42 protein-coding genes and 1 tRNA gene are annotated in these 57,671 nt (G+C 72.6%); 17 read left to right on the top strand and 26 right to left on the bottom strand.

What is annotated here, in order from left to right; all coding sequences use genetic code 11:
• The first annotated feature begins 157 nt into the window (after positions 1–157).
• The 4 genes from iolC to ACIO3O_RS20330 all read left to right on the top strand — a co-directional run bounded on the left by iolC (position 158) and on the right by ACIO3O_RS20330 (position 5,490).
• The gene (iolC, locus tag ACIO3O_RS20345; RefSeq protein ID WP_401747743.1) at positions 158–1,090 is read left to right on the top strand and encodes a 5-dehydro-2-deoxygluconokinase; all 933 of its coding nucleotides are present in this window, start codon (positions 158–160) and stop codon (positions 1,088–1,090) included.
• The gene (gene iolB, locus ACIO3O_RS20340; protein ID WP_401747657.1) at positions 1,083–1,880 is read left to right on the top strand and encodes a 5-deoxy-glucuronate isomerase; all 798 of its coding nucleotides are present in this window, start codon (positions 1,083–1,085) and stop codon (positions 1,878–1,880) included. Before iolC ends, iolB begins: the two co-directional genes overlap by 8 nt.
• 210 nt (positions 1,881–2,090) lie before the next feature.
• Positions 2,091–3,977 (top strand): 3D-(3,5/4)-trihydroxycyclohexane-1,2-dione acylhydrolase (decyclizing), encoded by a 1,887-nt coding sequence (iolD, locus tag ACIO3O_RS20335; RefSeq protein ID WP_401747655.1) that lies wholly within the window; start codon positions 2,091–2,093, stop codon positions 3,975–3,977.
• Between the two features lie 13 nt (positions 3,978–3,990).
• Positions 3,991–5,490 (top strand): CoA-acylating methylmalonate-semialdehyde dehydrogenase, encoded by a 1,500-nt coding sequence (locus ACIO3O_RS20330; protein ID WP_401747652.1) that lies wholly within the window; start codon positions 3,991–3,993, stop codon positions 5,488–5,490.
• 361 nt (positions 5,491–5,851) lie between these two features.
• Here ACIO3O_RS20330 and ACIO3O_RS20325 read toward each other — a convergent pair whose 3' ends face one another.
• The 5 genes from ACIO3O_RS20325 to ACIO3O_RS20305 all read right to left on the bottom strand — a co-directional run bounded on the left by ACIO3O_RS20325 (position 5,852) and on the right by ACIO3O_RS20305 (position 9,670).
• Positions 5,852–6,469: a polysaccharide deacetylase family protein gene (locus ACIO3O_RS20325; RefSeq protein WP_401747650.1), complete on the bottom strand. Its 618-nt coding sequence runs from the start codon at positions 6,467–6,469 to the stop codon at positions 5,852–5,854.
• A 61-nt stretch (positions 6,470–6,530) separates the two neighbouring features.
• The gene (locus tag ACIO3O_RS20320; RefSeq protein WP_401747648.1) at positions 6,531–7,343 is read right to left on the bottom strand and encodes a putative protein N(5)-glutamine methyltransferase; all 813 of its coding nucleotides are present in this window, start codon (positions 7,341–7,343) and stop codon (positions 6,531–6,533) included.
• A gap of 292 nt (positions 7,344–7,635) precedes the next feature.
• Complete coding sequence (locus ACIO3O_RS20315; RefSeq protein WP_401747646.1) at positions 7,636–8,355, bottom strand: VC0807 family protein; 720 nt, start codon at positions 8,353–8,355, stop codon at positions 7,636–7,638.
• Between the two features lie 176 nt (positions 8,356–8,531).
• Complete coding sequence (locus ACIO3O_RS20310; protein ID WP_401747643.1) at positions 8,532–9,116, bottom strand: TerD family protein; 585 nt, start codon at positions 9,114–9,116, stop codon at positions 8,532–8,534.
• Positions 9,117–9,256: 140 nt separating this feature from the next.
• Entirely contained in the window at positions 9,257–9,670 is a 414-nt protein-coding gene (locus ACIO3O_RS20305; RefSeq protein WP_401747641.1) for a GNAT family N-acetyltransferase, read from the bottom strand.
• A gap of 223 nt (positions 9,671–9,893) precedes the next feature.
• On the opposite strand from ACIO3O_RS20305, the gene ACIO3O_RS20300 reads away from it, so the two are divergent.
• The 3 genes from ACIO3O_RS20300 to ACIO3O_RS20290 all read left to right on the top strand — a co-directional run bounded on the left by ACIO3O_RS20300 (position 9,894) and on the right by ACIO3O_RS20290 (position 13,945).
• Positions 9,894–12,539 (top strand): alpha/beta fold hydrolase, encoded by a 2,646-nt coding sequence (locus ACIO3O_RS20300; protein ID WP_401747639.1) that lies wholly within the window; start codon positions 9,894–9,896, stop codon positions 12,537–12,539.
• Positions 12,536–13,402 (top strand): ABC transporter permease, encoded by an 867-nt coding sequence (locus ACIO3O_RS20295; protein ID WP_401747637.1) that lies wholly within the window; start codon positions 12,536–12,538, stop codon positions 13,400–13,402. Before ACIO3O_RS20300 ends, ACIO3O_RS20295 begins: the two co-directional genes overlap by 4 nt.
• 66 nt (positions 13,403–13,468) lie before the next feature.
• The gene (locus ACIO3O_RS20290; RefSeq protein WP_401747634.1) at positions 13,469–13,945 is read left to right on the top strand and encodes a DUF1772 domain-containing protein; all 477 of its coding nucleotides are present in this window, start codon (positions 13,469–13,471) and stop codon (positions 13,943–13,945) included.
• Between the two features lie 159 nt (positions 13,946–14,104).
• Here ACIO3O_RS20290 and ACIO3O_RS20285 read toward each other — a convergent pair whose 3' ends face one another.
• Positions 14,105–15,319, bottom strand: a complete 1,215-nt coding sequence (locus tag ACIO3O_RS20285; protein ID WP_401747631.1) for a glycosyltransferase — start codon at positions 15,317–15,319, stop codon at positions 14,105–14,107.
• Between the two features lie 131 nt (positions 15,320–15,450).
• Positions 15,451–15,523 (bottom strand) — tRNA-Arg (locus tag ACIO3O_RS20280).
• 340 nt (positions 15,524–15,863) lie between these two features.
• Between ACIO3O_RS20280 and ACIO3O_RS20275 the strand changes: the two genes are divergently transcribed.
• The 7 genes from ACIO3O_RS20275 (at position 15,864) to ACIO3O_RS20245 (ending at position 24,889) form a co-directional block, all read left to right on the top strand.
• Complete coding sequence (locus ACIO3O_RS20275) at positions 15,864–17,456, top strand: dynamin family protein (protein WP_401747741.1); 1,593 nt, start codon at positions 15,864–15,866, stop codon at positions 17,454–17,456.
• A complete protein-coding gene (locus ACIO3O_RS20270; protein WP_401747629.1) occupies positions 17,453–19,324 on the top strand; it encodes a GTPase in 1,872 nt (623 codons plus the stop codon). Before ACIO3O_RS20275 ends, ACIO3O_RS20270 begins: the two co-directional genes overlap by 4 nt.
• Before the next feature lie 273 nt (positions 19,325–19,597).
• Positions 19,598–20,179, top strand: a complete 582-nt coding sequence (locus ACIO3O_RS20265; RefSeq protein ID WP_401747627.1) for a single-stranded DNA-binding protein — start codon at positions 19,598–19,600, stop codon at positions 20,177–20,179.
• A gap of 212 nt (positions 20,180–20,391) precedes the next feature.
• Positions 20,392–21,903: a TQXA domain-containing protein gene (locus ACIO3O_RS20260; RefSeq protein ID WP_401747625.1), complete on the top strand. Its 1,512-nt coding sequence runs from the start codon at positions 20,392–20,394 to the stop codon at positions 21,901–21,903.
• A gap of 150 nt (positions 21,904–22,053) precedes the next feature.
• Positions 22,054–23,718: an energy-dependent translational throttle protein EttA gene (ettA, locus tag ACIO3O_RS20255; RefSeq protein WP_401747622.1), complete on the top strand. Its 1,665-nt coding sequence runs from the start codon at positions 22,054–22,056 to the stop codon at positions 23,716–23,718.
• A 41-nt stretch (positions 23,719–23,759) separates the two neighbouring features.
• Positions 23,760–24,218, top strand: coding sequence for an acyl-CoA thioesterase (locus ACIO3O_RS20250; protein WP_401747619.1), 459 nt, complete (start codon positions 23,760–23,762; stop codon positions 24,216–24,218).
• Positions 24,215–24,889 carry a hypothetical protein gene (locus tag ACIO3O_RS20245; RefSeq protein WP_401747617.1) on the top strand — a complete coding sequence of 225 codons (675 nt, stop codon included), beginning with the start codon at positions 24,215–24,217 and terminating at the stop codon, positions 24,887–24,889. Before ACIO3O_RS20250 ends, ACIO3O_RS20245 begins: the two co-directional genes overlap by 4 nt.
• A 121-nt stretch (positions 24,890–25,010) precedes the next feature.
• Here the strand turns inward: ACIO3O_RS20245 and ACIO3O_RS20240 are convergent, their stop codons facing one another.
• The 4 genes from ACIO3O_RS20240 to ACIO3O_RS20225 all read right to left on the bottom strand — a co-directional run bounded on the left by ACIO3O_RS20240 (position 25,011) and on the right by ACIO3O_RS20225 (position 32,621).
• Positions 25,011–25,961, bottom strand: a complete 951-nt coding sequence (locus tag ACIO3O_RS20240) for an ABC transporter ATP-binding protein (RefSeq protein WP_401747614.1) — start codon at positions 25,959–25,961, stop codon at positions 25,011–25,013.
• Positions 25,958–28,705: an FtsX-like permease family protein gene (locus ACIO3O_RS20235; protein WP_401747612.1), complete on the bottom strand. Its 2,748-nt coding sequence runs from the start codon at positions 28,703–28,705 to the stop codon at positions 25,958–25,960. Before ACIO3O_RS20235 ends, ACIO3O_RS20240 begins: the two co-directional genes overlap by 4 nt.
• A complete protein-coding gene (locus ACIO3O_RS20230; RefSeq protein ID WP_401747610.1) occupies positions 28,705–32,028 on the bottom strand; it encodes an FtsX-like permease family protein in 3,324 nt (1,107 codons plus the stop codon). Before ACIO3O_RS20230 ends, ACIO3O_RS20235 begins: the two co-directional genes overlap by 1 nt.
• Positions 32,029–32,216: 188 nt before the next feature.
• Positions 32,217–32,621: a globin gene (locus ACIO3O_RS20225; protein ID WP_189824175.1), complete on the bottom strand. Its 405-nt coding sequence runs from the start codon at positions 32,619–32,621 to the stop codon at positions 32,217–32,219.
• Between the two features lie 99 nt (positions 32,622–32,720).
• Here ACIO3O_RS20225 and ACIO3O_RS20220 point away from each other — a divergent pair, with 99 nt between their 5' ends.
• Positions 32,721–33,689 carry a methyltransferase domain-containing protein gene (locus tag ACIO3O_RS20220; protein ID WP_401747606.1) on the top strand — a complete coding sequence of 323 codons (969 nt, stop codon included), beginning with the start codon at positions 32,721–32,723 and terminating at the stop codon, positions 33,687–33,689.
• A 141-nt stretch (positions 33,690–33,830) separates the two neighbouring features.
• On the opposite strand, the gene ACIO3O_RS20215 is transcribed toward ACIO3O_RS20220, so the two are convergent.
• From ACIO3O_RS20215 to ACIO3O_RS20150, 14 genes are all read right to left on the bottom strand, one after another.
• Positions 33,831–34,799, bottom strand: coding sequence for an FHA domain-containing protein (locus ACIO3O_RS20215; RefSeq protein ID WP_401747604.1), 969 nt, complete (start codon positions 34,797–34,799; stop codon positions 33,831–33,833).
• A 107-nt stretch (positions 34,800–34,906) separates the two neighbouring features.
• On the bottom strand, positions 34,907–36,265 hold the full coding sequence (locus ACIO3O_RS20210) for a VWA domain-containing protein (protein ID WP_401747601.1): 1,359 nt from the start codon (positions 36,263–36,265) through the stop codon (positions 34,907–34,909).
• 98 nt (positions 36,266–36,363) lie between these two features.
• A complete protein-coding gene (locus tag ACIO3O_RS20205) occupies positions 36,364–37,647 on the bottom strand; it encodes a PP2C family protein-serine/threonine phosphatase (protein ID WP_401747598.1) in 1,284 nt (427 codons plus the stop codon).
• 2 nt (positions 37,648–37,649) lie between these two features.
• On the bottom strand, positions 37,650–40,343 hold the full coding sequence (locus ACIO3O_RS20200) for a tetratricopeptide repeat protein (protein ID WP_401747596.1): 2,694 nt from the start codon (positions 40,341–40,343) through the stop codon (positions 37,650–37,652).
• Entirely contained in the window at positions 40,343–41,746 is a 1,404-nt protein-coding gene (locus ACIO3O_RS20195; protein WP_401747593.1) for a hypothetical protein, read from the bottom strand. Before ACIO3O_RS20195 ends, ACIO3O_RS20200 begins: the two co-directional genes overlap by 1 nt.
• Positions 41,747–41,827: 81 nt before the next feature.
• Positions 41,828–42,982: a glutamate ABC transporter substrate-binding protein gene (locus ACIO3O_RS20190; protein WP_401747590.1), complete on the bottom strand. Its 1,155-nt coding sequence runs from the start codon at positions 42,980–42,982 to the stop codon at positions 41,828–41,830.
• An 8-nt stretch (positions 42,983–42,990) separates the two neighbouring features.
• The gene (locus tag ACIO3O_RS20185; RefSeq protein WP_401747587.1) at positions 42,991–44,436 is read right to left on the bottom strand and encodes a hypothetical protein; all 1,446 of its coding nucleotides are present in this window, start codon (positions 44,434–44,436) and stop codon (positions 42,991–42,993) included.
• A gap of 501 nt (positions 44,437–44,937) precedes the next feature.
• Positions 44,938–45,924 (bottom strand): N-acetylglucosamine kinase, encoded by a 987-nt coding sequence (locus ACIO3O_RS20180; RefSeq protein WP_401747584.1) that lies wholly within the window; start codon positions 45,922–45,924, stop codon positions 44,938–44,940.
• Complete coding sequence (locus tag ACIO3O_RS20175; RefSeq protein WP_401747581.1) at positions 45,921–47,186, bottom strand: 6-phospho-beta-glucosidase; 1,266 nt, start codon at positions 47,184–47,186, stop codon at positions 45,921–45,923. Before ACIO3O_RS20175 ends, ACIO3O_RS20180 begins: the two co-directional genes overlap by 4 nt.
• Positions 47,187–47,197: 11 nt before the next feature.
• Positions 47,198–48,091 carry a carbohydrate ABC transporter permease gene (locus tag ACIO3O_RS20170; protein ID WP_401747578.1) on the bottom strand — a complete coding sequence of 298 codons (894 nt, stop codon included), beginning with the start codon at positions 48,089–48,091 and terminating at the stop codon, positions 47,198–47,200.
• A 5-nt stretch (positions 48,092–48,096) separates the two neighbouring features.
• Entirely contained in the window at positions 48,097–49,038 is a 942-nt protein-coding gene (locus ACIO3O_RS20165; protein WP_401747576.1) for a carbohydrate ABC transporter permease, read from the bottom strand.
• Between the two features lie 7 nt (positions 49,039–49,045).
• Entirely contained in the window at positions 49,046–50,380 is a 1,335-nt protein-coding gene (locus tag ACIO3O_RS20160) for an ABC transporter substrate-binding protein (RefSeq protein ID WP_401747574.1), read from the bottom strand.
• A 70-nt stretch (positions 50,381–50,450) separates the two neighbouring features.
• Positions 50,451–51,647 (bottom strand): ROK family protein, encoded by a 1,197-nt coding sequence (locus ACIO3O_RS20155; protein ID WP_401747571.1) that lies wholly within the window; start codon positions 51,645–51,647, stop codon positions 50,451–50,453.
• Between the two features lie 230 nt (positions 51,648–51,877).
• Positions 51,878–52,987, bottom strand: a complete 1,110-nt coding sequence (locus tag ACIO3O_RS20150) for a mechanosensitive ion channel family protein (protein ID WP_401747568.1) — start codon at positions 52,985–52,987, stop codon at positions 51,878–51,880.
• A 243-nt stretch (positions 52,988–53,230) separates the two neighbouring features.
• Here ACIO3O_RS20150 and ACIO3O_RS20145 point away from each other — a divergent pair, with 243 nt between their 5' ends.
• Positions 53,231–53,767 (top strand): HNH endonuclease, encoded by a 537-nt coding sequence (locus ACIO3O_RS20145; protein ID WP_401747565.1) that lies wholly within the window; start codon positions 53,231–53,233, stop codon positions 53,765–53,767.
• Positions 53,768–53,839: 72 nt separating this feature from the next.
• On the opposite strand, the gene ACIO3O_RS20140 is transcribed toward ACIO3O_RS20145, so the two are convergent.
• Positions 53,840–56,779, bottom strand: a complete 2,940-nt coding sequence (locus ACIO3O_RS20140) for a beta-N-acetylglucosaminidase domain-containing protein (protein ID WP_401747563.1) — start codon at positions 56,777–56,779, stop codon at positions 53,840–53,842.
• Positions 56,780–57,097: 318 nt separating this feature from the next.
• Here ACIO3O_RS20140 and ACIO3O_RS20135 point away from each other — a divergent pair, with 318 nt between their 5' ends.
• Complete coding sequence (locus ACIO3O_RS20135) at positions 57,098–57,343, top strand: hypothetical protein (protein WP_401747562.1); 246 nt, start codon at positions 57,098–57,100, stop codon at positions 57,341–57,343.
• Positions 57,344–57,671 lie beyond the last annotated feature (328 nt).

The following is a 57,671-nucleotide window of genomic DNA, read 5'->3' as shown; positions in this document are numbered from 1 at the left end:
AGGGTGCTCGGGTGTCCTGAGGTCCGTATGTCCGGACAAACCATTGACAGCGTTCCGAGCCCGCGGATAGACCTGAAAGCCCGTGGAGGGCCGGAAGCGGCCGCCGTCCGATGCCGCCGCCCGTACGGAGGAGAGGCTCGTGTACGACCTGATCGTGATGGGCCGCCTCGGCGTGGACCTCTATCCGCTCAGCCCGGGCGTGCCGCTGGACCGCGTCGAGACCTTCGGCCGGTTCCTCGGCGGCAGCGCGGCGAACGTGGCGGTCGCCGCCGCCCGCCTGGGGCGCCGGACGGCCCTGGTGTCCCGCACGGGGGCCGACCCCTTCGGCGCGTACCTGCGCCGGGAGTTGGAGGCCTTCGGGGTGGACGCGCGCTGGGTGACGGAAGTGGCCGCGTACCCGACGCCCGTCACCTTCTGCGAGGTCTTCCCGCCGGACGACTTCCCGCTGTACTTCTACCGGCAGCCCCGCGCCCCCGACCTGGAGATCCGCCCCGGCGAGAGCGACCTCGACGCGGTGCGGGCCGCACGGCTCTTCTGGGCCACCGGCACCGGGCTCTGCGCACGGCCCAGCAGGGACGCCACCCTGGAGGCCCTCGCCGCCCGCTCCCGCGCCCCGCACACGGTGCTCGACCTGGACTGGCGGCCGGTGTTCTGGACGGGCCAGGACCCGCGCCCGTACTACCGGGAGGCCCTGCGGCACGCGACGGTCGCCGTCGGCAACCTCCAGGAGTGCGAGATCGCCACCGGAAAACGAGCACCTCTGGAGGCGGCGGCGGAACTCCTCGCCGCAGGGGTGGAGTTGGCGGTCGTGAAACAGGGGCCGCACGGGGTGCTCGCCGTGCACCGGGACGGGACGCGGGTGGAGGTGCCGCCCCTGGAGGTGACAGTCCTCAACGGGCTCGGCGCCGGGGACGCCTTCGGCGGCGCCCTGTGCGAGGGGCTGCTCGCGGGCCGCCCGCTGGAGGAGACGGTGCGCCGGGCGAACGCGGCGGGGGCACTGGTGGCCACCCGGCTGGAGTGCTCCTCCGCGATGCCCTACGCACACGAGATCGACGCACTGCTGGCGACGGAGGGCACGGGTCATGGGTGAACACCTGCACGTGGTGGCGGGGAGCGAGGCGAAGGGGCCGTACGCGCTCGACATCGGCCCCGGGCGGGCTGGCTGGGAGTACGCGTCGCTGCGCGTGCTGGAGCTGCGGCCCGGCGGGTCCCACCACCTCGCCACGGGCGACACGGAATGGATTCTGCTGCCGCTGGCCGGGGCGTGCAGCGTCCTGGTCGACGGGCAGGTCATCGACGTGCGGGGCAGGGAGGGGGTGTTCGCGTCGGCGACCGACTTCGCGTACCTCCCCCGGGACGCCCACGCCCAGATCGCCTCCGGCGCGGGCGGCCGCTTCGCCCTGGCAGGAGCGAAGTGCGAGCGACGGCTGACCGCCCGCCACGGCCCCGCGCCGGAGGTTCCCGTCGAGGAACGGGGGAGCGGGCGCACCGCGCGCACGGTGCGCAACTTCGCGTCCGCCGAGGCCTTCGCCTGCGACCGGCTGATCGCCGTGGAGGTGATCACCCCGCCGGGGAACTGGTCCTCCTACCCGCCGCACAAGCACGACGAGGCGGTGGAGGGGCGGGAATCGGTACTGGAGGAGATCTACCACTTCGAGCTCACCGGAACCGCCTACCAGCGCATCTCCCCGTCCCGCCCCGGCGGTGCGGACCTCCTCGCCGAGATCCGCTCCGGCGACACGGTCCTCGTCCCGGACGGCTGGCACGGCCCCTCCATCGCCCCGCCCGACGCCCCCCTCTACTACCTGAACGTCATGGCAGGCCCGGTCCGCTCCTGGCAGATCACCTTCCAGCAAGACACCGGCCCCACCTACCGGTGACGGCCGTCCCGGCCCCCCTGGAGCCCCCTGAGCCTCCCTCAGCCCCCTTGGGCGGCGGGGCCGCCCCCCGGGGGCGGGACGGGCGGGCAAGGGGGCGGCCCCTCCCGCTCCCGGCCCACCCCGGGAGCCCCCGCCCAGCCCCGTCACCGGCCGCCCACCCCCGCCAAGCCCCCGGCCCGGACCCGTACCCCTCCCGGAGGAGCCCCCCCGATGCCCCCCGCCCCCAGGACCCGCCACCTCACCACCGCCCAGGCCCTCCTCACCTTCCTCACCCACCAGCACACCGAACACGACGGCCACCGCCACCGCCTCATCGCCGCCACCTGGGCAATCTTCGGCCACGGCAACGTCGCCGGCCTCGGCCAGGCCCTCACCGAACTCGGCCCCGACCGCATGCCCTTCCTCCAGGGCCGCAACGAGCAGGCCATGGTGCACGCCGCCAGCGCCTACGCCCGCCACCGACGCCGCCTCTCCACCCACGCCGTCACCACCTCCATCGGCCCCGGCGCCACCAACCTCGTCACCGGTGCCGCCCAGGCCACGATCAACCGCCTCCCGGTCCTGCTCCTGCCCGGCGACACCTTCGCCGCCCGCCCCGCCGAACCCGTCCTCCAGCAGCTCGAAGCCCCGTACGCGGGCGACGTGTCCGTCAACGACTGCCTGCGCCCGGTCTCGGCGTACTTCGACCGCATCACCCGCCCCGAGGCCCTGATCCCCGCCGCCCTCACCGCGATGCGCGTCCTCACCGACCCGGCCGCCACCGGCGCCGTCACCCTGTGCCTGCCGCAGGACGTCCAGGCGGAGGCGTACGACTGGCCGGAGGAGTTCTTCCGCGACCGCGTGTGGCAGGTCCGGGCCCAGGAACCGGACGCGGAGGCCCTGGAGGAGGCCGTGCGGCAACTGCGCGCCGCCCGGCGCCCCCTGATCGTCGTCGGCGGCGGCGTCCGGCACGCCCACGCCCAGGACGCCCTCGGGCGCTTCGCCCGGCGCACCGGCATCCCCGTCGCCGCCACCCAGGCGGGCAAGGGGGCCCTCCCGTACGACCACCCCTGCGACGTCGGAGGCATCGGGCACACCGGCACCGCCACCGCCAACCGCCTCGCCCGCACCGCCGACCTGGTGCTCGGCGTCGGCACCCGCTGGACCGACTTCACCACCGCCTCCCGCACCCTCTTCGAGCACCCCGGCGTCCGCTTCGTCAACCTCAACGTCACCGGCTCCGACGCCCACAAGCTGGGCGCCCTCGCCGTGGTCGGCGACGCCCGCAAGGGGCTTCAGGCGCTCGCCGACGCGTTCAACGGCCGTACGGACGAGGCGTACCGGGCGGAGTACCGGGCGGGGAAGACGGAATGGGAGGCGCACGTGAGCGCCGTGTACGCCGCCCGTGACGACAAGGCCGCACCCACCCAGGCGCAGGTCCTCGGCGTACTCGACACTGTGGTCGACGAGCAGGACATCCTGATCAACGCCGCCGGATCGCTCCCCGGCGACCTGCACCAGCTCTGGCGGACCCGCTCGCCCGACCAGTACCACGTCGAATACGGCTACTCCTGCATGGGTTACGAGATCCCCGCGGCCGTCGGCGTCCAGCTCGCCGACCCCGGCCGCCCGGTCTGGGCGCTCGTCGGCGACGGTACGTACCTCATGAATCCGACGGAAATCGTCACCGCCGTACAGGAGCGTCTGCCCATCAAGGTGGTGATCCTCGACAACCGTGGGTACGCCTCCATCGGCGGCCTCTCCGAGACCGTCGGCGCGGAGCGCTTCGGCACCGACTACCGCTTCCGGGCCGTGGACGGAACGTACACGGGAGAGCCCCTGCCACTGGACCTGGCCGCCAACGCCGCATCGCTGGGAATGCGTACCCTGCGCGCCCACACCATCGCTGACCTGCGGGAAGCCCTGGTGGATGCGCGTGCGAGCACCGTTCCCACATGTGTCTACGTCCGGACCGAAACGGGCGACACAGTGTCGGGCCCCTCCGAGGGTGCCGCGTGGTGGGATGTTCCCGTGGCCGAGACCGCGACCCGCCCGTCGGCGACCTCGGCCCGCGCACAGTACGACCGGCACGTCGCAGCCCGACGCCACCACCTCTGAAGGAGTGCAGTTCATGAAGACCGTCAACCACTGGATCGGTGGCAAGACCGTCGAGGGTGCGTCGGGCAACTGGGGCCCCGTCACCGACCCGGCCACCGGCGCCCCCGACACCCGGGTGGCCCTGGCCTCCGTCGAGGAGGTGGACGCCGCCGTCGCGTCCGCCAAGGCCGCGTACGCGACGTGGGGGACCTCCTCGCTGTCCACGCGCACCGCGATCCTCTTCCGCTACCGCGCCCTGCTGGACGCGCACCGCGACGAGATCGCCGCCCTGATCACCGCCGAGCACGGCAAGGTGCACTCGGACGCGCTCGGCGAGGTCGCCCGCGGTCTGGAGATCGTCGAGCTGGCGTGCGGCATCACCACGCAGCTCAAGGGCGAGCTCTCCACCCAGGTGTCGAACCGGGTGGACGTCTCCTCGATCCGCCAGTCGCTCGGTGTCGTCGCGGGCATCACGCCGTTCAACTTCCCGGCCATGGTGCCGATGTGGATGTTCCCGATCGCCGTCGCGTGCGGCAACACCTTCGTTCTGAAGCCCTCCGAGAAGGACCCCTCCGCCTCCCTGCGCCTCGCGCAGCTCGCCACCGAGGCCGGTCTGCCGGACGGCGTGCTGAACGTCCTGCACGGTGACAAGGTCGCCGTGGACCGCCTCCTGGAGCACCCGGACGTCGCCGCGATCTCCTTCGTCGGCTCGACCCCGATCGCCCGCCACATCCACCAGGTGGCCTCCGCCAACGGCAAGCGCGTACAGGCCCTCGGCGGCGCCAAGAACCACATGCTGGTCCTCCCGGACGCCGACCTGGACGCCGCCGCCGACGCGGCCGTCTCCGCCGCGTACGGCTCGGCCGGTGAGCGCTGCATGGCCATCTCCGCCGTCGTCGCCGTCGGTTCGATCGGCGACGAGCTCGTCGCGAAGATCGTCGAGCGCGCCGAGAAGATCAAGATCGGCCCGGGCAACGACCCGACGTCCGAGATGGGCCCGCTGATCACCGCCGCGCACCGCGACAAGGTCGCCTCGTACGTCACGGGCGCCGCGGCCCAGGGCTCCACCGTCGTCCTCGACGGCACGGGTTACACGGTCGAGGGCTTCGAGAACGGCCACTGGATCGGCCTCTCCCTCCTGGACAACGTCCCGACCGACTCCGACGCCTACCGCGACGAGATCTTCGGCCCGGTGCTGTGCGTGCTGCGTGTCGACACGTACGAAGAGGGCGTCGCCCTCATGAACGCCTCTCCCTTCGGCAACGGCACCGCGATCTTCACCCGTGACGGTGGGGCGGCGCGGCGCTTCCAGCTGGAGATCGAGGCGGGCATGGTCGGCGTCAACGTGCCGATCCCGGTGCCGGTCGGCTACCACTCCTTCGGCGGGTGGAAGGACAGCCTCTTCGGCGACCACCACATCTACGGCAACGACGGCATCCACTTCTACACCCGCGGCAAGGTCACCACGACCCGCTGGCCGGACCCGGCGGACGCTCCCTCGGGCGTCGACCTGGGCTTCCCCCGCAACAACTAGCTGTACGGGTCCTCTCCCTGACCCCGCCTCACCTGGCGCCCCCGGCTTCCCCCGGCCGGGTCCGCCCCCTCGACGGCCCCCCGGACCTCACCTCCGACGGGGCCGTCACCCTTTCCCCCTCCCGTTCCCGCAGCCCCCTTGAGCGCCGGGTCCTCCTCCGTAGCCCCCTTGGGCGACGGGCCCGCCCCTCCCCTTCCCCCCAGCCCCCTTGGGCGGCGGGGCCGCCCCCCCGGGGGCGGAACGGGCGGGCAAGGGGGCGGCCCCTCCCGCTCCCGGCCCACCCCGGTAGCCCCCGCCCCACCCCTGCGCCGGACGCCCGTCCCGAGAGGCCCCGGCCCCGCCCCCGTACCGCCCCACCCGGCTACGGGTACATCCGCCCCGCCCCCACCCCCCGCGCCCCCAACACCCTCTCCACCGACACCAGCGTGAAGCCCCGCCCCCGGAGCCCGTCCACCACCCCCGCCACATCAGCACCCTCCCGCACCCGCACCACCCCACCCGCCCCCCACCCCACCTGCACCAGCCCCAACTCCCTGCACAGAGCCCCCACCTGCTGATTCGTGCGCCCCTGCGGCGGTCGCATCAGCGTCGGCCGACGGCCCGTCACCTGTTCGATCACCCGTTGCGTCTGCACCAGTTGCCGCCGCGCCTCCGCCACCGGCACATCCGTGAGCCGAGGCTGCGTCCAGGTGTGGTTGCCCACGGTGTGGCCCTCCTCGGCCATCCGGCGCACCAGCTCCGGATGCCGGAAGAGCGGCCCCTTCCCGGCGACGAAGAAGGCCGCCGGTGCGTTCTTCTCCGCCAGTACGTCGAGCACCGCCCCGGTGCTGCGTCCGGGCTCCCCGTCGAACGTCAGCGCCGCGCACGCGACGACCCGGCAGTCCACCGGGTCCGCCGTCGCGCCTCCGGCGAAACCGGTCAGCAGGGCAGCGCCCACCACTGTGGCGGCGGCGATCAGGGAACGGCGCAGTTTCGTCACCGCACACCGGTACCAGCGGCGGTCCCCCGCGCAAACGCCACGCCCGGCGCAGATCACCCGGTCAGCGCGGCAACGAGCCCACCGCGACCGTCGCGCCCGTCTCCTCGTCCTCCTCCAGACGGGCCGTCAGCCCGCCCCGCACCATGGCCGCGATCGTGCGCTGCGCCTGCCGCTCGCTCGTCTCGATCAGCAGGCTCCCGCCGGGCGCCAGCCACCGCGCCGCCTGCGCCGTCACCCTGCGCTGCACGTCCAGGCCGTCCGCGCCGCCGTCGAGCGCCACGCGGGGCTCGTGGTCGCGGGCCTCGGAGGGGAGCAGGGGGATGTCGTCGGTGGGGACGTACGGGGCGTTGGCGATGAGGACGTCCACCCGGCCCCGTATCGCCGTCGGCAGCGGCGCGTACAGGTCGCCCTCGAAGACCGTGCCGCCCACCGGCTCCACGTTGCGCCGCGCGCACCGTACGGCCGCGCTCTCCACGTCCGCCGCGTACAGCTCGATCCCCGGCAGCCGCGTCCCCAGCACCGTCGCGGCGGCCCCCGAGCCGCAGCACAGGTCCAGGACGACGGCTCCCGGCTGCCGGGCGGCGGCCAGCGCGAGCGCGTGGGTGACGAGGAACTCCGTACGGGGGCGGGGCACGAAGACTCCCGGGTCGACGGCGATGCGGTGACCGCAGAACTCGGCCCAGCCGAGGACGTGTTCCAGCGGCAGCCCGTTCACGCGCAGGGAGACCAGGGCGTCCAGTTCCGCGCCGGTGTGCCCGGTGGACAGCAGCAACCGCGCCTCGTCCTCCGCGAACACGCAGCCCGCGGCGCGCAGTCGGGAGACGACGGTGGTGAAGACGGCGGGGGAGAGCGTGGTGGGCGTGGTGAGCGACATGGGAGGGCCTTTCGGAATGTTTACCGAGGGCGCTCTGCGGTCGATTCCGTTACGACGATGCCGGTGACGGCGGCGTACGGCGACCGAGGGGCGAGAGCACCCAACCTGCGACAGCGGTAATGGGTCTCACCTCCTGCGGTCCGGGCCCGCGCGAGAGTGGCGGGCAACGCGGTCCGACAGTACCCGAGCAGGTCAGCCGCGTACAGGGGCACGAAACGGGCCCGGCCCCCACCGCGGAGAAGCGGGGGAGCCGGGCCCGGTGCTCGTCAAGGGTGCGGGATCGGGCGTGGGGTCAGAGCGACTTCGCGGCCTCCTGGCCGATCATGATCCGCATCGGGACGACCGCCCGGTTGCCCGAGACCAGGAACGCCAGCACCATCGTGGCGACCATGACGCCGGTGCCGGCGGCGACCATCGTGTCGACCGGGACGGTGTACGCGCCGACGATCCGCACGACGCACTCCGCGGTCAGGGCGACACCCCACACGAGGGAGAAGTTCCGCTCCAGACGGCGAAAGCGCGGCGAGGCAGCCTGGAGGCGCTCCCAGGCGGCGGCGTGCCGCACGGAGTTCTTCACGACGGCGGGCTTGAGCGCGTTGCGCATCACCGGGCGGCCGGCGAAGGCGCTGACCAGGATGCCGACGCCGACGACGCTGGAGACGGCGCTGTCCTTGGCGAGCATCAGGCGGGGGTCGCCGGTCACGACGGACAGGGCGATGCTCGCCGCGTTCACGCACAGGATGAGCGCGGCGAAGCCGTTCACCCGGCGGTCCTTGACGAGGCCCCAGACGACGCGCAGGGCGGGCAGCGCACTGCTGACGGCCAGCGCGGACACCGTGCCCAGACCTGCCGCCTTGAGCGCGTAGTACGCGGCCAGCGGGACACCCGCGTCGACGATCAGCGGGGTGAGGCTCTGGAGCACCGGGTTCGGCGTGCGCCGCGGGCGGGCGGTGTCGACGGCGACCGCGGGAGCAACAGTGGTGCTGGTCTCGGTGATCGTGGCGACGCTCATGTCCGGGCTCCTCCGCTGTGGTCGGGGGCCTTCGCGGCGCCCCTTTTCGATGACCTCAGCTTCGCCCGGGCGGCCCCTCGCCCCGTAGAGCCTGCTGTCCTGTCCTCGGCATGACATTTGTCAGTGGCGCGAGGAGGACGTACGGGGGCAAGGGGCCCGGTGCGCCTGCTTGGTGGCTACTTGTTGACGGCGAAGCGCATCAGGGCCTGCTCGTCGCCCTGCTTGATCTTGCCGGTCTGGTTGATGACCTCCAGCTGCCAGCTCGGGCCGTTGCGCACCGCCTTGGCGACCGCGCAGCCGTTGTCGCTGGTGAGCAGCGACGGCCAGATGTCGGCGACCTGCTGGGTGCTGCCGCCCGTGGCGTCGTACACCTTGAAGCTGATGTTGCGCGCCTTGGAGAACGCGCTGCCCTTCTTGTACGCGGCGGCGACGAACACGATCGACGTGACGTTCTGCGGCACCTTGGAGAACTCCACGGTCACCGTCTCGTCGTCGCCCGCACCCTTGCCGGTCTGGTTGTCACCGCTGTGCACCAGGCCGCCGTTGCCGAGCGGGTCCAGCGAGTCCAGGCCCGCCAGGCGCACCGGGTCGCTGCCGGACATGGCGATGGCTATGAGGTCGAGGTCCGTGCCGACGGTGCGCATGAGCTTGCCGATGAGGCCGCCGCTGCTGCCGGAGGTGGGGTCCCAGGACACCCCGATGGACATGTGGGTCACACCGGCCAGGTCCGCCGGTCCGTCTTCCTTGCTGAGCGTGATCATGTGCGATCCCTTTGCTGGTGGACAAGTGAGTACAAAGTCTGCATCGATCGTTCGAACGATCTTGGGGCGGGGTTGGTTCCAGACCCGGTCGTTTCCCCGGTCAGGAACGGAAGTCCCACGTCAGGAACGGAAGTCCCACGTCAGGAACGGAAGTCCCACGTCAGCATCGCGAACACGCCGTCGTTCTGGGCGCCGGACGCCTGATACGTCGCCAGGGCCGGTGCGTTGTCGGTGTCGACGCCGACCCACATGTCGTAACAGCCGCGTTCCCTGGCCTCCCGGGCCAGCGCCTCGGTGAGCGCGCGCCCGATGCCGCGCCGGCGGTGGCCCTCGTCGACGGACAGTTCGTACAGGCACATCTCGGTGCCCTTGTCGGGGTGCGTCATCTCGATGCCGGAGACCATTCCGGCCGGGAAGCCGTCGACGTACGCGATCAGCATCAGGTGGCCGGGGGCGTCGAGGAAGCGTTGCGCCCACTCCTCGCGCGCGGGGCCGTCGTACAGGTGCTGGGCGGCGACGAGTTCACCGGTGCTGGTGGCGCGGCGGATCTCCATGCGGGCGGGTCCCTCCGGGTACGGGCGGTGCGTCCGGTGCCGGTGCTCGTGTCTGCGTCCGGTACTGGTGCTGCTTTGTGGATGCCTGTCCGCGTCCGGGGCGGGCGCGCCGGACGTACCACGGCTGCGGTAGTGCAGTCGGGCGGACTACTCCCCCGGGAGGGGCGCGAGTTCCGCCTGGCGGCAGCCTAAAGGCACCGGGGCGGACCGTAGGGTCGCACGTATGGAGAATCCCCTTCGCCGACTTCCGCGCGGGCGCCTGCGCGGGCGTCGGCTCGCCGCCGTGGTCGCGGTGCTCGCCGTGCTGCTGGGCGGAGGTGTCTGGGCGTCCGTCGCCGCCGCGGACGACCCCGTCGTGGTGCACAGGTCCGACCGCATGATGGAGATGCCCGGCGCACGCATCGACACCTCGTACTTCGTGGCCGACGGCGGCGGTCGCCGCCCCGCCGTCCTGATCGGACACGGCTTCGGCGGGTCCAAGAACGACGTCCGCGCCCAGGCCGAGGAACTCGCCAGGAACGGGTACGCCGTCCTGACCTGGTCCGCCCGCGGCTTCGGCAGGTCCGGCGGGAAGATCGGCCTGAACGCCCCCGACGCCGAGGTCAAGGACGTCACCCGGCTCATCGACTGGCTCGCGGGGCAGAGGGACGTCCTGCTCGACAAGGACGGCGACCCCCGCGTCGGCGTCACCGGCGGCTCCTACGGCGGCGCGATCTCCCTGCTGGCAGCGGGGCACGACCCTCGCGTGGACGCCATCGCCCCCCAGATCACGTACTGGAACCTCGCCGAAGCCCTCTTCCCCAACGGGGTGTTCAAAAAGCTCTGGGCCGGCGTCTTCGTCACCACCGGCGGCGGCTGCCAACGCCTGGAGCCAAAGCTGTGCGAGCTGTACGAGAGGGTCGCCGTCGCCGGAAAGCCCGACGACGCGGCGCGCACCACCCTGGAGGCGCTCAGCCCCTCCTCCGTCGCCGACCGCATCAAGGTGCCCACCCTGATCCTCCAGGGCCAGAGCGACTCCCTCTTCCCCCTCGGACAGGCCGACCGGATGGCCGACGCGATCACCGGCAACGGTGCTCCCGTCGCCGTCGACTGGCTCTCCGGCGGGCACGACGGCGGCGACAGTGAGGACGCCCGCGCCGAACAGCGCGTCACCGCCTGGTTCGACCGGTACCTCAAGAAGGACACCTCCGCCGACACCGGCCCCGCCTTCCGCGTCAGCCGCACCGGCGGCGTCGACTCCACCAACGGCTCCGCCCGCCTGCGGGGCGCCTCCGCGGACCGCTACCCGGGCCTGCGCGGCGACGTGCGGAACATTCCCCTCACCGGCCGCACGCCGGAGCAGACCTTCGGCAACCCGGCGGGCGCCAACCCGCCCGCCATCTCCTCCGTGCCCGGCGCGGGCGCCCTCTCGCAGCTCTCCGGGCTCGGCGTGGGCCTCTCGCTCGACTTCCCCGGCCAGTACGCCCGCTACGACTCCGCACCCCTCGACGAGGGCGTCCAGGTCACCGGCACCCCCACCGTCACGGTCCGCGTGAAGTCCACCAGCGACGACATGGTCCTCTTCGCGAAGGTCTACGACGCCAGTGCCAACGGCGGACAGGTCCTGCCGCACCAACTCGTCACCCCGATCCGGATCACCGGCGCGAAGGCCGGGAAGACCGTCGAGGTGACCCTCCCGGCCATCGACCACACCTTCCAGGCCGGGCACCGGATGCGCCTGCTGCTCACCGCGACGGACCTCGGGTACGCGTCCCCGGCCGAGCCCGCCGCCTACACGGTCTCGCTCGCCGACGGCGGGCTGAGCGTCCCCACCGACGACAAGCTGGCCACCGCGTCCGCCGGGCTCGCCTGGTGGGTGTGGGGGCTGCCGCTCGCGAGCGCCCTGGTGGCGGCGGGGCTGCTGCTCAGCGCCCGGCGCCGGACGTCCGCCCCCGCGCCGGATCCGGCGCTCGCCGAGGTCCCCCTCCAGATCACCTCCCTGAGCAAGCGGTACGGAAAGTCCGGCGACCGGTACGCCGTCCGCGACCTCTCCTTCCGCGTCGAGAAGGGCCAGGTCCTGGGCCTCCTCGGCCCCAACGGCGCGGGCAAGACCACCACCCTGCGCATGCTGATGGGCCTCATCGGCCCCGACGGCGGCGAGATCCGCGTCTTCGGGCACGCGATCCGACCCGGCGCACCGGTGCTCTCCCGGGTGGGCGCGTTCGTCGAGGGCGCGGGCTTCCTCCCGCACCTCTCCGGCCGCGCCAACCTCGACCTGTACTGGCAGGCCACCGGACGCCCCACCGAGGACGCGCACATCGAGGAGGCCCTGGAGATCGCCGGGCTCGGCGACGCGCTCCAGCGCGCCGTACGGACGTACTCCCAGGGCATGCGCCAGCGCCTGGCCATCGCGCAGGCCATGCTCGGCATGCCGGACCTGCTCATCCTCGACGAGCCGACCAACGGCCTCGACCCGCCGCAGATCCGCGAGATGCGCGACGTGATGATCCGGTACGCGGCCGGCGGACGCACCGTCATCGTCTCCAGCCACCTCCTCTCCGAGGTCGAGCAGTCCTGCACCGACCTGGTCGTCATGGACCGCGGCAAGCTGGTCCAGGCAGGACCGGTCGCCGAGATCATCGGCTCCGGCGACACCCTCCTGGTCACCGTCGACGGCGAGGTCACCGAAGCGGTGGTCGAGAAGGTCGCCGCGCTGCCGGGCGTGGAGACGGCGGTACGGGCCGAGGGCGGCCTCCTGGTCCGCCTCGACGGCGGGAGCCCGCAGCAGCTCATCGCGGAACTGGTGCGCCTGGACGTGCCGTTGACGGGCGTCGGCCCGCACCGCCGCCTGGAGGACGCGTTCCTCACCCTGATCGGAGGCTCGGCATGAGCACAGTAAGTACCGCCGCTCCCGGCTACCGGCCCGGTCGCACCCTCCCGCTGCGGGTGGAGGCCAAACGCCAGTGGCGGCGACGGCGCACGACGGTCATGGCGATCATCCTGGGCGCCCTGCCGTTCGTCCTGATCGCCGCCTTCGCCATCGGCGGCACGCCCTCCGAGCGCGGCGGCAGTGCGAGCGGGCGCATCAACCTGATGGACACCGCCACCGCCTCCGGTGCGAACTTCGCCGCCACCTGCCTCTTCGTCTCGGCGGGCTTCCTGCTGATCATCCCGGTCGCCCTCTTCTGCGGCGACACCGTCGCCTCGGAGGCCAACTGGTCATCCCTGCGCTATCTGCTGGCCGCACCGGTGCCCCGCACCCGCCTGCTCTGGAGCAAGCTGGCGGTGGCCCTGGCGTTCAGCCTGGCGGCGATGATCCTGCTGCCCCTGGTCGCCCTGGTCGCGGGCACGGCGGCCTACGGGTGGGGGCCCCTGGAACTCCCCACCGGAGGCGCCCTCGCGGCGGGCACGGCGCTGCCCCGCATCGCGATCATCGTGGGCTACCTCTTCGTCTCCCAACTGGTCACCGCCGCGCTCGCCTTCTGGCTCTCCACGAAGACGGACGCACCGCTGGGCGCGGTCGGCGGCGCGGTCGGGCTGACCATCGTCGGCAACGTCCTGGACGCGGTGACCGCGCTCGGCGACTGGCGCGACTTCCTCCCCGCGCACTGGCAGTTCTCCTGGGTGGACGCGCTGCAACCCCAGCTCGAATGGGGCGGCATGCTCAAGGGTGCGTCGATCTCGGTGACGTACGCGTTGATCCTCTTCGCCCTGGCCTTCCGCGGCTTCTCCCGGAAGGACATCGTCTCGTGACGCAATAACCGTCGCGTGACGCAATGAGGCTGCGGCGGGCGGCGGACTCCGTACATCATGTGCGGCATGTCAACTCTTCTGCTCGCCCTGGCAGTTGTCTCGGTCGGCCTCTACGCGGGCATGATGCTCATCTTCCGGACGGGCATCATGCCCGCACTCGCGCGGGTCTCCGACGAGCAGTTCGCGGCGACGATGCGGCGCATCAACGAGGACGTGCCGCGCGGCGTCTTCGTGACGACGATGTTCGCTTCGGTGCTGTTCCCGGCCGCCGCCCTGTTCGTCGCCCCGGAGGGCGGCCGCACTCCGCTCCAGCTCTGGCTGCTGATCGGCGGCCTCGCCCTCACCGTCCTCAACCACGCCGTCACGGCGGGCGGCAACATCCCCCTCAACAACGCCCTCGCGTCCTCCGAGAACGCGCCGACGACGGACACGGAGGCCCGCACCGCCTTCGAGTCCCGCTGGAACCGCCTGCACGCAGTGCGCACCCTGAGCGTGGTGGCGGGCTTCGCCCTGGTGGTGGCGAGCGCGGTGGTGGACCGGTAGCCGCAGCGGAAATCGAGCACCGGCACCGGTGCTCCGGCCGGGCCCAGCACCAGCACCGGTGCTCGTTCCTGGCACCGGCACCGGTGCTCGCTCCTCCTGCCACCGACACCGGCACCGGTGCTCGCGCGCACTGGGCGGGGGAGCGGTCGCGGCGAACCCCTACCGCCGCAACAGCGCGAACAGCTCCTCCCACCGCTCCCCGACCACCTCCGGCGCATACCGCCCCACGACACCCCGGGCGGCCTCGCCGAGCCGCTCCCGCAGCTCCTCCTCCACCATCAACCGCTCCATCTTCTGGGCCAGTTCATCAAGATTCCCCGGCCGGACCAACAGCCCGTCCACCTCGTCCGTGACGATCTCCCGCACCCCCGGCGACACGTCGAACGCGACACAGGGCAGCCCGGCCCCCATCGCCTCAAGAGGCGCCAGCGGAAATCCCTCCTGCCGCGACGGCAGCACGAAGAAGGCGCCCTCGCGCCACGCCTGCGCCGCATCCTCGACGTACCCCGCCCACTCCACCGAGGCCGCGATCCCCAACTCGGCACAGTGCTTGTGCAGGGCGTCCTCACGGGCCCGCCCGGGCGCAGCACCCCCACCGGCCTCCCCGTACACCCGCAGCCGCCACGCGGGGTGGCGCGGCGCGAGCAACGCCCAGGCATCCAGCAGGATGTCGATCCCCTTGTCGTGATCGAGCCTGCCCAGACTCACCACACACGTCCCGCGCCGCCCCGCACCGGCATCAGCCCCAGGCGTGACCACGGGCGCGCCCACGGGGACGACCACCGGGGGCATCACCCCCACGTTGTTCAGCCAGTTGAGCACCCACCAGTCGGCGTCCTGCCGCGTCGGCGCGAGCACCCGGTCCACCCCGGACCGGCACAACCACCGCAACCGCCGGAACCGCGCTCCCGTCTTCGTGGCGGCGAACGCCTCCTGACTGACCAGCACCACCGGCATCCCGGCGGTGTCGGCGAGCGCCACCCACTCCAGCGCCCACCCCTCCAGCACGACGACCACCCCGTCCCCGCCGCTCCCCGCGAACAGCGCCGACAGCTCCCCGGCCTTCTCCCGCATCCCGCGCTCGTGCGCCCTGCGCCGCCCCCGCGCGAGCAGGTTCAGCCTGCTCCTGGGCGCCGGCGGCGCGACGGGCGGCAGCCCGCCGTACAAGACCGTGCTCCCGTACGCACCCCCCGCCACCCGCCGTTCCCCCTCGGGCACAGGCGCGATCCCCACCAGCCGCACCCGGTGTCCCCGCCCCGCGAGCACCCCCGCCAGTTCCCTGGCCCGCCGGGCGCTGCCACAGGGGGCGTCGACACTTCCGGAGACGAGAAAGACGTCCAAGAGCCATCCCGAGCTGGTGAGCGGCTGGTGCATTTCGGGCGAATGTACACAAGGGGCTGCCCGGAATCGGGGAGGACGAGGCGCTTGCCGCAAGCGCGCGAGGGGGCGCGAAACCGCACCCAAAAGAAAGCCGACCAGCGTCGTCGCTGGTCAGCTCCTGTGTGCGCCCCCGGCAGGACTCGAACCTGCGGCCAAGCGCTTAGAAGGCGCCTGCTCTATCCACTGAGCTACGGGGGCCGGGTGGTGGGCCTGGGGCCCGGGTCGGCCTGTGGGGCCGTTTGTGGCCGTTGCCGGGGACAAGGATAGGGCTCCGATCACCTTGGCCCGGTTGCTTCGCCTGCGTGGCACGATGTGGAGGTTCGGTGAAGCGACCCCGATAATCGCAGGCAGGTGCGAATCTCGCACCGCTTTTGGCGTCTCACGCCCCGGGTGTTGTGCACTCGTTATGCCTGTGCCCCACTCGCCCCAAGTGTCCCAGGGTGCGCATTGTCCCCGATTGGGGGGATATCGGCGCGCAGAGACGGTCTATACGCTTCAAAAAGCGGTCATAATTGGGCATTCTTCGTATGTGGTGACCTTGGACGTACGGCCTCAGCTGCTCGACGCACTTTCCGCCCTGCGCGACCGTGTCGCCGCCGTGCGCCTCCCCTTTCCGCTGCCGGGAGTGCCCAGGGCCCGGCAGACACGGGTGGAGCTCCTCGCACAGCTCGACGACTATCTGGTGCCCCGGCTGCGTGACCCCGAAGCACCGTTGCTCGCCGTCATCGGCGGCTCCACCGGCGCCGGCAAGTCGACGCTCGTCAACTCCCTGGTGGGCAGACGCGTCACCGAGGCCGGTGTGCTGCGGCCGACGACGCGCACACCGGTGCTGGTGTGCCACCCCGACGACCACCACTGGTTCGCGGGACAGCGCGTACTGCCGCAGTTGACGCGCGTGTGGCACCCGGAACGGTGCACGGACGAACAGGAGGAGGGCAGCGAGGAACAGGACAGCGGAGTGCTGCGGGTGGAGACCTCCGAGTCGCTGCCCGTGGGACTCGCCCTCCTGGACGCCCCCGACATCGACTCCCTGGTGGCCGCCAACCGGGTGCTCGCGGCCGAACTCATCTGCGCCGCCGACGTCTGGGTGATGGTGACGACGGCCTCCCGGTACGCCGACGCGGTGCCGTGGCACCTGCTGCGTACCGCCAAGGAGTACGACGCCATGCTGGTGACCGTTCTCGACCGGGTGCCCCACCAGGTGGTCGGCGAGGTGTCGCGGCAGTACGCGGCGCTGCTCACCCGCGCGGGCCTCGGCGAGGTGCCCCGCTTCACCATTCCCGAGCTCCCCGAGTCCGCGGGCGGCGGCAGCGGACTGCTGCCGTCCACGGCCGTCGCACCCCTGCTGGAGTGGCTCACCCACCGGGTGCGCGACCCCGCAGCCCGCCAGCAGGCCGTCGCCCGCACCGCACGCGGCGTCATGGACTCCCTGAACTCCCGGATGCCGGAACTGGCCGGAGCCGTCTCCGCCCAGTACGCCGCCGCCGTACGGCTCACGTCGGCGGTGGAGGACGCGTACGAGCAGGAAGCGGATCGCGTACGCCGACGGCTGGAGCGCGGTGCGGTGCTCTCCGGCGACGCGCTCACCCGCTGGCGCGCCCACCCGGCGGACGCCACCGACGGGGAGCTCCTGGACTCCCTGGTGGACAGCCTCACCGCCCTGCTGCAGTGCGCCGTCGCCGCCGCCGACGAGCGGGTACGGGTCGCCTGGGGCGCCGAACCCGCCGCGGACGCGGTGGTTCCGGCCGGTCCCGACGCCGAGTCGGCCGAGCGCATCGGCGTGGCCGTACGGCGCTGGAGGCGGGTCCTGGAGGAACTCGCGGAGGAAGAGGTGCGGGAGCTGGAGCGGCCCGCGGCACCCGACGCCGAGACCGTCGCGGCCCTCCTCGCCGCGGCGCTGCTGGGCGGCCGACGCGCCCGCTCCGCGGGCGAGCGGCTGGCCGAACGGATCGGGGCACACGGCGCGCTCCGGCTGCGCGACCGGGGCGGCGAGCTGGTGACGACGTACATCGACAGGGTGCTGCACGCCGAACGCGACCGTCGGCTGGCCCCCCTGGACGCGCTGGACGTGACGCCCGAGCCACAGGCCGAGCTGATCGCCGCGCTGTCCGTGACGAAGAAGGAGAGGTGACGGTGGTGGGCGCGGAGACGGGTGTGGACGCTGTGGCGGCCGATGCGGACGGGACGAAGGAGCAAGGCGGCTGGGACGACGGGACGAAGGCGCGGGGCAGCTGGGACGACGGCACGAAGGGGCGGGGCGGCTGGGACGACGGGTTGATCGCGCGGCGCGCGGCGGACCGGCAGCAGGACGCGTACCGGCCCGAAGAGGGCGAAGGACCGGAGGACTTCCTCGTGGAGGAGTTCGGGGACCTGCCGCCGGGCGGCGGGGAGTACGGGGCGGACCTGTCCGTACGACTGGACGCGCTGCGGGAGCTGGTGGGCCTCTCCCGTGCCAGGCTCGCGGGCGACACCCTGCACGAGGCCGGACGCGTGCTCGACGAGGCGGTGGCCCGGCGGCGGCTCTCCGCGCAGCACACCGTCGTCGCCGTCGCGGGCGCGACCGGAAGCGGCAAGTCCACGCTCTTCAATTCCCTCGCAGGAGTGAGGATTTCCGAGACGGGACTCAAGCGGCCCACCACCTCCGCCCCGATCGCGTGCAGCTGGACGGACGGGGCGGCCGGGCTGCTGGACCGCCTCGGCATCCCCGGACGGCTGCGCAGACGCCCTTTCCAGGCCGGTACGGGCGCGGGCACCAGCGGTGACGAGGGCCTGCGCGGACTGGTCCTGGTGGACCTGCCCGACCACGACTCGGCGGTCACCGCACACCGCGAACAGGTCGACCGCGTGCTGGCCCTGGTCGACGCGGTGATCTGGGTCGTCGACCCGGAGAAGTACGCCGACGCCGCCCTCCACGAGCGGTATCTGCGGCCCCTCGCCGGGCACGCCGAAGTCACCTTCGTCGTGCTCAACCAGACCGACCGGCTGCCCGGCGACTCTGCCGACCTGGTCCTGGACGACCTGCGCCGCCTCCTCGACGAGGACGGCATGGCGCTCGGCGAACACGGCGAACCCGGTGCCACCGTCCTCGCGCTCTCCGCCCTGACGGGTGACGGAGTGGAGGAACTCCGCGAGCTGCTGCGCGCGTTCGTACAGGAGAGGGGTGCGGCCGGGCGGCGGCTCGCGGCGGACGTCGACGCGACGGCGGCCAGGCTGCGCCCGGTGTACGTGGCGGAGGGCAGGGCGGGGCTGGGGGAGCGGGCGCGGGAGGAGTTCGCGGACCGGCTGGCGGCGGCGGTCGGCGCGGCGGCGGCCGGGGAGGCGGCCGAGCGGGAGTGGCGGCGCAACGCGGGCAAGGCGTGCGGGTCGCCGTGGCTGAGGCTGTGGCGCTGGTACGACGCGCGGCGCGTCCCGGGCGGCGGTGCGGCTGTGCCGGGTCGGGCGTTCGCGCAGCCCAGGGACGTGGAGGTGACCGCCCGCCAGCGGGTCGAGCAGGCGGTACGGACCGTAGCCGACGCCGCGACCGACGGCCTGCCCGCACCCTGGGCGCAGGCCGTGCGGGAGTCGGCGGTGCGCGGGGCCGAGGGGCTGCCCGAGCAGCTGGACGCGCTCGCGGCACAGGCCGCGGTGCCGCGCGGCAACCCGCCCAGGCCCGCCTGGTGGCCCGCGGCGGTCCTCACCCAGGCGGCCATGACGCTGCTTCAGATCTACGGCGGGCTCTGGCTGTTGGGCCAGGTCTGCGGGGTGCTGGAACCGAACCTCCTGCCGCCGTTCCTGCTGATGCTGGCCGGGGTGGCCGGCGGGCCGGTCGTCGAGTGGGGCTGCTGGGCCGCGGCCAGGGGCCCCGCCCGACGGTACGGGCAGGACGCCGAACGGCGGCTGCGGGAGGCTGCGGCGGGCTGCGGCCGGGCCAAGGTCCTGGACCCGGTGTCGGCGGAGCTGCTGCGGTACCGGGAGGTACGGGAGCGGTACGCGGCGGTGACGGGGGCGGGGCTGGGCTAGGGCGCGGCCCTGGATTCCGGTGTTCCGCCCGCCGGATTCCGGCGCGCCGACCGCTGCTTCCGACGCTCCGACCTCTGCTTCCGGTGCTCCGCACAGGCCCCGTCACCCCATCGGGTGGCGGGGTTTTCCCCATTCACCGCGCCCTCCACAGGCCCCGGCGGAATGCGCGGAAACCGGCCAGCATGGACGTATCGACAGGCCGGACGGCTCGGACGGACCCTACGCACCGGACGGCCGCGAAGGAACGAGCGAGGAAAGAGCGGGGGAGAAGCAATGAACGACACGATGGTGACCCTGGTGGGCAATGCCGCCACCGCACCCGTCTTCATGGAATCGGCACTGGGCACGGGATCGGTGCGGCTGCGGCTCGCGGTGACCGCCCGGCGCTACGACCGGGAGCAGGACGCCTGGGTCGACGGCCCCACCAGCTTCTACACGGTGTGGGCCAGGCGCGCACTCGCCGGGAACCTGGCCGGTTCGGTCGACGTGGGGGACCCCCTCGTCGTCTACGGCCGACTGCGCGTGAAGGACGAGGCCAAGGACGACCGGCGCTGGCTCTCGGCGGACGTCGACGCCGTGGCGGTGGGCCACGACCTGACCCGGGGCACCTCCGCCTTCCGCCGGGTCGCCAAGGCGGACCCCCGCCTGGTGGAACCGGCGTCCGTCAGGGCGGCGGCCGCCGCACCCGAGAGCGGCGGGCCGCCCCGGGCGGGCTCGCCCGCGACCGTCGGGTGGGGCGGCGAGATCCCGGTGAACTGGGCGGCCCGCGGCGCTCCGGGCAAACAGCCCCCGGAACCGGACCCGGAGAAGGGCACGGCCCGCACGCCCGAACAGCCGGTGGGTGCCGTTTCCTGACCGGACGTCACCACGCAAAGTGGCCAAGCACAAGGGGACGGTTACGGACGATAACGATTCCGATTCGGAATCGGACGTCTGGTCGCATGGCGGGGAGCTGTCCGGCGTAGCGTCCTTAGGATTCCCGGATACCCATGGGGCTCTTGAGGTTGCAGGCGAGGCACTCCCCACACACGCACCATGCGAAAGAACCTCGCCCGGAGGGGACTTGCATGTTTGACGAAGCGTCGGCTTCGAGACGAAAGCGTCGCACCGCTCACGCGACGGGCACCACGGACACGCCCTGTTTCGCCCGCTCCACCCGCGTCGCCCGCGCCTTCCGTGTCGCCCGCCGCCTGGCCGTCGCCGCGCTGGTCCCCGGTCTGCTCCTGGCGGGCACGATGGCCGGTGCCGGGACCGCGGCGGCCGACGAGCCGCCGCGCAGCCCGGGCGGCGTGGCCGCCGCCCTCAGCAGGCTCACCGTCCACGGCACGGTCACCATCCGCGACGCGGGGGAGGAGTGGAAGACCGAGGCCGGTCTCTACGAGATGACCGTCACCGGCGGCGGGACGCTCCAGAGCTACGGCGTCGACCTGCGCACCGCGGCCCGCACCGGGACCTCGTACAAGGAAGTCGGCTGGGACGAGTCCTCGCTGCACGGGAACAAGAACGCCGGAAAGATCCGCTGGATTCTGGAGCACTCCTACCCCCAGGTCAACGACCTTTCCGCGCTCGCCGAGCAGGCGGACGTGACGTCCCTCGACGACAAGGCCGCCGCCGCCGGCACCCAGGCCGCGATCTGGCGCTTCTCCGACAACGTCGAGGCCGTCCCCGCCAACCGGAGCGCCCGCAAGCTGGCCGCCTACCTGGAGCGCGCCGCCGAGAACGCCCCGGAACCCCAGCCCTCGCTCCTCCTGGACCCGCCCGCGCTGGCGGGCCGGGCCGGGGACCGGGTGGGCCCCGTCACCGTCCGTACCCGGGCGGACCGGGTCACCGTCGCCCCCTCCGGGGACGCCCCGCACGGGATGCGCGTCGTCGACGCGGAGGACCGCCTGGTCCGGGACGTCGGCCGGGGCGCGAAGCTGTACTTCCACCTCCCCGAGGACGTCCCGTCCGGCACGAGCGCCCTGACCGTCCAGGCGGACGCCCGCGTGCCGATCGGCCGGGCCCTGGTCAGCGACACGCACAGCCAGACCCAGATCGTCGCCGGTTCCAGCGCCTCCACGGTCACCGCCGAAGCCACCGTCACCTGGGCCGACCAGCAGGCCACGGGCGCGGTCCCGGCGCTCTCCGCGAAGAAGGACTGCGCCCGGGGCGCCGTCGCCCTCACCGGCACCAACGTGGGCGACGCCCCCTTCACCTTCGAGCTCCTCGGCTCCCGCCACACCCTCCCGGCACACGGCTCACGCAGGGTCACCATCCCGCTCCAGGAGGACCAGGCGTACGACCTCACGGTCACCTCACCGGAAGGGCTGCGGAAGACCTTCAAGGGCGTCCTGGACTGCGAGACGGCGGGCGCCGTCGCCATCGGCACCGCCGACGCCCCCGCCAACCGCCCCACCCCCGCCACCGGCGGCAACCCCGCCCCCGTCGCCTCCGCCCCCGGCGACAACCTCGCCGAAACGGGCGCCTCGGGCGCCACCACCCCGATCCTCTACATCGCCATCGGCCTGCTGGTCCTGGGCACCGGAGCGGTCGTCCTGCTCCGCAAGAAGAAGCCCGCCCCCGAAACCGACACCGACTGACCCGCCGCCGCAGGCCCCCGGGCCAGGCACGACAAGGCCCACGGGCCTCCTCCCCCGGCCTCCCGGCGGGTATCCGGTTTCCGCCGGGGGAGTGACGTCAGGCAAGATGGGGTGTATCTGCCCACCCCACGATCTGCCGGACGGTTTCTCTTGGCTGAGTTCATCTACACCATGCGCAAGGCGCGTAAAGCGCACGGCGACAAGGTGATTCTCGACGACGTCTTCCTGAACTTCCTGCCCGGCGCGAAGATCGGTGTGGTGGGCCCCAACGGTGCCGGTAAGTCCACCGTTCTCAAGATCATGGCCGGTCTGGAGCAGCCGTCCAACGGTGACGCGTTCCTCTCGCCCGGCTACAGCGTCGGCATCCTCATGCAGGAGCCGAAGCTCGACGAGTCGAAGACCGTGCTGGAGAACGTCCAGGACGGCGCCGCCGAGCAAATGGGCAAGCTCAAGCGCTTCAACGAGGTCGCCGAGCTCATGGCGACCGACTACAGCGACGAGCTCATGGACGAGATGGGCAAGCTCCAGGAGGACCTGGACCACTCCAACGCCTGGGACCTCGACGCCCAGCTGGAGCAGGCCATGGACGCCCTGGGCTGCCCGCCCGGCGACTGGCCGGTCACCAACCTCTCCGGTGGCGAGAAGCGCCGCGTGGCGCTCTGCAAGCTGCTCATCGAGGCCCCGGACCTGCTCCTCCTCGACGAGCCCACCAACCACCTCGACGCCGAGTCGGTGAACTGGCTGGAGCAGCACCTCGCGAAGTACCCGGGTGCCGTCGTCGCCGTCACCCACGACCGTTACTTCCTGAACAACGTCGCCGAGTGGATCCTTGAGCTCGACCGCGGCCGCGCGATCCCCTACGAGGGCAACTACTCCACGTACCTCGACAAGAAGGCCACCCGCCTCAAGGTCGAGGGCAAGAAGGACGAGAAGCGCGCCAAGCGCCTCAAGGAAGAGCTGGAGTGGGTGCGGTCCAACGCCAAGGGGCGTCAGACCAAGTCCAAGGCCCGTCTCGCCCGGTACGAGGAGATGGCGGCCGAGGCCGACAAGATGCGGAAGCTGGACTTCGAGGAGATCCAGATCCCGCCGGGCCCGCGTCTGGGCTCGATCGTGGTCGAGGTCGAGAACCTGAGCAAGGCGTTCGGGGACAAGGTCCTCATCGACGACCTCAGCTTCACGCTGCCGCGCAACGGCATCGTCGGCGTCATCGGCCCCAACGGTGCCGGCAAGACCACGCTGTTCAAGATGATCCAGGGCCTGGAGACGCCGGACAGCGGCTCCATCAAGGTCGGCGACACGGTCAAGATCTCTTACGTCGACCAGTCCCGCGCCAACATCGACCCCAAGAAGACGCTGTGGGCCGTCGTCTCCGACGAGCTGGACTACATCAACGTCGGCCAGGTCGAGATGCCGTCGCGCGCGTACGTCAGCGCCTTCGGCTTCAAGGGCCCGGACCAGCAGAAGCCGGCCGGAGTCCTCTCCGGTGGTGAGCGCAACCGCCTCAACCTGGCGCTGACCCTCAAGGAGGGCGGCAACCTGCTCCTCCTCGACGAGCCCACCAACGACCTCGACGTCGAGACCCTCTCCTCGCTGGAGAACGCGCTGCTGGAGTTCCCGGGTGCGGCCGTCGTGATCTCCCACGACCGCTGGTTCCTGGACCGGGTGGCGACGCACATCCTCGCGTACGAGGGCGAGTCCAAGTGGTACTGGTTCGAGGGCAACTTCGAGTCGTACGAGAAGAACAAGATCGAGCGTCTCGGCGCCGATGCGGCCCGCCCGCACCGCGCCACCTACAAGAAGCTCACCCGAGGCTGAGACCGGAAGGTCGAGGTCAGAAGGCTAGAGGCTGATACATCGTGGCTCGCCACATCTACTCCTGCCCCCTGCGCTGGTCGGACATGGACGCCTTCGGGCACGTCAACAACGTCGTCTTCCTGCGGTACCTGGAAGAGGCGCGGATCGACTTCATGTTCCGGCTGGCGCCGGGGGAGGGCAGTGCGTCCTTCACGGGCGGGTCCGTCGTGGCCCGTCACGAGATCGACTACGTGCGGCCCCTCGTCCACCGGCACGAGCCGGTGCGCATCGAGTCCTGGGTCACGAAAATAGGCGCGGCGTCCCTGACGATCGCCTACGAGATCAAGGACCCCGAGCAGGTGTACGTACGGGCGTCCACGGTCGTCGTCCCGTTCAACCTGGCGGAGGGGCGGCCGCGGCGGATCTCCGCCGAGGAGAAGTCCTTCCTGCTGGAGTACCTGGACGACGACGCCCGGCCCGCGGACGTCACCGGCGGCCGTTCCAAGGCCGTGGCGGCATGAGCGTGCAGGCGGGCCCGAGGTCGCTGGAGCTCGACGGACCCGGGGAGGCGGCGGACCTCGCCGCCTTCCTGGGGCGTCTGCTGCGGTACGACCGGGCCGCCGCCGTCCGCCTCCAGGCGCACGGCGGCGCGCTCGCGGTCTTCGGCCGCCCGCCGTCCTTCGACGTCCTCGCCGTCCGCACCGCGCGCCTCGCGCACGAGGCGGACCTGGACGTCACCGTGTCCGCCGGTGAACTCCTCGACGGTGTCGAGGAAACGACGGGTGCGCTGCGGATTCCCTCTGCCGTCACCGGGCCGCCGTGGGCCGGTCTGCTGCCGCCGCGCGGCGGCTGGCGGCCCGTCGAGGGCGTCCCCGACGCGGAGGCCATGCGGGGTGTGGTGGCGGCGGCCGTCGCCGAATTCCGCTCCCGCGACGAGGAGTTGGGGGAGAGCGGGCGCACCCGTGCGGCCCGCGACCGGATCGGGGCCGACATCTGGTCCCGGACCCTCGCGGGAAGCGAACTGCCGCTGCGCGCCGTGCACGCGGCCCAGTCGCTGGGCTTCCTGCGCCCCGGCGTGCCGGTGGCGCTCTTCGCGGCGGGCGCGTGGCTGCGGCTGCGCACGCCGTACGGCTCGGTGACCTTGCGCAGGGCCACGGGCGGGCTGGGCGCGCTCCAGGTCAGCCCGGCCTGAACCCCGGCTGAAGCCCTGGCCCGACCCCTGACCGAAGCCCTGGCCTGAACCCTGACCGAAGCCCCGGCTTCAGACCCCGGCCCGTACCCGGCCCGCCCCCACCCGGACCCCACCGGCCCCCTCAGGCCTGGTCGTCCGGCCACACCCCGATGTGGTCCGACTCCAGCTCCAGCATCACCCGGTGCCGCATGTCCAGCGACTCCGTGTACTCCGCCGGGAGTTGCAGGCGCCCGGCCCGGTCCAGCATCGCGTACTCGCGGGCGACCACCGACTCCTGGCCGGTCGCGGCGTCCACCTCGGTGCGGCGCAGTACCTCCGTCGAGGTGCGGCCGTCGCGGATGGCGACCGTACGGCGGACCTCGTTGGCCACCGTCTGGTCGTGGGTGACGATGACGACGGTGGTGCCCAGCTCCTCGTTCGCCCGCCGGAAGGCGGCGAAGATCTGCTCGGCGGTCGTCGAGTCCAGCTCGCCCGTCGGCTCGTCCGCCAGCAGCACGGACGGCTCGTTGGCGAGGGCGACCGCGATGGCCACCCGCTGCTGCTGGCCGCCCGACATCTGCGAGGGGCGCCGGTCGCGGAGTTCGGCGACGTCCATCATCGACAGCAGGTGGTCCACCCGGGCGGTGCGCTCCGCGTTCTTCCCCCGGCCCTTCAACTGCATCGGCAGAGCCACGTTCTGGGCGGCCGTCAGGTACGGCAGCAGGTTCCGGGCGGTCTGCTGCCAGATGAAGCCGACCACGTTGCGCCGGTAGTGCAGCCGCTCCTTGGAGCCCATCGTCAGCAGGTCGCAGCCCGCGACCTTCGCCGCGCCCGCCGTCGGCTCGTCCAGCCCGGCGAGGATGTTCATCAGCGTCGACTTGCCACTGCCGGACGCGCCGACCAGGGCCATCAAGTCGCCCTCCTCGACCAGGAGATCGAGCCCCTGCAGGGCCTGCACCTCCACGCCGTCCGTGGTGAACACCCGTACCAGCCGGTCGCAGGCGATCAGCGCGTCGTGGCCGAACGCGGGGCGCTCGCGCCGCGAGGTGGCCGCACGCTCCAGATCCGCGAGGGTCGTTGTCGTATCGGTCATCGAGCGTCTCCTGCCCTGAGTTCTGTCGTCGTGGTGCGTCGCGTGGTCCACCACGCCTGGACGGCCGCCACACCGATGGCGATGCACACCACCGCCACGGCCGGTACCAGCAGCGACCAGGTGTCCGTACGCAGCAGGACGGGCGCGGTGCCCACCAACTGCGTCTGCGCCGCCAGCGCCAGGGCGCCCAGGTCGATGTCCTGGGACAGCAGGGTGATCGCCGCCCAGCCCACCAGCACCCCGCCGCACGCCGCGAGCAGTGCCTGCGGCAGTGACTCGAAGATCAGCAGCTTCCTGCCCTGACCGCGGGTCAGGCCCATCGTGCGCAGCCTGGCCAGCAGCGCGGCGCGCTCCGGCGAGCTGTGCAGCAGCGACAGCAGCACGGCGAGGACCGCGAAGCCCGCCCCGGCCGAGACCGCCACCGTGTACACCCGCTCGGCGCCCTTCTGCAGCGGCGGGTCGGTCAACGCGGCCCGCTCCTCCGTCCGCAGCAGGACCTTCGGGCCCGGGCCCGCAGCGGCCCGCAGCTCCTTCTTGTCCAGATTGCTGCCGGTGACCATCAGGGCCGTCGCCCGGAACTGGCCGAGCGCCGCCTTGTCGATCACCATGAACTCCACCTCGGGCAGCAGCGGAGTCGCCGTGAGGGTGCCGCCCAGGCGGGCCGTGAAGGAGCCGAAGGCGATGCTGCGCAGCGCGAGGTCCTTGTGGCCGGCCAGCCGCTGTGCCGTCTTCGGCGAGGCGAGCACGGGGAACACCTTGTCCTTGCCGCGCAGCGCCGCCGCGTCGAACGCGCCGATGTCCGTGCGGCGGGACAGCCGGGAGTACGACTCGGGGTCGACGGCCACCAGCATGACGTCGCGGCCCCGGTCCGGCAGGGTCACCCGCTGGTCGACGCCGACCTCGCTGACCTCCCGCACCCCCGTCGCCTTCTTCACCGCGGCGATGGTCCGTGCGTCGAGCGGGCCCTGCGCGTCGCTCTGCACCCGGGCGTCCGCGCCCACCGCCACCGTGGCGGCCCGCTCCCGCGAGTCGGACACCCCGGCCAGCACGGACCCGCCGAACGCGGCCGTGGACAGGGCCACCAGCAGGGCGAGCAGCGGCAGCGTCGCCGTGGCCGGGGCACGCCCCGACCGGGCCGCCGCCAGGAACCCGATAGCCCCCCGGCGCAGCGCGACGGGGCGCGCCACCAGACGCAGGGGCAGCGGGTACAGCCGTACGAGAACGAAGGAGGCGATCACCGCGACCAGCACCGGTGCGGCGCTGACCAGCCCGTCGACCGCGCCCTCGGTGCCGCGGCGGCGCAGGGCGACGACCGCGCCCACGGTGAGGACCACGAGGGTGAGCTCGATGACCGTGCGCCTGCGGGACGGCTTGGCCCGGACCATGTCGACGCGACCGCCGTGCGCCGTGGGCCGCAGATGGGCCAGGGCAGCACGCACGGGCAGCCCCGCCACGGCCGTCACGGCGACGGCGGCAGCGGCGAGCACCGACGCCGTCGTGCGCGTCCCCGGCAGCAACAGGTACGCCACCAGCCAGCCCGCCGCCGCGGCGGGCACCACCACCACGGCCAGCTCCGCGCACAGCCGGGTCGTCATGCCCAGCACCGAGCCGCCGCGGGCCCGCAGCAGCGCGAGTTCGCTCTGCCGGCGGGCCGAGGCGAGCGCACCGGTCATCAGCAGGACGACCACCGCGACCGTACCCACGCCGAAACCGGCGACGGCGACGACCGGAGTGACGGCGGAGCGGCTCTTGAGATAGCCGCCGACCAGGGTCTCCACCTCGGTGGAGACCACGGCGGTCGGGCTGACCCGCTCACGCAGCAGGGTCAGCAGGGGGCCGCTCTCCGCCGCCGCGACCGTGTTGGCCAGCGGCTCGGCATCGGGCGAGATGAGGCGCTTGGTGAACGGCGCGAACTCCCAGTAGGCCGTCGGCGCGGCGTAGAGCCCGAGCAGACCGGGTCCGGCCTCGGGGGGCAGCAGCACCTCGGCGGCCCAGTACTGGGTCTCGCCCGTCCTGTCCATGTTCTTGATGGTCGGGGTGAGCAGGGACGGCTGGGAGCTCCAGTACAGGGAGTCCTCGCGCAGCGGCTCGACGATGCCGGTGACGCGGACGGCGGCGCTGCCCCGGCCGGACTTCTCGCTGAGGTGCAGGACCGACCCGACCTTGATGTTCATGGTGCGTGCGGTCGCGGTGGTGACCACACCCTCCAGCGAGACCTCCGGGCGGACGGGGTTGACCACGTCCTCGTCCGGGGTGGGGGGTGTCGGGCCCGGCCGGTAGGCGGCCGCACGCCCCTCCACCAGCCGGGAGTGCCGGTCCAGTTCCGAGCGCGTGGACAGGCTGATGTCCGGGGGGTAGTAGCTGGGCATGGGCAGCCACTTGTCGTTGCCGGTGAGCGGCAGCGGTGAGCGGACCCCGTGGGCGGAGTCCGTGAGGTCCACCCGCAGCGGGGCCGGAAGCGTCCGCAGGATCTCCGCCTGCCCGGTGAGCAGCTCCTTGGGGGCCACGACGGGCTGCCGGTTCTCCATGGCCGAGGCCTCGGACGTGAAGGTCAGGACCCGTTGCTTGGGCGGCGCCGCGTCGATGGCGTGACGCAGCCCGGCATCCTCGTACCGGTCCACCGCCCGCGGATAGGCGGCGGCGAGGAACGCCGTGAGCAGGACCAGGACGCCCAGCGCGGCGGCGGCGCCGGGCGCGGTGCGCAGCCGGGTGCGCACCCAGGGGGCGACAGCGCGGTGACTCATCAGTTGCCGCCTCCTTGGAAGCGCAGAACGGTGGCCGGGTCGCCGCGCCGCAGCGCGAGCAGCAGCACGACCAGCAGGGGTACGGCGACGACGCCGGCCAGCAGTACGGCGACCTGCCCGGCGGGCAGTTGCACCAGGACGTGGGGCAGCGGCTGGGTGGCCTGCCCGGTGAGCACGATCAGCGGGACGACCGCCCGGGTCAGTACGGCGCCCAGCGCCACGCCCACCACCAGCGCGATCGCGATCAGCAGGGACTGCTCGGCGGCGATCAGCCGGGCCAGTTGCCTCGGTGGCGCGCCGAGCGCCCGCAGCACGGCGAACTCGGCGGTCCGCTCCCGCAGCGAGCCCATCGCACCGACGGCGAAGCCGACCGCGGCCAGCAGCGCCGCGACCACGGCCACCGCGAGGAGGGCCGCCTGGGGGCCCGCCCCGAGCGGGTCCTGGGTCAGCTCCCGCAGCGTCTCGTCCCGTACGACCACCTGGGCGGGGTCGATTTCCGTGCGCTCCCGCAACGCGGCCGCGGCCTGCGCGGTCCGGCCCTTCGCGGTGCCCAGCCACCACTCGTCGGGAGACAGCGCCACCGCCTGGCGGCGGGTGATCTCCCGGTTGAGGGCGCGCAGGTCCAGCAGCAGCCCGCCGCCGTCCCGCTTGATCTCGGTGGCGTCCTTGCCGCCGGAGATCGTGGCGGGGCCGGTGGTGGGCAGTTGCCGCAGGGTGCCGGCGATGCGCACGGTCAGGGTGGCTCCGGCCAGGTCGAAGTCGAGGTTGGAGCCGACCTTCGCGCCCGCCGACGTCAGGAAGGAGTCGGTGGCGAGCGCCGTCAGGGGGCCCGGCTTGGAGTTGGACGCGGTCAGCCGCACCGAGGTCTGCGTGTACTCGGCGTACTCGTCGATGCCGAAGCTGTTCGTCCCGGTGTCGAAGGTGACCCACAGCAGCTTGGTGTCCGGCGTGCCGGGGGTGAGACCGGTCTGCGCCCCGGGCTGACCGTCCCGCTCCTTCAGTACGTCGACGGCCTCACCGGCCCAGTCCAGCTGCCGGGGCCTGGCCACGGCGGCGCCCTGGGCGCTCCGTACCGTGTTCAGGGACAGCGACAGGGACTCCCCAACCCCCCGGGGCTTCTCGAACGTCGCCTCCAGGCCCGTGACGAACAGGGGCTGGGCCGGGTTGCCGGCCTTCGCGAGGTCCACGGGCACCCGGTGGGCGCGGGCGTCGGCGTCGAGCTCACCGAGGGGTACCCGGTGGGCGGTGCCGTAGCGGTCCTCCAGGACGACCAGGAGCTCGGGCTTCACCTTCGACGCGGTCCCGTCCACCTGGCCGAGGGTGAGGTCCAGGTCGAACCGGTCGCCCCGGGGCACCGGGATGCCGTCGCGGTTCTTGTCGTCGCCGCGCAGGCCCTCGGTCTGCCGGGCGATGCCGCGGGCGCCGCCCTCGACGAGGTCCTCGCGGAGCATCATGCCCTCGGAGGCCTGTGTGGTGTCCAGCGCCAGCAGCGTCGCCATCCGGTCGCCCGACAGCGGGATCTGGCGGCGCGCGGCGGCCGCGGCCGAGGTCACCCCGGGCACCTTGAGGTACTGCGCCCCCGCGCCCGAACCGGAGTTGGTGTTGCCGGTGACCCGGATGGAGGCCCCGCTGCGGAAGTCCGCCTGGTCCTCCTGCGAACGGTTCCAGGACGCGCCCTGCCCGATGGCCAGCATGCCCATCGCGACGGCCAGCACCAGCAGCAGCACCGGCCCGGTGCCGCGCAGCGGCCGCCGGCTGAGCTGCCAGCCGGCCAGTGCCACGGGCAGCGCCCGCCCGCTCGCCGCCCGCTTCTCCGCCAGCCGGGCCAGCGGCGGCAGCAGCCGCAGCGTCAGTACGGTTCCGGCCAGCAGCGCCAGCGCGGGCGCGGCGACCAGCAACGGGTCGACGCCCAGCCTGCCCGAGCGGTCGTCGGTCAGCGGCCCGGTGCCGGAGGTCTGCTGGTCGAGCTGCCAGTACGCGACGGCCGCGATCACCAGCAGCGCCAGGTCCGCGCCCGCCTTCATCGGCGCGGGCACCGAACGGCCCCGCTTCTCGCGCCCCGCCGCGAACGCCGGTGCCACCACGGCCAGTGCACACCCGGCGCCCACCGCGGCCCCGACCAGCCAGATTCCCGCCGTCGGGGCGCCGGACTCCAGGGAGAGCCCGATCTCCCCGAGGACGCCCTGCCCCGAGAGCAGCCGGGTCAGCGGGCCCGCCAGCACCGGGGCGAGCACGGCGGCGGGCAGCGCCAGCAGGGCGGCCTCGATCGCCGACAGGCCCACGATGCGCTGCCGGGAGCCGCCGCGCGCGATCAGCAGCGAGGTCTCGCCCGCCCGCTCGGCGCTCAGCAGCCGTGCCACCAGCAGCAGCGCGTAACCGGCCAGCAGCACCAGCTGCAAGGAGACGATCAGCAGCGTCGAACGGGACACCAGCAGTGCCCGCTGCGCCTGGTCCAGCACCTGGGGCAGCCCGTTGGCGACGGCCACCGACCCGTGGAAGGGATCGGTGGCCTCCACGTAGGCGGCGCCGGAGACGGCCGCCTTCCGCAGTGACGGGATGCGCCCGGTGTCGACCGAGGTGAAGTCGGCGGTGACCATCCAGGAGACGGAGCCGAAGGACACGGCCTTCGAGCGCAGCAGGGCCGGGTCGGCGAGCAGCGGACCGTACACGGTGAAGGTGGCGGCCCGGATGCCGCGCCCGTTCAGCTCCTCCAGCTTCCAGTACGGGTCGGCGGGCTTCTTCGGCTCGTACAGGCCGGTGACGCGGATCGCGCGGGCGGGGCCGGAGAGGCGGTCGGTGAGGGTGATGACACGGGGGCCGGGGGTGAGCTTGAGCTCTTTGGCAGCGTTGTCAGGGAGCGCCACCTCGATCACGGCGTTCTTGTCCGTGGACGTCGGGGCCGCCCCGGGCCAGGCTCCGGCGGTCAGCCGCACCCGGTCGCGGTCCAGCCCGGCGAACCGGGTCAGATCGGGTTCGCCGCCCCGGCTCTTGGCGGGGCCCAGGGTGCGCGGCAGTGCGTAGGTGCCCGACTGGTTCAGGGCGTCGACGCGGGTCGGCAGCCCGTCGAAGGTGCGCCGGGCGGCTTCCCGTACGACCTTGTCGGCCTCGGCGCGCTGTGCCTCGGTGACGGCGCTGGAGACGATGGTCAGCGCGGCGGCGGAGGCGTCGCGCGAGCCCAGCGAGCGGCGCAGCCCCGCGTCCCCGATGGAACCGGAGAAGGCGGTGAGTGCTGCCAGCACGGATGTGGTCAGCAGGACCGCGAGCAGTGCCGCCGCAAGCAGCAGCCGGTGCGCGCGCACCCGCAGAAAGACAAACCCCGTCACCCGTCCCCCTGACGCCCTGCGTGGAATGGGCTCTCGGAGCCCTTCCGGGATGCTGTCAGAGGATCAGAGGGACGGAAACCGCTTGCCGTTCCGACTTGATGCGATCGTGATCGAATTTCGGTAATGGATCATCGAATTCCGGTCAACAGTGGGCTATTTCACCCAACTTCACCCTGCTATCGGGTAGTTCAACCCTCGGTATTGACCATGGAAGCGGCCGCGTACGTCATGTAGTTCCACAACTGCCGCTCGTGCTCGGCGTCCAGGCCCAGCTCGTCGATCGCGTCCCGCATGTGGGTCAGCCACGCGTCGTGCGCCGCCCGGTCGACCTTGAACGGCGCGTGCCGCATCCGCAGCCGGGGATGCCCGCGCTCGTCGCTGTACGTACGGGGCCCGCCCCAGTACTGCATCAGGAACAGCCGGAAGCGCTCCTCGGCCGGACCCAGGTCCTCCTCCGGGTACATCGGCCGCAGCAGCGGGTCCTCGGCGACCCCCTGGTAGAAGCGGTGCACCAGGCGACGGAAGGTCTCCTCCCCGCCGACCTGCTCGTAGAAGGTCTGCTCCTGAAGCGTTCCCCGCGGAATCTCGTTCACTTCTCCATCGTCTCAGACGCCCCGGCCGAGGACTCGGGTCCTAGGGCCTGTCCGGGGGCCCTCTCGCCAAGGGGGCGGCGTACGCGCCACAGTGGGCGTATGGGCGCAACAGCGGAGTCCGGGGACCTGTACTCGTACGCCGAGGAGCGGGCCGCTCTCGTCACGGAGATCGCCGCGGCCGGAGCACTGAAGGACCCGGCCTGGCGGGCCGCCTTCACCGAAGTGCCCCGGCACCTGTTCGTGCCGTACTGGTTCCGCCCGGGACCCGGCGGCTACGAACGCCTGTGGTCCGAGGACCCCGACCCCCGCCGCCGGGCCCGCTGGCTGCGCGGCGCCTATGCCGACACCGCGCTCGCCACCCGGGTGCGCGACGGCGTCCTGCTCTCCTCCGGCAGCCAGCCCTCGCTGATGGCGCGGATGCTGGACGAGCTGGAGGTACGGGACGGCCACCGCGTCCTGGAGATCGGCGCGGGCACCGGCTACAACGCGGCCCTGCTCTGCCACCGCCTGGGCGAGGAACGGGTCACCACCCTCGACCTCGACCCCGAGATCGCCGAGTCGGCGCGCGCCCACCTGCGCCGGGCCGGGTACGCGCCGACGGTCGGGACGGGCGACGGCGCCCGGGGCTGCCCCGGGCGCGCCCCGTACGACCGGATCATGGCCACCTGCACGGTGCCCTCGGTCCCCCGGGAGTGGCTGCGCCAGTGCGTGCCCGGGGCACGCGTCCTGGCGCCCCTCTCGACCGGCCTGATCGCCCTGCGCGTCCGCGACGCGGGCTACGCGGAGGGCCGCTTCCTGCCCACCCCCGCCTACTTCGTACCGCTGCGCGGCGGACTCGGCGTACCACCGCCGCGCTACACGGGAGGCCTGCCGCGCGCAGCGCTGGAGAACGACCTCTTCCGCTTCCTGCTCTCGCTGAGCACGAGCAGCCTCGACCCGCACGAGGCCCTGGCCCTGTGGCACCTGGAGGGCCGCCCCCGCCGCGAACGCTTCGGCATCACCGTGACCTCAACAGGCCAATGGGCCTGGCTCGACGACCCCGACGGCCCCTACGCATGGCCCCTGTAAGGGGCGCGAGGAACTGCGCGAGCAACCACAAACAAGCCGCGCGGCGAGCGCTTTAGGGAAGGGGCGGGTCAGGGGCCCCAACCCGCCGAAGGCGGTCCGGGGGCCCGGGGGCGGAGCCCCCGGCCCGAACCTCACCCCACCTCAGCCCCGCTGAATCCGAATCGTCGTCCATGCCCCGACATGCACCCGGTCCCCATCCTGAAGCGGCACCGGCACATACGGCTGAATCGGCTCCTCGCCCCCATTGATCGTCGTGCCGTTCGTCGAGTTCTGGTCGACGACCGCCCACGACCCGTCCGGCTGCTCCACCAGCACCGCGTGCTGGTGCGAGACGCCCGGGTCCTCCGGCGGCACCGCGAGGTCCACGTCCGGGGACTCGCCGGTGGAGTGCCGACGCCGTCCGATGGTGATCTGGTTGCGCCCGCTGAGCTGGATCTGCTGCTCGGGGGAGTACGCGGGAAGGTTCAGCCCGCCCGCCTCCGGACCGCTGCGCTGCATCATCGCCATGAAGTAGTCACGGTCCGGCCCCACGGTCGCGGACCAGTGCCCGCCACCCTGGCTGTGCCCCTGACCCTGGCCCTGCCCCTGACCCTGCTGGGGATACCCGTACCCACCGGGCTGCTGCTGCTGCGACGGCGGCGGCAGCATCCAGTCGTCGTCACCGCCACCGGCGTGCTGCTGCTGCCCGTGGCCCTGCTGCGGGTAGCCACCCTGCTGGTAGCCGCCCTGCTGCGGGTACGGCTCGGCCGGGCGGTTCATCTGCGAGGGCCGCGAACCCTGGTACTCGTACGGGTCGTGCCCCTGCTGCCCGTACCCCTGCTGCTGCATGTGCTGCTGCTGCGGCGGCTGCGCGTACGTGGCCTGCCGGGTGAGGAAGTTCCACCGGCACTCCTCGCAGTACGGCGCCATCGGCTCGCGCGGCGTGCGGCACTGCGGGCAGAGCTCGGCCTGCGCGGTGGCGTCGGGGCCGTACCCCTGGTCGGGCTGCGGATATCCGTAACCGGGACCGGGCGGCGGCGGGGGCGGCGGCACGGCGCCGGCCATGCGATGGCCGCAGACCTCGCACCAGTCGTCGGAACCCGACTGGTGTCCGTTCGGGCAAGTCGGCATGTCGGCGCTTCCCCCTCTCCTCGTCCGGCCCGCAGGCCGTACACAGCTGTTCGGTGTCTCTGTCGGTCACTAGAGACAGCTCGTGATCAAAAACGGTTGTACTGGATCTACTTCTTTACTCGGACGGTCTTCGTGGAACGGGTTTCGAGAGTCATCTCGTCCGCCTCCGCGACCTTCGCCTTCAGCCGCACAGTACCCGTCGCCTCGTCGACGACGTCCACCACCTTCGCAAGCAGTTTCGCAGTATCCGCGTTCCCCGACGCGGCCGCGAGCTGTACCGCCCGTCCCAGTTTGGCCGTCGCGCCGTCGAAATCGCCCGACTTCCGTGCATCCAGGCCCTGTTGGATTGCTTGTGCAAGTTCCGCCTGGCCCGTGTAGTGGGCGACCTGCGGATTGATGGAGGTGGAAGCCGCCATGTCGTCCGTCCACACCGCGCGCACCAGCCCCTGCGACAGTGTCTGCGGGGCGCCGCCCGCCGCGTCCGGGAGGATCAGCGAGACCCGCGCGGCCAGCATTTCCTGGCCCACACCGGCCTGTGGCACCTGGACGCAGACATGGTAGTCGCGGGACTCGTCGCCCCAGGAACCCGTCGGGTAGTCGCCCGCGCGGGGCCCCGCCTCGGTCCGCCGGCCGGTGAGTTCCTCGACCGTGGGGGCGACCTGCTTGACGAATTTGATCTCCACGCCGACCGGGGTCCACAGGCGCAGATTCACATCCGCGACCTCCTTGCCCATCGCGTTCTCCATCATCTGCGTGAAGTCCGCCGCGAGCCCCGACGGGTCGGCGACGATGTCCGCCGTACCGAGGAGCGCGGAGGCGATCCCTGTGACCTCCTTCACCTCCCAGTCCGTCCCCACCCCGCGGGCGTCGCAGGTGAAGCGGCCCGCGACGGCCTCCAGGGTGGCGGCCAGGTCCTTGGGCGACTCGTGCTCGTTGCGGCCGTCGGTCAGCAGGATGCCGTGCCGGATCGGCGCCTCGGAGGTGGCGAGCAGCCGGTCGGTCAACCGCAGCCAGGTGCCGATCGCGGTGCCGCCGCCCGCGGTGAGCGACCGCAGCGCCTCCTTGGCCTGGCTGCGGGTGCTCGGGTCGGCGACCGCCAGCCTGCCCTGGCCCGGGTAGACCTCCTTGGCCAGGTGGGTGCCGCCGACCACCGCGAAGGCGGTCCCGTCGCGCAGCGCGTCGATCGCCGCCGCGGTGGCGTCCCGGGCGCCGCGCATCTTCGTCGGCGGATAGTCCATCGAACCGGAACAGTCCACCATGATCACCACGGCCGCCGAGGGGGCGGCTCCGGATATCGGCGAGGGCGCGGCGAAGCCGCCCGCGAGGGGCGCGCCGCCGCTGGTGCCGCCACCGGTCGAGGTCACCGTGACGATCGCGTTGACCTCCCGGCCGCCCTCCGGCAGGAACTCGTTCTGGTACACGTCGACGGAGAACTGCGGCACGTTGGACTTGGCGAAATTGGCCATCGAATCGGCTCCTGGTGAGTCCTGCGGAGAGTGCGAATCCTGGGGGGTGGGGGTCGGGCGTCCGCGGCGTCCCCGGGAGTCCCGCGGGGGACGCCCTGTTACGCGTAGGCGGAGCCTGCCCCCTGCGGCAGCATCGGGAACGGCACGAGCGCCACTGTTACGTTGTCGTGGCCCCCGCCGTCGAGCGCGTGCCCGACCAGTACCTGCGCGCTGTGCAGCGGCCGGGTCCCCGCGTCGAGGGGGACCGCCTGGGCCATCTCGTGCGCGGACTCCGCGTAGTTCCACAGCCCGTCCGTGCAGACGACGACCACTCCCGGCCGGTCCGGCTTGAACGACGCCGTGTGCGGATCGATCTCGTACGCGTCCGCGCCCAGCCAGCCGGTGATCGCGTGCGCGCGCTCGTCGGCGTACGCCTCGGCCTCGCCCATCAGGCCCGCCGCCACCATCTGCGCGGCCCACGAGTCGTCCTCGGTGAGCCGGGAGGGCGGGGTGCTGCGGTCGTCCGGCACCCAGTACACCCGGCTGTCGCCGATCCAGCCCACGACCAGCAGGCCGCCCGCGACGATCGCGGAGACCAGGGTGCAGGCGGGCGCGTTCTGGTGGCGGTGCGGGTCGTGCTCCAGGGGAGCCTGCTGCGCGGCGAGCGTGTTGACCGCCTCGGCGGCCGCCAGGATCGCCTCGTGCAGCGCCTGCTGGGGGTGTGTGCCGCGCGGCAGCGCCTCCTGGAGGGAGGCGTTGGCGGCGGCAGCGGCGGCGGCGGACGCCTCGTCGGGGCGGGTCGCGGAGGACACCCCGTCGCAGACCACGGCGATCGTGGCGAGCGAGCCGTCCGCGAGGGTGGCCTCGGAGACCGCGAACGCGTCCTCGTTGCGGTGGTGGCGCAGCCCCCGGTCGCTGACCGCGGCGACCGTGCCCAGCTCGTACTCCTGGTGGTCGCGCTCGCGGGGCTGGGCGTGGCCGCAGTTCTCGCAGTAGCCGTCGGTGTCGATGCGCCCGGCCCGGCAGGCCACGCACACCTTCTGCCCGGCGGGCGCGGGCAGCGGGTAGTCCTCCACCACGGGCGGCTGCGGCAGCTGCACGACGGGCATGTCGGCGGTGTCCTCACCGCCGTCGTCCGCCGCCGGGGAGGACCTTGGGTGCCCGGCGCCGTCGACCGGGGAGCCGGGGGCCGGGGAGCCGGGCGTGGGAGCGCCGGGCACCGGGGTTCCGGGCGCCGGGGCGGGTGCGCCCGGGCCGTGCGTCCCGATGGCCACCGTCGGGCGGTCGGCCGGAGGCTCCGGCACCACCGTCAGGTCGTACCCGCACACCTCACAGAACGAGTCGCCCGCTTCCAGCGGCTCCTCGCAGCCGGGGCAGGCCGACAGCTGGTGCGTCTGCGACATCATCACACCCAAGTCCGGGGGCGGAGGCGGTTGGCCCGCTCCACCAGGTCGATCCTCTCGTCGCCGCGCTGCGCGAGCCGTGCGAGCACCCGGTACGAGCGTTCGAGCCCGAAGCGCAGGCCCCGCTCGTCCAGCGGGCTGCCGAGCAGCGCGGTCTGCACGGGGCGGGCCCCGTGCCCACCGGAGAGTACCCAGTCCAGTGCCGTACCCAGCACTTCGGTGGCCAACTGCTCACGGCGCACCGCGTCCAGACCGAAGCCCTGGAGGGCCTCCACCTGTGCGGCGGACGCCAGTAGATCGTCGATCAACGGCTCGTGCGCGGCGCGCCGCCGCAGCCTCGCCCGGACGGCCGCCACACGTGCCGCCGTGTAGTGGATCGACGCTTCCGGCACCGACTCCAGCGTCCGCACCGAACCGGTCCGGTCGCCCGCCGCGAGCTGCACCCGGGCCAGGCCGAAGGCGGCGCTGACGTAGGCGGGGTCCGTCGTCCACACCAGGCGGTAGTACTCGGCGGCGTTGTCCAGCTGGCCCAGCACCTCCGCGCACACCGCGAGCGCCAGCTTCGGCGCGGCCTCGCCGGGGAAGGCGTCGTAGATCGCGTCGAAGGACAGCGCGGCCGTCTCGTTGTCGCCCGAGGTCAGGGCGGCGACGCCGCGGTACCAGACCACCCGCCAGTCGTCCGGGTACGCGATCTCCAGGTCGGCCAGGGTCTGCGCGGCGGTGGATGCGTCGCCCATCTCCAGGCGGGCCCGCAGCTCGCGCAGCCGCCGCTCCACCGAGTCGCCCGGCGCCTGCTGGAGCGCCGTGATCAGCTCGGCCGGGGCGGAGGCCATCAGACCGGCCAGGAACCCGGCGTTCGGGTCGTTCGGGTCCACCCGGGGCACCGGCAGGGCCAGCGCGGTGGTGGCGGCGTGCAGGGGCATCAGGTACGTCGCGGCGTTCTCCGGCGCGACCGAGACGGCCGTGCCGGGGGCGACCGGGGGCGCGCCGGGAGGGGCCTGGGGTGCGGGTGGGGCGCCCGGTGTGCCGGGGGCCTGGGGCGGCACCTGGAGCGCGCCCTGGGTGGGGGCGTACGCGACGGCCTGCGCCGTGGTCGGGGCGGACTGCTGGGCGGGGATCAGCGCCGGGGCGCTGGGCTGGGCCGGGAGCTGTGCGCCCCGCCTGGTCCGGCGCGGCGCGGGCAGCGAACGTACGCCCAACTGCGAAACGGAACCCGTCAGTTCGGCGAACAGACCGGTGTCCGTGACCCGCAGCTCCGGGCCGAACAGCGTGGACAGCGACGGCCGGGGCCTGCCCGTCTGGAGCGCCACGACCTCCCGCAGCACGCCGGTCAGCTGGTCGGCCATCTCCGAGGCGGACGAGAACCGGCGGGCCGGGTCCGGGTCGGTGGCGCGCACCAGAAGGCGGTAGAAGGACTCGTACTGATGGAAGACCGGAATGTTGTCCGGGTCCGGGAGGGAGTCCACGAAGACGTTCGTGTAGCCCTGGAAGTCGAAGGTGAGGACGGCGAGCGTGCGCGCCACCGTGTACAGGTCGGAGGCGACCGAGGGGCCCAGCTCGGCGACCTCGGGGGCCTGGTAGCCGACCGTGCCGTAGATCGCGGACTCGTCGTCGTCCATGCGGCGCACCGCGCCCATGTCGATCAGCTTGAGCTGGTCCTGCTGCTGGATCGCGTTGTCGACCTTGAAGTCGCAGTACAGGAGGTTGCGGCTGTGCAGGTGGCCGAGGGCTTCGAGCGCCTCGATGCCGTACGCACAGGCCTGTTCGACCGGCAGCGGGTCGCGCTTGCCGCCGGTGTCCCGGCGCTCGTTGGCGATCTCCTTGAGCGACTTGCCGCCCACGTACTCCATGACGATGTAGCCGTCGAGGGAGCCGGTGCGGGTGTCCAGGTGCTCCACGAAGTTGTAGATGCGCACGATGTTGGAGTGCTCGATCTCCGCCAGGAAGCGGCGCTCCGAGATCGCGGCGGCCATCGCGTCCTGGTCGCCCGTGTCCAGGAGGCCCTTGAGGACCACCCAGCGGTCGGAGACCGCCTTGTCGACGGCGAGGTAGACCCAGCCGAGACCGCCGTGCGCCAGACAGCCCACGACCTCGTACTGGCCGTGCACCACGTCGCCCGTGCTCAGCTTGGGGACGAAGGAGTACGGGTTGCCGCACTTGGTGCAGAAGCCCTCCGTGCGGCCGGTCTTGGTGCCGCGGGAGCGGCCCACCGGGGCACCGCACTCGGAGCGCGAGCAGAACCGCTTGCGCTCGGGCACCTCCGGGTTCTCCATGATCGCCGTACGGGGGTCCGGGCGCGGCACCTCGGGCACGCTGACCAGGCCCGCGCCGAGCCGGTTGCGGCCGGAGGCGGCGGTGGAGGTGCCGGAGGAGCGCACGGAGACCGAGCGGGACGTCGTCGAGCCGGTGAGCGCGCGCGAGAGCCTGCCGGAGACCGAACGGCGGGAGGTCGCCGAGCGGGAGGAGCGGGACGCCTGGGAGGAGGCGCGCGAACTGCTCTGTACCGAGCTGCTGTTGGAGCCACGGGAGCCCCGGGACGAGGCCTTGCCGCCGCCCGTGATGCCGGTGGCGGTCGCCGCGATCATGCCGTTCGGCGACACCACGGGGGCGAGCCCGCAGGTGTCGCAGTACAGCTCGCCGCCGCCCATGTCCTCGTAGGAGCCCCCGCAACCGGGGCGCTGGCAGGTCGTACTCATCAATTACCCCCGTTGGTGCGGTCGTTGGGGCCCTGGGCCGGGCCGGCGGGTCCGGTGGGGCCGGTGTGTCCCGTGGGTCCGGCGCCGGCGGGTCCGGTGGGCCGTGGTGCGAGGACGTCCCGCGCCGTCTCCTGGTAGCGCAGCACCGCCTGCTCGGCGACCCGCAGGTCGCAGGGCGCGCTCCACAGCATCCGGCGGGCGGCGTCGTAGCGCTCGATGAGCTGCGGGTCCTCGGCCATGCCGTGCCGGGCCACCTTCGCCCGGTACGCGTCCAGCCTGCCGCGCAGCTCGGCACGCACGGCCAGCGGGGCGGTGACGGCCGTCAACGACTCGCGGGCGCGCAGCAGTTCGCTCTCCGCATCCCGCTCCAGGGAGTCCAGGAGCGGGGACAGCCGGTGCCACTGGGCGCGCCTGCGGTACTCGGCGGCCGTCGCCAGGAGTTCCTGGAGGGCGGTCGGCGGGCCGCTCACCGCGGGCACCTCGGACGCGGCGATCTTCGCGAGCACCTCGCCGCGCGCCGACCGGGCCTCGGTGAGGGTGCGGTCCGCGCGGGACAGCACGTCCCGCAGCTGCACGAGGCGCTGCTCGGCGTCCTGCCGTACGGTCAGTACCGCGTCGACCTCCCGGCGCACCTCCTCCAGGGCGCGCGCCGCACGGTCGTAGCGGTCGGTGTCGGGGCGCCCGCCGCCGGGGGCGGAACTGCCGGGCGCGGGACGCCAGAAGGCGAGCGGGTCGGACACCACCTGGGCGCGCAGCAGCGTCAGCTCCTGGGTGATCGACTCCAGGTCGTCGCCCGCCGGATGCTCGCCGGGGCGCACCCCCACCGAGTGCGCCAGCGAACGGGTGCGGTGCAGCTCCGCCGCCAGCAGGTCTATCCGGGCGGGCAGCGCCGACCACACCGCGTCGGCCGCCACGACCATGTCGAGCGACGACGCGTACAGCTCGTTCATCCGGCCGACCAGGTCGGCGAGCGAGAACTGCTCGGACAGCTTCGCCGGACCCGTGATCGACGAAGGGGCGCCGTGCGTGTGCGCCCCGCCGGAGACGGTGACGCCCGTGCCGGTGAGGACGTCGGTCAGCTCGACCAGGTCCTCGCGGCTCGGCCAGCGCCGCCGCGCGCGCACCTCACGGGCGCCTTCGAGGGCCGCGGCGTACGCGTCGAAGTACGTCCACAGCAGCGTGATCGACTGCTCGGCGGAGGCCCACCGGTCCTTGGTGACCCCGGTCAGCTCCGCTCCCTCCAACAGGCGCCGGCCGGCGTGGTCCTGGAGGGCGAGCAGCGACGTCTCGATCGCCTCGTGCTCGGCGGCCAGCCGCGCCAGGGCGCGGTCGGCCCGGTCCCGGTCGAGCACCGGTCCCTGGGCACTGCCCGCCGAGCCGGGGGACGATCCCGCGACGCCCATCGATCACCTCTCCTGCCTCGTGTGTCTGCTGCCTCATGTGTCTGCGTGTACGGGTGTACGGGTCCTGCCGGGCCGCGGCCGTCAGTCGAGGAACTTCGGGGCCGGAGGGCCGGTGAGCCCTCTGAGGTCCTTCGACAGCCACTGGCGGTACGACTCCTGCCACGGCCCCTTGCCGTAGGCCGCCAGCACCTTGTTGATCCGGCGCACCAGGTCGGTGGCCTCCTTGTTCGTCGCGACGGCGTAGAACTCGGTGGTGAACGGCTCCGTGCCCTTCAGCTCGACCGCCGGGTCCTGCGCGGCCTGGCTGGCGGCCAGGGCGTTGTCCGTGACGATCGCGTCGACCTGGCCGAGCTGGAGCCGCACCAGGCAGTCCAGCTGGTTGGGGACGAGCAGCTCCGGCGTGTTGAACAGCGCGCCGTGCGAGTCCGCCTTCATGGCGTCCAGGGCCGTGGAGCCCTTGGCCATGCAGACCTTCTTGCCCTTGAGGGAGTCGTCGTACCCGGTGATCGTGGACCCCTTGGGGGCCAGCACCTGCTGTCCCGCCTGGAAGTAGGCGTTGGAGAAGGCCACCTTCCCGATCCGGTCGCAGTTGACCGTCATCGTGCGGACCACGATGTCGATCTTCCCGGCCTGGAGCAGCGGGATGCGCTGACTGGTGGGTATCGCCCGGTAGATGACGGCGTCCTCGCTGCCCAGCACCTCCTTCGCGATGGCCTTCACGATGTCGATGTCGAAGCCCTCCAGCTTGCCGGAGGCCGGATTGCGGTAGCCCCAGCGGAAGCTGTTCTGGTCGACGCCCGCGATCAGCTTGCCGCGCGCCTTGATCTTCGCGATCGTGGCGCCGTCCGCCGAGGCCGGGCGCAGGCTCCGCTCGGGCTCCTGGCAGGCCGGGGCCTTCGCGGCGGCCTGGGCGGCCGTACCGCTCCCGGCGGACACCGTGTCCGCGCCGCCGTGCTCGGCGGGCAGCGGCAGCACCGCGACGCCCGCCGTCAGGGCCACCGCGGCCGCCAGCGCGACGAGGCCGAGCCGCCAGCCGCCGCGCAGCGTACGGGCGGCCGGGCGCGCCGAGGCGTCCTCGCGCCCGCCGGTGTGCGCTCCCGCGCGCCCGCCGGTGTGCGCCGACGCGTCCTGGCGCCCGCCGGTGTTCCCGGCACCGGGTCGTGCTCCGTTCTCCCTCATCGCACTCCCTCCGGCAGCCGCGTCCTCGTGCGCACCGTGCGCGTCGTTTCCCTTCATCCCCCGCATCACCTGAACTCCGAAAGCCTGCGCCCGATGCCCAGCAGCGCCGCACCGGCGGCCAGTACGGCCAGTACGGCCGCCCCGATCGCGAGCCCCGACAGGGCGCCCCGGCCGTCCTCGGCCGCCTCGGTGAACTCGCGCTGCTCCCACTCCAGGGCCGATGCCAGCGCCTGGTCGACCTTGACGAAGGACTGGCCGGTGGAGTTGCTCTCGCCGATGACCTTCTTCAGCGCGGCGTCGTAGTCGCCCTGGTCGTCGGTGGCGCGGGCGTCCTTGTGCTGGGTCTTCCAGACCTTCACGCTGTCCGCGGCCTTCTGCACGGGGCCCTTGCCCCCGTCGTCGTCGGCGAGCTGCCCGGCCCGGGTGAGCTGCTTCTCCAGGTCGGCCATGCCGCTCGTGTAGTCCGCCTCGTACTTGTCGCCGCCGGCGGCGGTGGAGACCGCGCCGCGCGAGACCAGGGTGAGGTTCTCGTTCGCCCGGGCCTGCAGGGAGCTGATCCGGGCGTCGCTGAGCACCTTCAGCGATTCCTGCCCGTACGTCCGGGAGTCGCCCAGCCCGGACGACGCCAGCGTGTGCCCGACCACCAGCCACAGCAGCACCGCGACCGAGGCGACGGACGCCCCGAGCAGACCGTGATTGAACACCCGGTTGGTACGGCGGTAGTTGCGCAACTGGGCCCAGCCGAGGCCGCCCAGCGCCAGCACCCCGAGCCCGAGCGCCACGTACGGCCAGGCCGTCGCGTCGTCGTAGTCCCGGTAGAGGCGGTCCGTCTCCTCGTCGTACAGCTTCTTCGCGGCGGGCAGCAGCTGGGTCGTCATCTGCTCGTTCGCGTACCGCAGGTAGGCGCCGCCGAGCGGCAGGCCCTGGCGGTTGTTGGCGCGGGCCCGCTCGATGAGGCCCGTGTACTGGGGGAGCCGCTGGTTCAGCGTGGCGATCTGCTGACCCGACGTGCTCGTGCCGGAGGTGTTCGCCGCGGCCTTGACCAGCAGGCGGGAGGCCTCGGCGATGTCGTCGTTGTACTGCTTGATCACCGACGGCGGCTCCTGCGCGCCCGCGAGGAAACCGCTGGCGGCGGCCGTGTCGGCGTCGGCGAGGGAGCGGTAGATGCTCGCCGCGTCGGCGGACAGCGGCTGACTGCGCGTCACCACGTCGTCGGCGGCGGACTTCCGGTCGGCCACCTGCCAGGCGGTCACCGCGCCGAACGCGATCACCAGCACGGCCAGCACGGCCCCGATGACCCGCAGCCGGCCCGGCTCGGTCGTCGCGGCGGCGCGCAGCCTGTCCCGGCCCTCGGCCCAGGCGCTGCCGCGGGCGGGCGGTGGGTGGTGCGGTGGATACGGCCCGGGCGCGGGCGTGCCGGACGCGGTCGTGCCGGGCGCGGATGCGCCGGACGCGGTGGGCGTCACAGCCACGGCGGTCCCCCCTGGGCCGCCCATCGGCGGGTGTGCCACGAGACCTCCCCCTCGGTCGTGGACGGCTGGCCCGCCCTCCGGCGGGCCCCCTCGACATGAATACGTCGGAGAGATCCGTTTGGTTCCCGTTCGGAACCCGGGAGGGGGTCCGGTCGTTGCCCAATTCGCGCCAGGGACATGCCACTTAACGGCTGATCCTATGCGGCAGAGGGTACGCGGGCCATGGCCTCCCGACGGGGGTCCGTCTCGTCCCCATATGGCCGGGAGTTGAGCCCCCTTGGGCGACGAGGCCACCCTTCCCCCTCAGCCCCCTTGGGGCGACGGAGCCGCCCCTCCCCTTCCCCCGTAGCCCCCTTGGGCGGCGGGGCCGCCCCCCGGGGGCGGGACGGGCGGGCAAGGGGGCGGCCCCTCCCGCTCCCGGCCCACCCGGGTGCCGCCCCTGCCCCAGCACCTGTGCCGGACGCGCGTCCAAAGGAGCCCCGGCCCACCCCGTACCGGACGATCGCCTCGCAGGGGCCGAGCCACCCCCCGTACCCCCGCCTACGCGTATTGCGCCCGCAGCTCCCCCCGCACCTCCCCGTCCGCCCCCACCACATCCAGCCCCAGCAGCGCCGCCCCCAGCACCGGCGCCGCCGTCACCACCCGGATCTCCGCCTTCGGCGCCCGCTCCGTCAGCAGCGAGCGAATCCGCCCGTCCAGCTCCGGATGCCGTGCCGCCAGCACACCCCCGCCGAGCAGCACCGGCGCCGCCTCCTCCAGCAGCCCGAGCCGCCCCAGCGCGACGGACGCCATCGCGACCACCTCGTCCCCGAGCCGGTGCACCAGCCCCCGCGCCACCGCGTCCCCGGAGGCACTCACGGCGAACACCAGGGGGGCCGCCTCGTGCAGCCGTACCGACGGAATCCGCCCCAGGTGCAGGGCCTCCACGAGGGCGTACATCGACTCCACGCCGTAGTGCGCGGGCAGCACGGTGGCCAGGGCCGTCGGCTCGCCCCGCCCGTCCTCCGCCCGCGACGCGAACCACATCGCCTCGTCGGCGAGGCCCCCGCCGCCGCCCCAGTCCCCGGAGATCTTCCCGATCGCCGGGAAGCGGGCGGTGCGCCCGTCGGGCAGCATGCCGACGCAGTTGATGCCCGCCCCGCAGACCACCGCGACACCGCGCGGCTCGTCCACCCCGGCGCGCAGGATCGCGAAGGTGTCGTTGTAGACCTCCGTGGTGTGGCCCCAGCCGCGCGCCTGCACGGCCGTCGCCAACTCCCGCTCCTCCACGGGGAGGTCGGCATTGGCCAGACAGGCGGACACATGGTCGACGCCGGTGACACCGGCCGCGTCCAGGGCCGCCCCGACCGCCTCCGCGAGCGCGTCGACGGCCACCTGCACGCCCACCAGAGGCGGCTGGAAACCGCCGCCCCTGCCGGTGCCCAGGACCCGGCCGTCCGCGCCGATCACGGCGACGTCCGTCTTGCTGTTGCCCGCGTCGATCGCGAGGACGCTGCCGTCCTCGTACCGGTGCGGGGGAGTGCTCACGCCCACGCCAGGTGCTCCCTGTTGTGCGCGATCAGCTTGTCCGTGAGCGCCTCCGCGTACTCGAACTGACCCACCAGGGGGTGCGCGAGGAGCGCCGCGAAAACGCGCTCCCTGCCACCGTGCAACGCTGCCTCCAGCGCGAGGTTCTCGTACGCCGTGACGTTCGAGACGAGCCCCGCGTACAGGGGGTTGAGCGGTGCCACCGCAAGAGGCGTCGCCCCGCTCGCGTCGATGCGCGCCTGCGTCTCGATCACCGCGTCGTCGGGCAGGAAGGGCAGGGTGCCGTTGTTGTACGTGTTGACCACCTGCACCGGCGACCCGCCGCCGCCCAGCAGTCCGGACGCGAGGTCCACCGCCGCCTCCGAGTAGAACGCACCGCCGCGCTTGGCGAGCAGTTCCGGCTTCTCGTCGAGCGTGGGGTCGCCGTACAGCGCCAGCAACTCCTTCTCCATGGCCGCCACTTCGGCCGCCCGCGAGGGCTTGGTGCCCAGCTCCCGCACGACCTCGTCGTGCTGGTAGAAGTACCGCAGGTAGTACGAGGGGACGACGCCGAGGCGGTCCACGATCGCGCGCGGCATGTGCAGGTCCGCCGCGATCGCGTCACCGTGCTCGGCGATCAGCTTCGGCAGCAGGTTCTCGCCGGTCGGGCCGCCGAGTCGCACCCCCAGCTCCCAGGTGAGGTGGTTGAGGCCCACGTGGTCGAGGTGGACCTCGGCGGGCGTCACGTCGAGCAGCTTGGCGAACTTCCGCTGGAAGCCGATCGCCACGTTGCACAGGCCGACCGCCTTGTGCCCCGCCTGGAGCAGGGCGCGGGTGACGATGCCGACGGGGTTGGTGAAGTCGATGATCCAGGCGTCGGGGTTCGTGCGGCGGACGCGCTCGGCGATGTCCAGGACCACCGGGACCGTCCGCAGCGCCTTGGCGAGGCCGCCCGCGCCCGTCGTCTCCTGGCCGACGCAGCCGCACTCCAGCGGCCACGTCTCGTCCTGGTTGCGGGCCGCCTGGCCGCCCACCCGGAGCTGGAGCAGCACCGCGTCGGCGTCCGCGACGCCCCGGTCCAGGTCGGAGGTGGTGGTGATGGTGCCCGGGTGGCCCTGCTTGGCGAAGATCCGGCGGGCCAGGCCGCCCACCAGGTCCAGGCGGTCGGCCGCCGGGTCGATCAGGACGAGCTCGGTGATCGGGAGCGTGTCCCGCAGCCGGGCGAAGCCGTCGATCAACTCGGGGGTGTAGGTGGAACCTCCACCGACTACTGCGAGCTTCATGAGGTGGTGACCTAGCCCTTCACTCCGGTCAGCGTGACACCCTCGACGAACGCCTTCTGGGCGAAGAAGAACACGAGGATCACAGGGGCCATGACCAGTACGGTCGCGGCCATGGTTAGATTCCAGTTGGTCTGGTGCGCGCCCTTGAAGGACTCCAGGCCGTAACTCAGCGTCCACGCCGCCGGGTTGTCCGACGCGTAGATCTGCGGTCCGAAGTAGTCGTTCCACAGGGCGAAGAACTGGAACAGGGCGATCGCCGCGATGCCGGGCTTGGCCATCGGCAGCACGATGCGGATCAGCGTGCGGAATTCGCCGCAGCCGTCCACCTTCGCCGCGTCCAGGTACTCGTTGGGGATGGTCAGCAGGAACTGCCGCAGCAGGAAGATGGAGAACGCGTCCCCGAATGCCAGCGGAATGATCAGCGGCCACAGGGTGCCGGTGAGGTCCAGCTGCTTCGACCAGAACAGGTACATCGGGATGATGACGACCTGCTGCGGCAGCATCATCATCGAGATCACCAGCAGCAGCGACAGATTGCGGCCGCGGAAGCGGAACTTGGCGAGCGCGTACGCCACGGGGATCGACGAGAGCACCGTCAGTACGGTGCCGAGCCCCGCGTACAGCAGGCTGTTCTTCCACCAGGTGAGGAAGCCCGGTGTTTGGAAGACCTTGACGTAGTTGCCCCACTCCCAGGTGTGCGGCACCAGGTCGCTGGTGAGCGCCTGTGCATCGCTCATCAAGGAGGTGAGGAAGAGGAAGACGAACGGCAGCAGGAAGAACAGTGCCGCCGCGATTCCCAGGGAGTGGACACCGATCCAGTGCAGCGCGGCCTTGCGGCGTGCGGTGCGGTGTGCCGGTGTGGGCGCGTCCGTGTTGAGCGGTCGCTCAAGTGTCGTGGTGGACATGGAAGTTAGTCACCTGCCTGGAGGAGGCCGCCGCGACGTCGCATCAGCAGGGCCGTGAAGGCCATCGCCAGGACGAACAGGACGAGGGCGGCGACCGCGGCGGAGCCGTAGTCGAAGCGCTGGAAGCCGAGGTTGTAGACGAGCTGCGGCAGGGTCAGGGTCGACTTGTCCGGAAAACCGGGCTCCACCTGCTGGCCCGAGTTGCCGATGATGCCGGAGGCGACCTTCCCCGCCACCAGGGGCTGGGTGTAGTACTGCATCGCCTGGATGACACCCGTGACGACGGCGAACATCACGATGGGCGAGATGTTCGGCAGCGTCACGAAGCGGAACCGCTGCCAGGCGGAAGCGCCGTCCAGCTCCGCCGCCTCGTACTGCTCCTTCGGTACGTCGAGCAGCGCGGCCATGAAGATGACCATCAGGTCGCCGATGCCCCACACCGCGAGGATGGTGAGCGCGGGCTTGGAGAAGGCCGGGTCGGTGAACCAGTCGGGGGTGGGCAGGCCCAGGTCGCCGAGGATCGCGTTGACCGGCCCGGTGCCCGGGTTCAGCAGGAAGACGAAACCGAGGGTGGCCGCCACCGGGGGCGCCAGGTACGGCAGGTAGAAGAGGGTGCGGAAGATTCCCGTACCCGTCTTGATCTTGGTGATCAGCAGGCCGATGCCGAGACCGAAGACGACCCGGCAGAACACCATCACCACGACCAGCCAGAGGGTGTTCCTCATCGCGGGCCAGAAGTTCGGGTAGTTCTCGAAGACGTACTTCCAGTTGTCGAAACCGTTGAAGGTCGGCGCACCGAAACCGTCGTACTTCGTGAACGAGAAGTACAGGGTGGAGATCAGTGGGTACGCGAAGAACACCGCGAAGCCGATCAGCCACGGCGACATGAAGGCCGCCGTACGAAGCGCTGACTTCCTGCGCTTCGTACGGAGCGTGTTCGTGGTCATGGGAGGACTACTTCGCCTTCGCGATGTCGGTGTCGATCTGCTTCGCCAGCTTGTCCAGACCCGCCTTCAGGTCCGTCTCGGTGCCCTTCTCGTACTGGTAGCCGAAGTCCTGGATGGTGTTCAGGTACGTGGCGCCGTTGACCGCGCCCGCGGCCGTGTTGGACTTCGGGTTCTGGGCGATGTCGATGAAGGTCTTGAACTCCGGCTCGATCTTCAGGTCGGGCGACTTCAGCGCCTCGAAGGTCGAGGGCACGTTGTGGATCGCGTTGGAGAACTCCACGACCGCCTTGGTGTCGGTCGTCATGAACTTCACCAGCTCCCACGCGGCGTTCTGCTTCTTGCTCTGCGGGGCGATGCCCATCACCGTGCCGGACAGGTAGCCCTTGCCGTACGAGTCCTTCTGGCTGTCCGGGACGGGCATCGGCGCGACACCGATCTTGAACGGGGTCTTGGCGTCCTTGGCCATCCCCAGCCGCCACTCGCCGTCCAGCTGCATCGCGACCTGGCCGGTGTGGAAGGGGTGCTTCGCGCCGAACTCGTCACCGAAGGTGTTGCGGAACTTCTCCAGCTTCTGCAGCCCGCCGAGCTCGTCGACCAGCTTCTTCTGCGTGGTGAACATCTCCGCGAACGCCGGGTCCTTGGCGACCTGCGACTTTCCGTCCTTGTCGAAGTACTCCGGGCCCCAGGAGCCCAGGTAGTGCTCGGTGGTCGTCTCGTAGCCGTGGAACGCGGGCATGAAGCCCAGCTGCTCGTAGCCGTCGCCCTTGGTCTTCGTCAGCGCCTTCGCGACCGTCAGGAGCTCCGAGTACGTCTTCGGGGCCTCCTTGATGCCGGCCTTCTCGAAGGCGTCCTTGTTGTAGTAGAGGCCGTACGCGTCCGCCAGCAGCGGCAGCGCGCAGCGCTTCCCCTCGAACTGGGTGTAGTCGAGCATCACCTTCGGGAAGGTCTTCTCCAGGTCCAGCTTCGACTTCTCGACGAACGGCTTCAGGTCCGCGAAGGCGCCCGAGGAGCAGAACTTGCCGATGTTGGAGGTGGTGAACGACGACACCACGTCCGGGCCCTTGGAACCGCCGCTGCGCAGCGCCTGGTTGAGCTTGTCGTCGTTGATGTTGCCGACGACGTTGACCTTGATGTTCGGGTGCGCCTTCTCGAAGCGGGCGACGTTCTCCTGGATCGCCTTGACCTCGTTCGGCTGGGCCCAGCCGTGCCAGAAGTTGATCGTGGTGTTGGCGTTCGGGTCGTCCTTCGCGGTGTTCTCGCCGGAGCCGGCACAGGCGGTGGCGAGAACGGATATCGCGGCGACGGCGACAGCGGCTGCGGTCAGACGGCGGTTTCTGCGCATGACAAAGCTCCCTGGGGCAGGACGGGGCAAGGGAATTGCGGGGCGGACAACGGACGGGGGCGGTCGGGGTCTAGCGGGACGAGGTGTCGAACACTTCGTCGCGGGTGGCCTCCAGGGCGCTCTGCAGCGCACCTCTCAGCACGGGGTTCTGGTGGATCTCGCCGAGCACGAGACGGGGACGGGGCGCGGCCAGATCCGCCAGCTCCGTCTGCACGAAGGCCCGCAGCGGCTCACCGCCTGCGGCGGTCAGCGCTCCGGACAGGACGATCAGTTCGGGGTCCAGCACCGCCACCACGGACGCGAGTCCCACGGCCAGGCGGTGCGCGTACTCGGGCAGCAGCCCGGCCGTCCCGCGCTCCCCGCGCGCCGCGCGCGACAGCAGGTCGACGGCCACCTCCAGAGCGGGCTGCTCCGGCGTCTCCACCCCGAGCCGCTTCGCGATCCGCGGTACGGCGACGGGGCCGGCCAGCTCCTGGAAGCCGCCGCCGTTGGCCTTTGCCACCCGGCGGATCAGCGGGGCGCCCGGCACCGGCAGGAAGCCGACCTCGCCCGCGCCGCCGGTCCAGCCGCGGTGCAGCCGCCCGCCGAGGACGAGGGCCGCACCGAGACCGGCCTCCGCCCACAGCAGCACGAAGTTCTCGTGGCCCTTCGCCGCGCCGAGCCGCTGCTCGGCGACCGCCGCCAGGTTCACGTCGTTCTCGTACTCCACCGGCATCGGCAGCACCGCCGCCAACTCGTCCAGCAGCGTGGGGGAGTGCCAGCCCGGCAGGTGCGAGGCGTACCGCAGCCGCCCGGTGCTCGGGTCGAACGCGCCCGGGGTGCCGATGACGATCCGGTGCAGGTCGGACGTGGTCAGACCGGCGTCCTTCGCCGCACCCTCGACCGCCTGCGTCACCTGGCGTACGACACCCGTCGACGCCCGTCCGGGGGTGGCCAGTTCGAAGCTGCCCACCGTTTCGCCGGTGAGGTCGGCGACGGCGGCCCGGATGCGGCCGGGGGTGACGTCCAGGGCGGCGACGTGCGCGGCGCTAGCGTTGACCGCGTACAGCTGCGCGCTGGGGCCCGGACGGCCCTCCGTGGTGCCGGTGGCGACGACCAGTCCGGCGGCCTCCAGACGGGCCAGGAGCTGCGAGGCGGTCGGCTTGGAGAGCCCGGTCAGCTTGCCGATCCGGGTGCGGGAGAGGGGGCCGTGCGCCAGCAGGAGGTCGAGCGCCGCACGGTCGTTCATCGCTCGCAGCACACTCGGTGTGCCCGGAGTCGTGGCCATGACGACGTCACCCGCCTTTCGGCTGCCCGCTCTCCCAACCACGTTGTTAGGAAAGTTTCCTATTCGGTGGGAGGAACGTAAGGCGCAGGTGAAAGGGCCGTCAATGGGGAGCGCCCCCGAGGCAACCAAAGCGTTACCTGCGGGGGCGCGGAAGTGTCTTCTTGGGGCTGTTGTGCCTCGTGCGTGCCTCGTGTGTGCCGTGTGCGGCACGAAGTCGGGCGTACCGGTGCCTACTTGTTCAGGTTCGGATGCGCCGCCGGGGCCGGTGTCGCCGGACCCGAGCCGGGCGTGGCACCGGCGGGCGGGATCGGGTTGGACGCCATCGCCTGCGGGGACAGCGGGTTGGCCATCGCGGAGGGGGCGGCGACGCCCGCCGACGGGTCGGCCGGGTCCTCCTCGATCACCGGCGCGGGACCGCCGACGATGCGGATGCCCGCCTTGTCGAAGGCGTCCTTGACCCGCCAGCGCAGCTCGCGCTCCACGCCCAGCGCCTTGCCCGGCATCGTCTTCGCCGACAGCCGCACGATCATCGAGTCCAGCAGCACCGAGTCCAGGCCCAGCACCTCGATGGGGCCCCACAGCCGCTCGTTCCACGGCTCGGCCTTCGCCATGTCGTCGGCGACCTCGGAGAGCACCTCGCGGATCTGCGCCAGGTCCTCCGACGGGCGCACCTGGACGTCGACGCCCGCCGTCGCCCAGCCCTGGCTCAGGTTGCCGATCCGCTTGACCTCGCCGTTGCGCACGTACCAGATCTCACCGTTGTCGCCGCGCAGCTTGGTGACGCGCAGACCCACCTCGATGACCTCGCCGGAGGCCACCCCGGCGTCGATGGTGTCGCCGACGCCGTACTGGTCCTCCAGGATCATGAAGACACCGGACAGGAAGTCGGTGACCAGGTTGCGGGCGCCGAAACCGAGCGCCACACCGGCGACACCCGCCGACGCCAGCAGCGGCGCCAGGTTGATGTTCAGCGCACCCAGCACCATCAGTGCCGCGGTGCCCAGGATCAGGAACGACGCCACCGAACGCAGCACCGAGCCGATCGCCTCGGAGCGCTGCCTGCGGCGCTCCGCGTTCACCAGCAGACCGCCGAGCGCGGTGCCCTCCACCGCCTGCGCACTGTTGTTCATGTGCGTTATCAGCTTGGTGATCGTGCGCCGGATCACCGACCGCAGCACCGTCGCGATGATCACGATCAGCAGGATGCGCAGGCCCACGTTCAGCCAGGTGGACCAGTTCTGCTCCACCCAGCTCGCGGCATTGCTCGCCTTCTCGGCGGCCTCGTCGAACGTGACGGGATCGGCGGGCGGATCTGCGACCAGTAGGGCGGACCAGGACACCTCGGGCACCTCCATGCGATGTGGCAGACCCACCACACTAACGGGGCAATGCGAAGCCTCCGGTTGACAGTGGGGCGGCGGGCCTGTGGTTCCCGACACCCCCCGGGCCGGTTCCACGCTGTGACACACAACACGTGTGGCCCGTTACGCGGACGTGGTGGCGCCACGACCAGGCATGAGGGGAGACTGTTCGGGAATCGTCCCGGCGCGAGCCACGCGCCGCCGGCGTCCAAGGAGGCATCCGTGCCGCATGTCCTGGTCCTCAACGCGTCGTACGAGCCCCTCGGCGTCGTACCGCTCCGCCGCGCGCTCGTCCTCGTCCTGGAGAACAAGGCCCTGTGCCTCGAGGAGTCCGGCGCCTTTCTGCACAGTGCGACCCGAGTCGTCCCCGCTCCCAGCGTGGTCCGGCTGAAACGCTTCGTGCGGGTCCCCTACCGGGGGCCCGTTCCTCTCACCCGCCGTGCGCTTTTCGCCAGGGACGGCGGGCGCTGCATGTACTGCGGTGGCGTCGCAACCAGCGTCGACCACGTCATCCCACGCAGTCGCGGCGGACAGCACGCCTGGGAGAACGTGGTGGCGGCCTGCCGCCGCTGCAACCACGTCAAGGCCGACCGGCACCTCATGGAGCTCGGCTGGCGACTGCGCCACCAGCCCGCCCCGCCGTCGGGGCTGGCCTGGCGCATCATCGGGACGGGGCACCGCGATCCGCGCTGGCTGCCGTACCTGCAACCCTTCGGCGCCGACGACGCCCTGGCCCGGAGCGACGGCATCTCCGCCTGAGACCGGGATTTTTTGTCCCTGACGTGCGTCGGGGGGACACGGGCGTCGGCCCGCGTCCCCCCCGACGCACGCTCACTGCGCGACCGCGTACACCTCGACCGACCACAGCGAGTACCCGAACCGGGTCGCCCGCTCGTCGCCCTGCACCCGCACGAACTTCGCGTCCCTCGCGTCGAAGCGCACCGTCTCCCTGCCGCCGCGGCCGTCCCTGACGGTGGCCGCCGTGCGCCAAGTGCGCCCGTCCGCCGAGACCTGGACGCGGTACGCCGTCGCGTACGCGTCCTGCCAGCGCAACGACACCCTGCCCACCCGGGTGGGGCCCGCCAGCTCCGCCTGCCACCAGGCGGACGCCCCGACGGGCGAGGACCAGCGGGTGTCCGCCCGCCCGTCGGCGGCGGCGGACGCCGGGAAGTCCGCCGTCTCGTCCCCCGACGAGGAGATCCGCGCCGTACGCGCCAGATCGGGTCCGGCCGTGCGCGGCGCGACCCGTACCGTCAGCGTCTGCTCCACCCCGTCGCCGAACGACACCGGCACCCGGTACTCGCCCGCCGGGGTGCCCTGGGCGACCTTCACGTCCAGCGGCACCGAGGTGTCCGTGCCGCGCGGCACGACGGTCGCCCCGGGCGCGAGCACCTCGATGCCCTTGGGGGGCTTCGCGACCAGTTCGCCGCGCACCTCTCCCGGCCGCTGACCGGTGAGCGCCGCCCGCACCCGCACCGGGGGGCCGCCGATCTCCGCATCGATCTCCGCCCGCGACAGCGCCAGCCTGGCCTCCGGCTCGTCCGCGAACCACGGCACCATCCGCTGCACCCGGGGCGCCTGCCGCTGCCACGCGAGCCGCACCGCGTCCACCCGGGTGCCGCCCACCGGCGTCTGCGTCCAGCCCTCCGCCGTGAGCGCCCCGACGCGCCGCCAGCCCTCACCGGGCACGTGCACCTCCACGGCGGCGTCGGTGGCACCGGGGTCGGCCATCGTCGTGACCGCCGACACCGGACGCGCGTGTTGCAGGCGCACCGTGTACGTGCCGGGGCCCTGGGTCACCTCTCCCGGTTCGCGGTCCGCCCCCGTCCACGCGGCGCCCTGCCGCACCGCCTTCGACAGGAACGGGTCCAGCACCCCCTTGCCGACGGTCACCCGGGGCGCCTTCAGCGCCGTACGGGAGGCGTCCAGCGCCCGCGAGTGCCGCCAGGCGGTGGCGCCGTCGCCCACGGCCTGCGCCTGGAGCATGTCGACGGCCTGCTCGCCCGCCTGCCCGTACCGGGCGAACCGCTCCAGCCAGGGCCGCACCTCGTCGTCGAAGGAGCCCCCGGCGGCCGCGCCGAGCCGCTTCGGGGTCTCCTTCATCACGGTGAACGCGGCCCGCAGCCGCTGCGCCGCCGCGTTGCGCCGCCCGGTGTCGGAGGAGGCGCGGGACGCCCAGAACGCGTCCATCAGGGGGCGCAGGTACGCCGACTCGTGGTGCGGGTCCAGGATCGAGGAGGCGTGGTTCCCGGCGAACGCGCGCATCGCCTCCCGGGCCTTCGTGTCGTCGCCCGCCAGGTCGTCGATCGCCGCCTGCCAGGACTCCTGCGGCTGGTAACCCCGCGGGTTCCAGGCGAAGTCGGCGGCCGTGAACAGCGGAATGCGGGACGCGGAGGGCTGCTCCATGGCGTTCGACAGCAGGGCGGCGCTGCGGCCCGCCACGGCCGGTTCACGGCCCGTGTAGGGGCCGAGGAAGATACGGTCCTGCGCGTAGTCGTTGACCGGGTAGTTGTCCATCGTCACCAGCGGATGCCCGAACGCCTCCCGGGTGGTGACCAGTTCGCGCCCGCTGATGGTGCGCGGCACCACGCCCACCCCGGTCCACGCGACCTGCACCCGCCCGTCCAGCTCGGCCGCCAGCGCGCGCCGGTACTCCGTCGTACCGTCCTGGTAGAACTCCGTCGGCATCAACGACAGGGGCTCCGCGCCCGGATACCGCTGGGCGAGGTGGCGGGCCACCGCACTGGCCACCCGCGCGTGTGCCTTCGCCGCCGCCGCGGGGCCCGACCCGAACACGTCGGCGTCCTGCCCGCAGTGCCACTCGCTGTAGCTGACGTCCTGGAACTGGAGCTGGAAGACCCGCACGCCCAACGCCCACATGGCGTCCACCTTGCGCACCAGCGCGCGCACGTCCCGGTCGTCGGACATGCACATTGCCTGCCCCGGCGCCACCGCCCATCCCAGCGTCACGTGGTTGCGCCGCGCGTGCTCCGCGAGCACCCGGAAGGAGGTGCGCTCGGCGGCCGGGTAGGGGTCGCGCCACAGTGCCTGGCGGTACGGGTCGTCCCCGGGCGCGTACAGATAGCGGTTCTGCTTGGTGCGGCCCATGAAGTCGATCTGGGCGAGCCGTTGTTCGGTGGTCCAGGGGCGCCCGTAGAAACCCTCCGTCATGCCGCGCACGGCCGTCCCCGGCCAGTCCCGCACCGTGACACCGGCGACGGTGGTGCGTTCGCCGCCGCTGCGGATCAACTGCCGCAGCGTCTGCGCCGCGTGGAAGAGGCCGTCCGTGCCGACGCCGTCCAGCGCCACCGTGTCCCGGCCCTCGACCTGTCCCACGGCGATCCGGTAGCCCCCTTGTGGGAGGTCGCCCAGCGCCGGTGCGCGCAGCGCGGTCATCGCCTCGTCGGCGGCCCCCGCCCGTACGACCAGACCGCGCGGCGGCAGCGCCTCTCCCGGTGCCACCTCGTACAGGGTGTGCGCGCCCGCGCCCCGCAGCACACTGCGCACCGCGTCCACCGCGTACGGATCGCTGCCGGGGGCCACCACCAGCACCGCCTCGTCGCCCACCGGCACACCGGCGCCGGCCGCACGCATCGACTGCGGACGCGGCCACACCGGTGGCAGCGCGCCGTCACTGTCGTGGTCCCTGGTCGCGGGAGTGGGTACGTCCGGGGCGGGCGGAGCGGCCACCGCGCCCGGCGCGCCGCCGAGCAGAGAGCCCATCACGGCGAACGCGACGGCGGTCGCGCCCCTTCTGCGCCCCAACTGCACGCCGAACTCCTCTGGCTCAAGTGCCGTCCACCGCTGCGCGGTATTGATCGTTCCGTGACCTGTGCGCGCCGAGCCCATCACCCGTGCGCCGACAGTGTCAATGCGAGCGCCGCCTGCGCCGCCCGGGGGTTCTGCCCGCTCACGACGGGTGTGCCGGACAGTCTGCGGCCGTACGTCCGATTCCTTCAACTTCTTGCGTCAACTCCCCACCGGGGGAACGAATGTGACCCGGCTCACGTTCATGCACCGGAAAGGTCTGCGGCTCCGCCCTCTGGGTAGAGACGCTGAAGTCCGCGTCCCCCACCGAGGGAGGCCCCCGTGGCCGCTTCCGCCCAGCTCCTCCTGTCCGCCCTGTCCAAACAGGTCTCGGGCCCCGACGCCGTCCTCGACGGGTCGTGCGCCTGCGGCTGCGGCGCCGAGCCGCCCCTCACCAGCGAGCCGCCGCTCGCCGATGCCGCGCCGCTCACCAGTGAGCCCCCGCTCACCGACGCGACGCCCCTCACCAGCGAGCCGACGTCGTACGGCACCGCATCCGGCACGGAGTACCAGTACCCGGGGGTCTAGATGGCCGCAGCAGGGGGAACGGCACCGGACGACCGGCCGCCGGTACCGCGCGATCCGTCGGGGGCGCCCGCCGCACCGGGCCGACCCGCCGAACCCGAACAGACCACCACCCCCGACCCACCACGGCCGCGGGACCACCCGGCTGAGGCGGTCCGGGGCGAACCCCCTGCCGATGAGCGCGTGGCCCCTGGCGCCCTTGCGCGGGACCCGCTCGCCGGGGCCCTGACGGGCACCACCGCAGCGGAGCCGCCGGGCTCCGCCGCCGGTGCGCGGGAGGACTCCGCCGCCGAAGGGCGGCCAGACCCCGCCGACGGGGTGCCGGGCCTCC

This window comes from Streptomyces sp. NPDC087440 (assembly GCF_044744005.1).
Lineage (GTDB): Bacteria > Actinomycetota > Actinomycetes > Streptomycetales > Streptomycetaceae > Streptomyces.
Note: the sequence above shows the minus strand (reverse complement) of the source record. Positions and strands in the feature narration are given on the sequence as shown.

Excerpts from the sequence above, each read along its gene's own strand:
- iolC (WP_401747743.1), top strand. The coding sequence starts at position 158 with ATGGGCCGCCTCGGCGTGGACCTCTATCCGCTCAGCCCGGGCGTGCCG.
- iolB (WP_401747657.1), top strand. The coding sequence starts at position 1,083 with ATGGGTGAACACCTGCACGTGGTGGCGGGGAGCGAGGCGAAGGGGCCG.
- iolD (WP_401747655.1), top strand. The coding sequence starts at position 2,091 with ATGCCCCCCGCCCCCAGGACCCGCCACCTCACCACCGCCCAGGCCCTC.
- ACIO3O_RS20330 (WP_401747652.1), top strand. The coding sequence starts at position 3,991 with ATGAAGACCGTCAACCACTGGATCGGTGGCAAGACCGTCGAGGGTGCG.
- ACIO3O_RS20320 (WP_401747648.1), bottom strand. The coding sequence starts at position 7,343 with ATGTCGCTCACCACGCCCACCACGCTCTCCCCCGCCGTCTTCACCACC.
- ACIO3O_RS20315 (WP_401747646.1), bottom strand. The coding sequence starts at position 8,355 with ATGAGCGTCGCCACGATCACCGAGACCAGCACCACTGTTGCTCCCGCG.
- ACIO3O_RS20310 (WP_401747643.1), bottom strand. The coding sequence starts at position 9,116 with ATGATCACGCTCAGCAAGGAAGACGGACCGGCGGACCTGGCCGGTGTG.
- ACIO3O_RS20305 (WP_401747641.1), bottom strand. The coding sequence starts at position 9,670 with ATGGAGATCCGCCGCGCCACCAGCACCGGTGAACTCGTCGCCGCCCAG.
- ACIO3O_RS20300 (WP_401747639.1), top strand. The coding sequence starts at position 9,894 with ATGGAGAATCCCCTTCGCCGACTTCCGCGCGGGCGCCTGCGCGGGCGT.
- ACIO3O_RS20295 (WP_401747637.1), top strand. The coding sequence starts at position 12,536 with ATGAGCACAGTAAGTACCGCCGCTCCCGGCTACCGGCCCGGTCGCACC.
- ACIO3O_RS20290 (WP_401747634.1), top strand. The coding sequence starts at position 13,469 with ATGTCAACTCTTCTGCTCGCCCTGGCAGTTGTCTCGGTCGGCCTCTAC.
- ACIO3O_RS20285 (WP_401747631.1), bottom strand. The coding sequence starts at position 15,319 with ATGCACCAGCCGCTCACCAGCTCGGGATGGCTCTTGGACGTCTTTCTC.
- ACIO3O_RS20265 (WP_401747627.1), top strand. The coding sequence starts at position 19,598 with ATGAACGACACGATGGTGACCCTGGTGGGCAATGCCGCCACCGCACCC.
- ACIO3O_RS20260 (WP_401747625.1), top strand. The coding sequence starts at position 20,392 with ATGTTTGACGAAGCGTCGGCTTCGAGACGAAAGCGTCGCACCGCTCAC.
- ACIO3O_RS20245 (WP_401747617.1), top strand. The coding sequence starts at position 24,215 with ATGAGCGTGCAGGCGGGCCCGAGGTCGCTGGAGCTCGACGGACCCGGG.
- ACIO3O_RS20240 (WP_401747614.1), bottom strand. The coding sequence starts at position 25,961 with ATGACCGATACGACAACGACCCTCGCGGATCTGGAGCGTGCGGCCACC.
- ACIO3O_RS20235 (WP_401747612.1), bottom strand. The coding sequence starts at position 28,705 with ATGAGTCACCGCGCTGTCGCCCCCTGGGTGCGCACCCGGCTGCGCACC.
- ACIO3O_RS20220 (WP_401747606.1), top strand. The coding sequence starts at position 32,721 with ATGGGCGCAACAGCGGAGTCCGGGGACCTGTACTCGTACGCCGAGGAG.
- ACIO3O_RS20215 (WP_401747604.1), bottom strand. The coding sequence starts at position 34,799 with ATGCCGACTTGCCCGAACGGACACCAGTCGGGTTCCGACGACTGGTGC.
- ACIO3O_RS20210 (WP_401747601.1), bottom strand. The coding sequence starts at position 36,265 with ATGGCCAATTTCGCCAAGTCCAACGTGCCGCAGTTCTCCGTCGACGTG.
- ACIO3O_RS20205 (WP_401747598.1), bottom strand. The coding sequence starts at position 37,647 with ATGTCGCAGACGCACCAGCTGTCGGCCTGCCCCGGCTGCGAGGAGCCG.
- ACIO3O_RS20200 (WP_401747596.1), bottom strand. The coding sequence starts at position 40,343 with ATGAGTACGACCTGCCAGCGCCCCGGTTGCGGGGGCTCCTACGAGGAC.
- ACIO3O_RS20195 (WP_401747593.1), bottom strand. The coding sequence starts at position 41,746 with ATGGGCGTCGCGGGATCGTCCCCCGGCTCGGCGGGCAGTGCCCAGGGA.
- ACIO3O_RS20190 (WP_401747590.1), bottom strand. The coding sequence starts at position 42,982 with ATGAAGGGAAACGACGCGCACGGTGCGCACGAGGACGCGGCTGCCGGA.
- ACIO3O_RS20175 (WP_401747581.1), bottom strand. The coding sequence starts at position 47,186 with ATGAAGCTCGCAGTAGTCGGTGGAGGTTCCACCTACACCCCCGAGTTG.
- ACIO3O_RS20170 (WP_401747578.1), bottom strand. The coding sequence starts at position 48,091 with ATGTCCACCACGACACTTGAGCGACCGCTCAACACGGACGCGCCCACA.
- ACIO3O_RS20165 (WP_401747576.1), bottom strand. The coding sequence starts at position 49,038 with ATGACCACGAACACGCTCCGTACGAAGCGCAGGAAGTCAGCGCTTCGT.
- ACIO3O_RS20160 (WP_401747574.1), bottom strand. The coding sequence starts at position 50,380 with ATGCGCAGAAACCGCCGTCTGACCGCAGCCGCTGTCGCCGTCGCCGCG.
- ACIO3O_RS20155 (WP_401747571.1), bottom strand. The coding sequence starts at position 51,647 with ATGGCCACGACTCCGGGCACACCGAGTGTGCTGCGAGCGATGAACGAC.